Raw genomic sequence first — 42,795 nt, forward strand, 5'->3', positions numbered from 1 at the left:
GCTTAGGCACCACTGTTCGGTGACAAGCTCGCGATGATGCGGAGGGAGCGGAGCTATTGCGGCCATAGGGGCGTAACCTCGCTCGTGAACGCTGCGGCGATGACTTCATTGGGGAAGACTTGCGAATCGTCGGCCACGAACTCGCACAGGTATTCCTGATTGAAGACGGACGGCCCCAGCAGCCGCTTCTCCTCCTCAAGGAACTCCGCACTGATCCGAGGGCATTCCGTTACCGGCACGCGCACGCGCTCCCAGCCATCGCCCCCGTTCGCCCATTGCTCATAGAACCACCCGACCATCCCGCGGGGCGTTGAGAGAGCGACCATTTCACCATCGCTCACCGCCAACATTGGCCTGCATGCGGCGATGATCTCATCGGGAATGCGTGACGCTTCGTCGAGGATCAGCAGCGCAACCTTGCTGAAGCCACGGATCGTGCCTTCCGATGAAGGTAGGCTGATTATGCGCGAGCCGGTCGACAGTTCGACGCGATGAACACTTTGGTTCACGATCGAAGGCAACCCGCTGACGCGCGAGTGAAGGGCGGCGACCGTGCGGATAGTCTCTGCTGCCTGCCTCATTGCAGGGGCAATCACGAGGACGGGTGCCCCCGGCTCCTCGCACGCGTGAGCGATCGCCTTGACGCCAGCCGTCAGCGACTTGCCGCCCTGCCGATGCACGTTCCAAAGCTGGCGCTTGCTCGACGACGTCGCGGCTCGTTGCTGCCACGCGTCCGGCTGATAGCTCGCATCGGCGAACCAACGCCCACGATCGAGTGCGCGCGCAAGGTCGGACGCCATCGACGTCATTGCGCGGCCTCCGGGACGTGTTCGATCACCAGCGGTGCGGTGGGCGTTGGGGCGGCGACTGTCGCGCGGGCAGTGATGTCGGCCGCGGCTTCGCTTTCGAGGGCAGCGAGCGCGGTACCGACTGCACGGGCAGCGTCGGGGAACGGGCGGAGAGCCGTGATCAAGACCTGCCTGAGCTTCAAGTAATCGGCGCTGACCAGCACGCTCGTGTGGGTGACCGTGTGATGCTGAGCGAGCGTGCCGAGCAACTTGCCGACCGTCTCCAAGTTGCTGAGGATCGTGCGCTCGGCGGCAACAGCCCCGGCAGTGTTGCCGACCGACAGCGCGAAGTCGGCATGCTGCTGAAGTCGCGCGCGCTGCGAGATCAGCTGGCCGAGCAGACCTTCGGCTTCGCTCGTGCGAAGTGCAGAAAGATCCACGTCGGTCGGCTTGCGGTTCGCGAGGATCGCGGCTCGGGTCGCGGCGGACAAGTGGTTCTGCGCGTGCCGCTGCAGAGCGTCGGGGCTGCATTCGTAGCGCGCGGCGAGAGCCCGGTGCGGAACGCCATAGGTCAGGCCGACTTCCAGAAGGTGCCGCTTTGGGTGGCGACAGATGGAGCAGCGGACGACTTGGGGCATCGGTACTCTCGGCAACCGCGGAAACGTGATGCGGAAGCCCGGAAGGGGAGGGGCCTTGCGCACGAATTTGTGCACTCGGATGATCTACGCTCGTTGAAAGTCAGGTGAATTGGCGCAAATCAGGGTGCGATTGGATAGAGTGTATAGAATTCGAACTGCGCCATCTACAGTTGTCTGCCGCACGGAGGGTGCGGAAGGTATCGAAGTCCGGCGCGGTTGGACGCGAGGGATGCATGTCGTCGCCGTGCACTGGATGCACTGGATGCACTGATTTTCTATTGCTCTTCTTTTTCCCCCTTCATCCCCTATTGCAACAATGATGAAGAAAGTCAGATTCAGAGAGACGAGAAGAGGATTTAGAGAGCAATAGAAAATCAGTGCATCCAGTGCATCCAGTGCAGCGAACGGCAGTTTCCGACCGTAGTTCACCCCCTGCGACGAACAATCCCTCGATGCGGCGCCTAGCAGACATCTGCAGCGGGTTGCAGTTTCTCTGCCACAACCGGTGCCGCCTGCGCCGAAGCCCGCTCAAATCCAAGATTTCCCGGCCTAGCGGCGGTCACGGCTAGAGCCGGCCCGAGCGCCTCACCCGCAAGCTGCAGCCGTGCGCTCACTTGCAGTAGCCGTGCGCTGTCCTGAAGCATGAGCACTTGCGGCAGCGAGGCGAGCGCTTTCGGAAAGCTCTCGTTTGACGTAGATGGCTTGCCGAGCGCCATTGACCACGTACAGTCCGCTGGTGGCATCCGGATTGCGTACGCGGACGTAGCCGCAGTCTTTGAGTCGCCGCGGAATTGCGAGCCGGTTCCTCCGATCCTTGAGCCATTCGAAAAAACTGCCGATCGAGTTCGCGATAAGGTCTTCGATCGTCAGAGCTTCCGGGCGGCACGGTTCGCCTCGCTCGTTTCGCCCGACGCAGTCGAGCAGGTTGTCTAGCTCCGCACCCTCAGGGGAGCGGTTCGCGTCGACGACATCCCAGAATGCCTCTGTCTTGGGTGGCGGCGCCTTGGGGTTGAAGGAAGAAATATCGAGCTGTGCCAAGTATGCGGCAACGTGGCCGAAGCCGCCATTGTGATAGTAGGCATACAGCCCGTTCCAATAGGCTTCGTTGAAGTCGGCCGCAGTCAGCTCGCTCCACGCGACGTAGTGACGCCGATCGTCTGCCGGCAGATAGATTGCGTCCTTGTAATTGCTCGTGATGACTACGCCGCAGCAGTTCAAGACGCTGAACTTGCGCAAGTACTTGTCGTTGACCGTGAGCGTGGCAGGCGGCGAAGCCATGTAAACTTTGGTCGATTCGTAGAATTGAAAGCGGGTCTGATCCCCAAGGTCGTGCGCCTCACTAATCCGCAGGATGACGGCAGCGGCGAACGGGTTGAACGGCTCAAGCAGACTTGACGGCTTTTCATCCTTGAAGTTCCAGGGCCCGACGGCTTCTATCGCTGGTTCAAGTATCGTGTCCTTGCCGATGCCTGGATTTCCGGCGAGGTACAGTGCGTGGTTGATCTTGTCGCCGGGCTTCTGAACGCGATGCGCCAGCCACCGAATGATGTGGTCAGCATGCTGAGGAAAAACCTTTTGGACGAGGTCGACCCAACGCTGAGCCTCACGCGGATTGCCATGCCGGATCGTCGGCGGCTTGTAGCGATTGAAGCTCGTCACGCCCCGGCGTTCGATCACCCCGCCGTCAATCAGCAAGCGGTCTTTGATCAACTGCGGCTCGCCGGGGTGCCAGGTCATCTGTTCGACGGCTTGGTTTTGGTCGAGCCATTTGCTAGCGGCGAGCTTCACCTGTTTCCCATTTTCGCCAAGAAGGGGCGAGCCGTCAGCGTTGCAGAGACGGACGGGCGGAAGCCGCGCGTTGATGCTTGCCGCCGGCCACGGGTCGCCCGTTGGGGCGAAGAGATAGACGTGCTGCGGCATGTAGGCGTGGAAGTCATCGAACGTGACGCCGTCGCGCTCCCAGTTCGGATCGATGCGGCTTGCCATGTGAAACAGCGTGCCCGCCCCGATCTCGCTCGGTGGTGACCTAGAGATGGCCTCCCATCGCTCGCGGGTGTCTCGGGCGTTGTAGGTCGACGACTTCTGAGACCAGAGGTCGAAGGCGTCGAACCCCTCGTCACTGCCGCCGGTCGCGCCCCATGTCGCCATCGCGACCCGATTCCACTTCTCCCAATCGACGTTCTCGTCGTTCGGGATGATTTCGAGCGCACGAGCGACTCGGGCTGGGTCAGCCTGCGGCTCGCCGCTAGCCCGCACCTGAGGTGCCGCACGTTCGAACTCTGCCCCGTCGAAGGGCGGGTGGTCATTGATCTCGACAATCCGCGTACGGAAGGGCTCGCGCTTGCGATGGAAGAATCCCGGCAGCCGCATCACGCGCGGCAGGTCGTGGACGGCGCGGTCGCCATTGAAACGCTCGGCAAGGGCGCGCTGCACCGCTTCGAACTGATCGAGCGGCAAGTCTTTGACCAGCCAGTAAGCGTGCCACCGTCCGGGTGACGACTCGACGATGATGTGAGGCTTCTTGTCGAACACCCGAACCGGTTCGAGCGGTGCCCCGTCGAGGTCGACGAAGACGGCGCGCACGCGGACAATGTCGGCGGCGTGGCGCCCTCGGAGGTTGGTTTCGTTGATCGTCACGAACGCGCCCGCGCCTCGACTCGCGTCGTTGAAATAAGCGAGCGACGAACTCTCAAGCGATTCGTGGTAGACGTGCGCAAGTCGTGGGTCCTTGCGCTCGGCATTGTCATCGAAGGTCTGGAAGGTGAAGCATCGAGCGTCAGGGTCGAGGGCTTTCAGGAAGCGCCGTGCCTCTTCGGGCGAGCATGTCGCGAGGGCAGCGGCGCGATTTAGGGCGGCCGGATCGGGCAGGGTGGGCGCTTGAGAAGAATCGAACGGGGCACTCATGACACCCTCCGCTGCGGCCGAGGCAGTCCCCGCCCAAGAATGAAATTGACCATGATGCGCCTGACGCGCTGCCGCGTCGCCGGACACACCCAAGGCGGATTTCGATCATCGAAGAGGAACACCGTCGACTTGACGTCGAACCACTCCTCCGGGTCGGCCCAGTGGAAGACGTAGGAGCCAATCGCGCGGTAGAAGATTGGCCGATAGGCCCTGTTAAACACGACCTCGCGCCGATCCTTGGTGCGCCAGTAGCCGTAGAAGAGGTACGGCGCTTCCTTCTTGCGAAGCGACCAGTTCAGGCGCGCATGGGGGCAGACGGCCAAGCAACGTGGGGTTGCGCCATTCGCGTCAGGGGCGATAGTGTGAGGCTTCGCACAGAGTGTTTGGTTGAGAGCCCGATTAGTCGAAGCCGCGCCACGGCTTCGACTTTTCTTCGTATTCACGACGCCTCGCTTAGCGCCAAGCGCATCGGCCGGTGGCCTCGCGCCCCGATGCGAGGCAGGCTGTTCATGTAGCGCTCAACCGACTCGCGACTGATCAGCGTGCGGCGGCCGAACTTGCGGACGTCCAGCTGGTCCATGATTCGGTAGAGTCCGGAGCGGTTAAGGCCGGCGTAGGCGCAAGTGGTTGGGATGTCATTCCACGCGCCGACAACAAGGTCGAGGCGTTCGACGCGACGCGCAGTGCGCCGCTCGTGCCGATTTCGTGTAGGCATAGGTCACCTGCCCGCAGAAGCGGTCAATTCAATGGGAAGGAATTGAACCGGAGCGTCTCGTTACCCGAAAGGCGCTATCGGCAGGACCGCAGGAATCGAATTTACGTATGCGGTGGCTTCGCGTTTTGTGAGGGGACCGAAGCCGTGGAAAAGCCAACCTCTGGACCAGCACTATTTAGAGAAATAGAACGACACGCAACTACATTCTAACGGACGAAAACCGCCGTTACTCATCGATGGCGACGCTGCAATAGGCGGCCCAGTCGTCCATTAAAATTCGGCGACGATCGAACATATCGCTGCGCGCATAGGCTCGCTCGACCGCATCGCCAGATAGGTGAGCGAGCGCAGCTTCAGCTAGCTCGCGATCCTGTCCGGTATCGCTGCACCAATCCCTAAAGCTCGAACGAAATCCGTGAGCCGTGACGCCGCTGTTCATGCGTCGCAGGGTGGCCGTCAAGGTCATGTCGCTCATGGGCACGCCGCGCTTCATGCCCTCGAACACGAGGGGGCCGCGCTCAAGCTCCTTCAGAGGGCGCAAGATGGCGAGGGCTGCCTCGCTGAGGGGCACGCGGTGAATTCGACTTCCCTTCATGCGATCGGCGGGGACGGTCCACAGCTTTTCGCTGAGGTCGACTTCGTCCCATGTCATGCCGCGCACCTCGCCGGAGCGTGCGGCGGTCAGGATCACGAAGCGCAACGCGATCGCCCCGACGCCCTGTTCGCCCTTGAGCGCACGCATGAATTCGGCGACCTCAGCATGTGGCATCGCGGCGAAGTGCGCTTTCTCTCGACGCTGTTGGGGCAGCAGATGGCGCAGGATGCGGAGGCGGGCAGGATTCGCGTCGTCGCGGAGACCGTGTGCGATGCCATAGTCCAAGACGTTTTCGATCCGGCCGCGAAGCCGGGCAGCGCTTTCCGGCGTCCGCGTCCAAATCGGCCGGAGGACGGCGACAATGTGCGACGCTTTGACGCTGGCAATAGGGAGGTTGCCGAATTTCGAGTAGGCCGGCTTGAGGCTCGACGCCCACTGTGCAGCGCTCTTGCCGTTGCGCCAGCCGGCTTTCTTGGCATCGATGTAGTCCTCAGCGGCACGCTTGAATGTCATTGCGATGGGGGTGCCGTCCCTCTTCGCTGCAAGGGGGTCTTGCCCCCGTGCCCGGAGGCGCTGTGCATCGGCGGCTTTTTCGCGGGCTTGAGCGAGGGTGACGGTGGGGTAGGGACCGAGGCCCATTTTGTATGCAGTGCCGCCGCTCATGTAGCGAAAAACCCAGCTTCGGCTGTTCGGCAGGACCTTGATGTAGAGGCCGTCCCCAACGGAATGGAGGCCCGGGGTCCTAATCGCTGAAACTGCCAGCGCGCTTAGCTTTCTTGCCATTTGATCGCTCTCCTCGCCAGTGCACAAGACAGTGCACAAGTCTGCGTGCGATCTAACGATACACAACGAGAGGTAGTGAGACAATGGAAGCCCGTAAAATCGAGATTTTATGGAGAGATTGAGACGGAGTGAGACGCATCTAGACGCGGATTAGAAGTGCTTCCTCTCCGCCATTTCAGAACAGAACTGCGAACGCCGGAAGTAGCCGGCTTTACGCCGGCCGCGGCGGTGAGAGTCTGAAGCAGATTGCTTTTCGAGCCGATGATGCGGACCTCGCGGTCCGCGACCTCGACGCGCTGGGCCAGCGCCCGGAGATGGTCACGGCGATAGCCGCCGCCCTCGATCCCGATCCGTTCCCGCGCCGTCCTGGCAAACTTCTGGATCATTCGTGGCGTGATGGTCTGGTAGGCCAATGACTCCGACATCGCGGCCGCGCGCTGGGCATCGGCCTGTGCCTGGTCGCGGATCGCTTTCAGGCTTGCGATGCGGTCTTTCAGCGCCGGGTCGTCGAGGTCGGCAACCCCAGCCTCGATCGCGTCGTAAAGCCGCTTCAGGCGCATATCGGCCCCGGCTGCTCGCTTGTTCAGCTCGGCGATGTGCTTAGCGCGACGGCCGGCACGCTCCTGGCGGCGATCGAGTACTCGAGCTCGAAGTGATCGCGGAAGAAGCGCGAGAAGCTGTGGACGATGACGATATCGAAGGGCGCGGGCTTGCTCGTCCCGGCCTCGATCATGCGCTGGAACTCTGGCCGGCAGTCGTTGGTCGCGGACGCACCCGGCTCCACATAGGTCTCGACGAGCTGATAGCCGCGCGAGGCACAATAGGCCTCGCCCTGCCGTTTCTGGTCAGGGATGGAGACATCGTGCTCTGCTTGCCGCGCCGTCGAGACGCGCAGATACAGGGCAGCGCAAAGCTGTGACATTGGCTCAGGGTCGCGCGAGGCTCACCCGAGCGGAACGGCCGATTTCTACGCCACGACGCGCTGTCTACCGACGCGGTCATGGCTCAGCTTGCCTTGCGCGACAGCGTGAGCGGCAGGTCGAGTTCCACCCGGTCGTGCATCACCTTCGGTGTGATGCGGCCCCGTTCGCCCCGTTCGAGACGGACCAGGCCATAGCCTTCCATTGTGCGCAGCGTGCGCGAGAGGTTGGACTTGGCCTTGCCGGTGATGCGGGCCAGCTCGTCGAGCGAGCCGGGCGCTTTCTCGGCGATGACGCGCAGCAGCTCGCGATTACCGGCGGAGAGGACCTTGGCGAACGACTCGGTCGAGGTGAACCAGACCTTCGGCTCGTTGGCCGCGATCCGACGCTCGCCGCGTGCCATGGCCAGGGTGCGAGCTTTCATCTCCTGGTAGCTGGCGATGCCGACCTTTAGCGTGGTCATGGGATCACTCCTCTCTCGCGCAACACGGCGTCCACCGTTGTCCAAAAGTCAGCGAGCAAGGTCGCCGCATCTCGGTACTCGTAAGCCCTGATCGTTCGCAGCCGGTGGCGGTGGTCTTGCGGCTCGCCGCGCTTCCCCTGACCGACCGAATGGGCATTGTCGAACCCGACCAGCCGCTCGCCATCCGGCCCATGCAGCGTGAGCGAGTAGTCGATGCCATGCGGCTTCTCCGGCGACACCGGCACCCGGGTCACGACGAACCGGACCCAGTGCCCGCCGTCCGAGTCCACCACGAGAACCTGGCCCTCAAGGTCCAGTAGCACATCGAGGGTTGGGTCACGCGGCTGCGGCACGGCACATGGTTATCACATTGAAGCAACACAAGGAAGGGAGGGCTGTCGGCGTGCCGAACGCCACATTGTCCAGGCACAACCGGGCGGCCATCGGTTCGACGCTCTTGCGCTCGCCCGGACGGATCAAACCGTTCAGATACCACCGCGCAGGCGCTCGTCGATCGGCGTGGTCCAACGCCTCGCTGATCTCCTCGCAATACACCTCGAACCGATGGTCAATGTTCTCCCTCATGTTTATCTCTTGCAAAATCTTAAGAGATCTCGATAATTTTCTGAAATCGCTCAACGTTCTATTAATACAGTAGAACTAGTCAACTACCTGAGAATACCGCACTATGCGGGGCTGACGGAGGGTCGAGCGGAATGCTATCACGCCCCGAAACGAAATCCGCCGATCACAGGAGCGAGCCGTTTTCGCGCACCCTAAAGGTGCTGGCTGCCGCATTCGTGATCCTAGCCGTTATCGTGGCGGTCGCTGGCTATTTGGCCTACAAGCAAACCAACGACCAAGAATGGGTTCGCCATACGGCTAACGTACAGGCTCGCCTGTCGCACGTCCTGGTGCTCTTGTTGGATAGCGAGACTGGCGAACGCGGCTATCTTGTCACAGGCGACGAAAACTATTTGGAGCCGTACAATCGCGCTGCACCGAATGTGATAAGCGAGATCGAATCGATCCGAAAGCTGACGGGTGACAACCCAAGTCAACAAACGGCAATTGCTACGCTACGCGACGCGGTGACTCAGAGGCTCGACGAATTGCGCGCGCTAATCGAGCTTCGCCGCGCCGGGCAGACAGAACAAGTTCTCGCCCGCTTACGCACTGATGCTGGCAAAGTGGCGATGGACCGTGCGCGTGAAATCGTAGGTCAGATGCAAGCCGAGGAATCCCGGCTATCAGAAGAACGAAAATCGGCTGCGGTGTGGTCTGACCACGCCCTTCAAGCGGGTATCGGGGCAGCCGCCGTAGTCGTTATGATTTTGGGGTTTCTTGGCTTCACCGAGGCGCGCCGCAGCCATTTCGCCATGGTGACTGCCAACCGTCGCCTTGTGGAAGAAGCCGCTGAACGCGAACGCCTCGCCGAGCAATTGCGTCAGTCGCAAAAGATGGAAGCTGTCGGTCAACTAACAGGCGGCTTGGCGCACGACTTCAACAACATGCTGACCGTCATTATGGGTAGTCTCAATCTTCTCAGGCGGCGCATGGAACGCGGCGAAACGAATGTCAGTCAATTTATTGATGGAGCGTTGGACGGAGCGCAACGAGCCGCCACGCTGACCAGCCGCTTGCTCGCTTTCGCGCGTCAGCATCCGCATTCGCCGCAAGCGATCGATGCAAACAAATTGGTTTTCGAAATGTCCGAACTTTTGCGTCGCACCGCTGGCGATGACATTCGCTTTGAGACGATACTGGCGGGCGGCCTTTGGCGGACAAAGGCCGATTCAAGCCAGCTAGAAAACGCAATCTTGAATCTTGTGGTCAATGCCCGAGATGCGATGCCAGACGGCGGAAAGTTGACCATAGAAACTGCAAACGCACATCTTGACGATAGATACGCGGCAGATCACGTTGACGTTCCGCCCGGCCAATATGTGTATATTGCGGTGACTGACACCGGAACGGGAATGTCCGCCCAAACAATAGTAAAGGCGTTCGACCCATTTTTTACAACGAAGGACGGCAAAGGCACTGGCCTTGGACTTTCACAAGTGTACGGGTTCGCTCGCCAATCTGGTGGGCATGCCAAAATCTATTCTGAGTTGGGGCATGGTACCACAGTAAAACTCTATCTGCCTCGTTTCACCGGAGCGATGAAGGAAGCGCCCGTCGCTGGTAAAGAACAGGAACGCACGATCCCAAGAGGCAGCGCACACGAAACATTGCTCGTTGTTGAAGATGACGAGCACGTCCGGCGGCTCACTGTTCAATCCGCAAGGGACCTTGGTTACAGCGTGCTTCATGCGCCCGGCGCGGCGGACGCACTTCGCGTACTCGAAGCCCGACCGGAAGTTGTGATGCTTTTCACCGATATAGTCATGCCAGACATGAACGGTCGCGTGCTCGCGGATGAAGCGTTGCGAAGGCGGCCGGACTTGAAGGTGCTTTTCACAACAGGCTTCACCCGCAATGCCATCATTCACAACGGCATCCTTGACGCCGATGTCAATTTCATCGCGAAACCGTTTAGCTTGGAGGAGTTTGCCTCTAAGATTCGCAGCGTCTTGGAAAATTAGAGGTAGCTAAAGTCACGTTGAACTGCGTCGCGGTCGCCAAGCCGTCGGCAGCGCGTGCGCCTCGTCCTTGAACGTGACCGCTGGGTACTCGTCCGGCGGAGGCCGCCTTGGTGTGGAGCGTCGCGCGTGAGAGATGAGGCCCGTTAGTTATGGAGTTAACGGGCGCACATGACGACGGTAGCAGTTTTGTCGGGACCTGAACGACGTCGACGGTGGTCGGCGTCACAGAAGGCGCAGATCGTCGAGGAAAGCTTGGCGTCGGGAGCGGTGGCGGAAGTGACGCGGCGCCACGACGTGCATCCGAACCTCACCGGCGGTCCGCGGTGGGCTGCCATCCGTGCACGTCACCCCCACCAGGGGCCACTTCCCGAAGGAGGCGGCCACCTTCTGCAAAACTTTCGGCCGTAGCCGACCCTGGTGACACCCCGGTGCTTCACGCAGTGGGTAGCGGAGCCGACGCATCCCAACCGGAACCCAAGGCAGCTGCGTCCAGAGTCGGCGGCGAAGAGGGGCTAGGCGTGCGCCGTGATCAGAACATCGGCATTCTTGACGCCCGTCAGGACAGTCTGCGCGCCGTTGGTCACGCCATCCAGCAGGACTGTCGCCACCACGCCATCGATTGCTCCCCACACCGTGCCGTGCTCCTGCTGCTCGTGTACGTAGGCGAGGCCCACCGCGACCTTGTCCATCAGGGTCGTGATGTCCTGGCCGGCCGCCGTGTCCTGCGCACCGCTCATGATGTTGATCAGCACCGAGCCCACGAACTGGCCGGCCTGCAGCGTCGCCTTGGTTTGAGCGGTCCAGTAGGCGAGCCCGCCGGCGTCCGACGAGCGGTTGAACAGGTTGTTGTAGACCGAGTCGAGAAAGGCGCTGATCTGGGCATCGCTCGCCGTGAACGGGCTGGCCAGGAAGGGATAGAGCGACTTGGCCTCGGCGCTGATCCCGAACGAGCTCGCGATATTGGCGAACAGCGCCGAGGCGCCCTGTGTGGGTAGATTGGCCTCGAACTGGTCGACCCAGAATCCGTGCCCGCCGGCATCGGGGGCGCGACCGAAGAAGGCGGCGTAGGTCGCCGCTATCTGCTCATCCGCCGTCAATCCAATCAGGTTCAGCGTCGTCGACGTCGGACCGGCCGACAGCGGCACGACATGGATCGTCACGGTCGCCTGGTCCATCGTCGGGCCGGCATTGCCGGCTTGGTAGGTGAAGCTATCGACGCCCTGGAAGCCCGCCGCCGGCGTGTAGGTGAACGTGCCGTTGCCGACGAGCTGCAGCGTGCCGTGATCGGGACCGTCGAGCAGCGAGGCGGTGGTGGTGTTGAAGTCGTTGGCCAGCACGCCCGTGGCCTGCGGCAGCGTCGGCGCCAGCACCTGACCTTGCTTCACGATATAGGAATCGTCATGTGCAGTGACGGCGGTCTGGCCCAGCGACGTGGCTACGAACTGCCCCATCAGATCGTGCAGCTTCGCGGTTGCGTGAATAGCGTCGATAAAGGCCGTCTGATCGGGCGGAGGGGCTGCGGGGTTGGGGCTGACATCGAAAGTCACACCGAGCAGGGTCGGTTGGGCGAGATTCTGGAATCCGAACGCTGAGGGATTTGCACTGATTTGGGCTGTGTATGCTGCAAGATCGACCACGCGGACATCGTGGCCTTCCGAGCGCAGTTGCGCCGCATCGGCCTGGATCCCCTGATTGATGTTGGCGACGGCAGTATCGCCGATTGTCTGAAGTATGGGAGCAAGCGCTTTACCCATCGGGAAGAAACTGACCGCCGGCAGCGTTACGAAAATGGCCGTGCCGATCCCTTGGTCGAAGGCAGTGTGGGCGGCGTCGAGGTAGGCCTGAACTATTCCCGCAGCCACTTGCGTCGCCGCAGCAATCGCGGCTTGCGGATTGTTCGGATTGGCGGATCCGGCGAGTGCTTGCAGGTCGTTGAGCCCCATCAGGCATACCAGGGCCGAATGATCCGACGGCTCATTTGCCGAAGTTGCCGCGACGAAATCGGCCATCTGGCCAGCAAGGTTGATGTTCTTGTTCAACACCGCATTGATCTGCGCTTGCTGGGCGGGCGGAAGCGCGGCAATCGCAGCCAGGGCCTGTGCCGGAATGGCGGGAGCGGCGACAGCTCCGAACGTCAGCGTGCCAAGTGCCTGTGCGCCGCCGAAGGAAAAATTGAAGAGTTCCGCGCCGAGAAGCTCCGCGGTGTATTCGGCCATCACTGGCCCGTTGGAAAACCTGCCCGCATAAGGGCTGAGGGGAAGGGCGTGTAGCCCTTGGGTGTTGATACCGCCGGCCGTGGCAAGCGACAGCAACTGGCTGCTGAGTTGGAAAATCCCTCCATTGTCGGACAAGCTGTCGCCGACCATGTAGATCTGATCGAATTCGGATTGGTTCGCCATTGTCCCTTCCCCTTCGTTGGCAGGCTCCCCCTCGTCTCAAATACACGCGATGCCCGTGCGGATCAACGCCGGCTCGTGTGGCCAGCACAGGCTCTTGGCGGGACCACCCTCGGCGCAGGTGCCCAACCGTGCTGGTGCCGATGCCCGAACACACGAATCCCTTCCTAGGCGCTCACAAGGTTTATTACTTTGCCAACACGCTGATCTCGCGCACCGTCGCGATATTCTCCAGCCCATCCGGCAGTGTTTTCTTGAAGAGCACGAAGATTGTCGTGGGATGACCTCGAATTGGCAGATAGACCGTTCGCTCCCCATCACCGGCTTTGAAGGGGCGTTCGGGGCTTATCTCTCTTCCGGTCTTGGCATCGGCGACGGCGACGGCCGTGTCACCCTTGGTCACCTCGAGCTTGACGCGAACCACCAGGTTACGGTCGGACCACGCGGGATCGAGGGTGAAGGAGACATGGGCACCCCAATCCCATTGACGCGGGCCGATCCGCAGCCGCAGGGCGCCATCGGCGTACGACACCAGCGTGTCCGAACGGTCTGCCGACACCCGGTCGAGCGGCACGCTGGCCAGCATTTGGGGCTGGACCAGCGCCGCACATCGATCGACCGATCGGCCCTTCGGCAAAGGCGCCGCCAACGCCGGCGCGATCCGGGTTGCCAGGGCGTCGGCAATCAAGGGCTGACCCTTGTCGGTTACGTGCACCGTGTCGGTAAAGTAGCCCTCGCGATCGCCATCGTCGAATAGTCCGGTAAGATCGATGAAACGATCGCGATACCGATGGTTCGACAGGCGCTGCTCGAAAAGGGCATAGATCTGACGCACACGGCGCGCAGAGATCACGTCGGGCGTATTGCCTCCGGTGCGGGTGCTGGTCAAGGACCGGATTGGTTGAATTGCCACCCAACAGGGGCGGTGCTCGGCCTCGCAAACCGCGAGAACCTCGCTCATCGATTCGAGATAGAGGGTGATCGCCGCATTGGCTCGGCGCTCGAATAGCGCATCGTCCTGCTCCAGGCGGGCGAGAAAATCGATGAACGAATTGCCGAAGCTCTTTTGGAGCACGGTATTCAGAATGGCGCTGTTCTCGGCCAGCCAGAGGAGCAGCCGGTTGCCGTAGACGGTGCCGTACCATGTTCCCAGGAATGCCGGGTCTCCCGCTCTGCCGCTCGAGATGACCTGCAGGTCGTTGCCGCCGTTGTAGAACACAATCGGCACCGGCACGCGCGGGGCAGCGGCGAGATGATAGACGAGCTTGTCCTGGAAGCTGCCATAACCACCCATGGCGGCATTGAAGACATAGAGGTTGGGCTTCCCGAACTTTCGACGCAGGGAATCTTCCAGCACGGCATGCCAGGTCAGCAACTTGCTCGTCGCCGAGAACCCCTGCGCCGCGGACGCGCCGAGTACCAGCAGCCCGGAGGCGTCCGGGTCATTGCAAAGCAGTCGGTCCACGTCGTCGGCGGAGTAGCGCGAGAGCTTGTGGTCGAACAAGAAGTCCGACAGCGTCGTCATGCTCGCTGGCGCCGGCGCCTCGGGGTCTACCTGAAACGCCAGGCCGTCAGGCCGGTAGCCCAGGGAGGCCGGTCCACCCGGTGCCGTATCCAGATCCGACAGCTTCGCCGGCGCCATCTGGTCGCCAATGACCAACAGGGGATGGGGCGGCCTCGTGTATTCCAGCGGCGAGAGACCGAAGAGGTAGCGGGCGACCAGCTCGGATACAAGAAAGGATAGTGCGAGAACAATGACTGTTTCCACGACGGCGCGACATGTCCGTCCCCAACGCTCGCTACGACTCACCGCCATGTCTCCCAAGTCTGCGCTGCTTCCCTGTCCCGGACCATAACGCAGTTTCGAATGCAGGCGGGGCGAGAATCACATTGATGAAATGAACAGGCGAACACACGATGCAAGCCAAGGCGTAACCGGAAGACCAAGATTAGCCCCGATGGCCGAAATCAACCCTCGAACGGCCGCCGGTGGGTGATCGAACGATCGAGCCTTGCCGCACCGTTGTTGCCTCTCACGCGAGAGCGGGGCTTTCACACGCCGAACAGGCCCATCATCCCGCGGGTGATCCTTCTCTGTTCGAGCCGCGCGTGCTTGCTGTCCGAAATGCTTATGACCAGCCCCACGGCACGTTGCTTGTCTGTGGCGCGAAAACGTAGCGGAATGTGGTGACGCCTTTTTGGGCATTGCTCGGGGTCGCCCAGCCGATGCCAAGTGAGCTGATTGGACCCTGGGTGACTGTGTGAGTGCTCTCCCTGTAGTGCATGTCCTCACCACCGTACCATCCCCATTCGCAGATCTTGACCCGCACGCTCGAGCCGCTGGGTTGCCACTCCTCGATCAGCCCGACATGCTCGTAGGGAGCTTGCGGGCAATGCGTGACGATGGCGTCACCCTGCCGAACGTCGTTTATGTCGGTGCGGCGACGGGAGGGCGACGCATAGACCGAGATGTGGGCATCGGGATTCGCCCCGTAGAAATTGCCGACCAGGCAGTTGCAGTCCAGCGTCATGAAGTCGCGAGCGTACTGCTCGACCGTCATGCGCGCCGGCAGCCTGCCGTTGACGTCGCTCCCGGTGCCGATCCGGCCTACAGCGAGTGCCAGCCGCAGGGCGTCGGTGATTTCGTCGGGGCTGCCCTTGCCGACGTAGGCGCGTACGAGACTGTCTGCATAGAAGTCCTCGGTGGGGCGGATCTGCGCAAGCGGCTTGTCCGAAAAATAGAATACGGGGCCGCAGGGTGTATGGGCGTTGCCGTGGTGCGCCTTGCGTAGCGCTTCGCGGAACACCGCGTACTCGTGCTGGATAGCGGCGCCGGCGCCGGACTTGCCATTGCGGAAATTCCAGCCCGAACCGTAACCGGTAAGCCCGCAGTTCAGGCGTGTACCGTTGAGCGGGCTGGGAATCGCGAGATAGGTGTAGCGATCCAGATACTCCTTTGGCGTCATCTCCAGACCTCCGGGAAACCGGGACATGTGCCCGTAGGCAGAACCATGAAGCGACAATCTGGAAAAGAGGCGGCGGATTGATGAGATGATTGTGTCGACCGGCGGTGGACAGTGTGCATGCTCAAGCCGGTCTGTCCTGGCTCAGCGTTCTATGATGTAGCCTCGGGCATCGATCCTGACCTTTACGTCGATGCCATTCCTCGATGCGTTGCCGATCCATCCACCGTCTGTGCTCGGTCGCAATTCCCTGATGTCCCTGTAGCCGGCGCGCTCGAGCGTGCGCTTGGCCGCCGACTCATCGTCCTTTGCATTCTTCGGCGTGGCCGGAGCCGGAGTGGCGCCTGGAGATGCGGGCCGTTGCTGGGCGTAGGTCAGCCCTGCAGCGGATGACCCGAATAGTGCGAGAGCAACGCCAATTGTCAGTCCGCGCCGCATGGGACAATCCTGAACAATGGATGGATGTCTGGCTGTGAATATCGACGGCGCTGGTCCGACCCGCCTCACCACACTGGGAACCGGACACCCTCTTGATCAGTTGCGAACCTGGAAGACGGTTGATATGCGGCAGCGGTCAATCGAAGCCCTTCACTTGCACTTCGCGAGACAGTCCTGGGCACGACTGCCGCATTGTCCCTTGTTGCCGGTGCGTTGCAGGCAGGCCTGCTCGTCGTCGGTACACTTGCTGCGGCAGGTAGCCTGGGCACAGGCATCGGGAACGGCCATGGTGGTCGCCCCCGCAGTCGCCAGCAGCGCAACGAGAGCCAGGGTCAGGATCGTGTAACGCATGGTACATCTCCCCCAAGTGCAGTTCACGAGCCTACTGACTTCGGCGGCCACAAGGCAAGCGCCAGCCGCTCCGCCGGAGCAGGCCGGTGCGCATCATCTTCGCAAGTTCGCACGCGCATCAGCGCCCGTCCGGATTGTTCAGCTGATGCCGCAGATTGCGGCGCCATCGAGGCGGATCGCGCGGCATCGGGGCATTGACTTCGGTGGTTCGGTCGTTCGTCAATGACACTCTTTTCGGTAGCCCGACCGGAGAAGTCTACAGATGGCTGAGGGACGTGGCGACGGCGAAGCGGAAGGATTCGACGACGACCTGGTGACCCTGCGTCCCGGCCTGAATATAGGGCGCTATCGCATTGTCGCGGTGTTGGGGCAGGGCGGGTTTGGCATCACCTACCGCGCGGTCGATTCCGAGCTCGGTCGTGGCGTCGCGATCAAGGAATACCTTCCGACAGCGCTCGCCGTGCGCAAGGACGGCGTCACCGTCGTGCCGCGTTCGAGAACCGCCGCTGAGGATCTGGCCTGGGGATTGGACCGCTTCGTGGAAGAAGGGCGCACGCTCGCCGCGCTGCATCGCGCCCCCGGCATCGTCAAGGTGCACGACTACCTTCGGGCGAACGGCACGGCCTATCTGGTGATGGAGCTGGTCGAGGGCGAAACGCTGCACGACCGCATCGCGCGTATGGGTCCGCTCGACGCCGCCGCGATCGGACGCATCCTGGCGCCACTGCTCGACGGCCTGGAGGAAGTTCATGCGGCCGGCTTCCTGCACCGTGACATCAAGCCGGCCAACATCCTGATCGATCGCGAGGGCCGGCCAACGCTGATCGATTTCGGTGCCTCGCGCGCGGCCATCGCCGGTCGGTCGCAGGCCCTGACGGCGGTGTTCACGCCCGGCTATGCTCCGGTCGAGCAGTTCACCTCGGGGACTCAAGGCCCGTGGACTGACATCTACAGCCTGGCAGCCAGCCTCTACCACGCGATCACCGGCAGCCCGCCCGCCAACGCCATCGATAGGCTGCTGCAGGACGCATATGTGCCGCTCGCTCTTTCCGGACGGGCCTATCCTGGCGACCTTCTGGCGGGCATCGATGCCGGTCTTGCCGTACGCACGGCCGACCGTCCGCAATCCGTGGCCGCATGGCGCGGCATGCTGAGGGGCAATGCCTCGGTCACCCCGGCTCCTGCGACCATGAAGATGTCGAGTACGACATCGTCGGCGGCTAAAGCTTCGGCGATTCAATCGTCTGCGCGCGATGTGTCCTCGCGAAAGCCGGCTGCCAGAGCGAAGGTCGCGGCGGCAGCTGCGTTTGCGCTGGTGCTGGCGGCTGCGGGTGGGTTTGGCCTCGTCTCCCGCACGGCGGCCGTGCCACCCGCTTCTGCGCCGCCGTCCGATGCTCCTCCATCTTCCTCTGTTGCCGCGGTGCAGGTTCCGCCGGCGCAGGATCGCGCGGAGCAGGAACTCGAGCAGGCGCGGCGCGAACAGCGCATGGCCACGGACGAGGCGGCCCGCTTGCGCGCCGAGGCAGAGGCCCGCCGCAGGGCCGATGAAGAAGCCGCTCTGCGCGCGCGGATCGAGCAGGAGGTGCGGGAGAAGGCCGCAGCGGAGGAGGCCGCGCGGCGCCAGGCGGCCGAAGACGCCAGGAGCCGGGCGGACGTGCAGGCAGCCGCCGATGCAGAAGCAAAGGTGAAGGCCGAAGCGGAAGCGAAGGCCCGGGCCGACGCCGAGGCGGCGGCGCGCCTGCAGGCGGAGGAGGCGGACCGCAAGGGCGCCGAGGCGGCTGAATCGGCGCTGCGGCTGACCGCGGCCGATCGCCAGCACATCCAGGTTGCGCTGGCCGCGCTCGGCCACGCGACCGGATCGACCGACGGCGTGTTCGGCCCGCGCTCGCGCGAGATGATCGCCGAATGGCAGAAGAAAACCGGGCGCGCTGCGACGGGGTTCCTCACCAAGGACCAGCAGGCCGCCCTGATGCGCGAGGCGGCCCCGGCAGTCGCGCGCTACGACGAGGAACAGAAGAAGCAGCTCGCCCAGGCTCAGTCCGCGGGTCAGGCTGCTGCGCGGCTGTGCGAAGGTACCTTTCGGTCGCAATGGTGCCGGGCCGCCTATCAGGGCTTTCCGCCGAACTGCTGGAACGCAAGCATGACCATTCGCAATGGCGAGGTCAGCGACAGTTGGGTATCGCAGGCCGACCGTACCCAGCGAAATGTCGTGAGCGGCCGGATCGACGGCAGCGGCAACGTATCGCTGACCTACGACGGCGTCGGCCAGCAAACCCACGTCAACCAGCGCTTCACCGCGATCATGTCCGGCAAGGTCGTGAACGGCGTGCTGACGGCTGCCGGGCGGGCCGGGGCCGCAGGCCGCGAGTTCAGCGTTACGGTGACCTGCAAGTAGGCTGCCGACCCTGGTCGGCCTAAAGCCCGATCGCCCATGCCACCCTGGCGGCCCTTGATTCGACCGGCTGTTTGCGTTTGATAGCAATCAACCCGATCGTGGGATCGAGAACGAAAACTGGAGGTACGGCCGTGCGACCGAACAAGATCAAGCAGATGTGGCGTGACGGGAAGTGCGTGACCCTGGGCTGGCTGTCGGTATCGCACGGCTTTACCGCAGAGGTCATGGCCCGCCAGGGCTTCGATGCCTTGTGCGTCGATCTGCAGCATGGCACCGCTGAAATGAAAGACGTCGCGCCGATGCTGCAGGCGATCTCGCAGACCGACACGGTTCCAGTCGTACGCGTCGCCTGGAACGAGCCGGCGGCCATCATGAAGGCCTTGGACCTCGGTGCCTACGGCATCATCGTGCCTCTGGTGAATACCGCTGCGGAAGCTGCAATGGCCGTCGCTGCCTGCCGCTATCCGCCCGTCGGCATGCGTTCGAACGGGCCGGTGCGCGCCGTGCACTACGGCGGTGGAGACTATGTGGCGAATGCCAACGGCGAGATCGTCGTGATGGCCATGATCGAGACGAAGGAAGGCCTCGCCAACCTCGATGCCATCTGCGCAACGCCCGGCCTCGACGCGGTCTACATCGGGCCGGCCGACCTGTCTTTCGCCCTGGGACTCGCCCCTCGGGGCGACAACCCGGATCCGCTCCACATCGCCACGTGCGACAAGATCCTGGCGGCGGCGCACAAGGCCGGCATCAAGTGCGTCATGCACTGCGCCAGTGCGGCATTTGCTGCGGGCGCGGTGAAGCGGGGGTTCGACATGGTGATGTTGACGTCCGACCTGTCGTGCATGATCGCCGGCGCAAGGATGCAGCTCGACGAACTCAAGGCCAAGACGGCCTGAGGAGGGCGCATCGTCCGCTGCCGCCTGGAGCATGGTCGCCTCAGGCGGGAGGCGGTACCGTGAGAGCGTCCCGCAGGGCCGCTTCTCCGTCATCCTGAGTAGATCCCCTCAGGGGCATCCAGTCGGTCGTCCTGGCTGCCCCGATGTCGCCGGCAGCGGCTCGTCAAGCCTGTGCATGCACGCATATCTGGAGTCCGCTCCTCCTATCTTGCACGGTGCCGATCGCGATGATCGTATTGAGGGAGAGGAGGGTCCCATGCCCCGCTCCCTCAGCCTTCCCGAGGAGATCGAGCTGCGCCGCGTCGCGCACGGATCCGTCATGATCGACCCACTGATCGTGGCGAGGCTGCGCGCTGTAGCCCTGGTCGAGGAGGGGCCGGGCGGGCTGCGGCTGACACCGCTCGGTCGCCGGCGCGTCGATGCGCTTCCCCAGGCGCCTCTGCTGAAACCCCAGGGCGCGGTTCCCGCGATCTCCAGCGTCATCGCGAGCCTCCTCGAAAGGGCCGACAGGCGCACGCGAAAGAACGGCGCCATCTCGAGGTCCGCATCGGCGGGAGGATCGCCGCACGCCTGATCCCGGAAAGGCCGCGACAAGGAGGCTGCGCAGCGCGCACGAGGGCACCGATGGCAAGCGATGCAGCTCCGAGCGGAGCTTCTCGAGGCGAAGACGAGCCGAGGGCCGCGGTGCCGCCGGCCAGGACGCCACGATCGGCCTTTGCAATCATGGAGATGCTGTCGAAGTGGCTGGAGCAGATCCGCAAGGTGACCGTCTCGCTGGCGGTCGTCGTGGCCGTCGGCATCGTAGCCGTTCTGGTGTTGCGCGAGGTCTCCAAGGAGGGAATGATCGTCGAGCCGGTGGTCGTGCAGCTGCCCGATCTCAGGACGGCGCCGACGCCCGATCTCGCCGCGGAGCAGATCGCGGCCTCGCTCAATCTCATCCAGAGCGCCGGCGTCGCCGAATGGCAGCGGCTCTATGTCGATCAGTCGACCAATCCGATCGACCTCCAGGTGCCGGGAGCACCGCTTACCTTGCGCGCCAGCATCCGCGAGGTTGCCGCCCTGTTCGGCTTCGCCCGGCCAACCATCCGGGCCTCGCTTGCCGTGCGCCGCGAGCCGCCGGGCTTCGTGGGATCGGTCGGCCTGGTCGGCGAGCCGGGGGCGCGGGCAACCTGCGAGGCGGCCAACATTCCCTCGGGCGTGGACGAAGTCCTGGAATGCCTCGCCCTCGGCGTGATGACGCTGCGTGATCCCAAGGTCGCGGCGCTCTACGTCTTTCGCGCCGAGGAGAAGGCCTGCAACGGTCTCGACACGGCACAGTCACTCGGTCCCTCGGACGTGGGTCGCGAGGAACGGCGCATCCGCAATCGCCGCGAGCGCTGCGCCTTCGAGCGGACACAGGCGCTGATTGCCCGCACGCTCGAGAGCGGGCGAGCGGCTGACCTGCCGTGGGTGCCGTATGTCTTCGGCCTGGTCCATCTCGCGCGCGCGGCGGCGCTGGCCGGGATCGACCGTGCGCAACAGCTCGGCGAGCTCGACCAGGCGATCGGCCGGTTCAACGACACGCTGGGCCGCATGCCGAGCTCGCCGACTGCGCTCGCCATCCTGATCGACGCCTACATCCGCAAGGGCGTGTCGATTCACGACACCACGCCCGGCATGGCGTGGACGGACGATCGCGCCTCGCCCTTGCAATGGCAGCTCTACCTCGCCGAATCGACGTTCGCCCAGGCGGTGGAGAAGCTCAGCGAGATGCCGCAGCGCCGCGACCGAGCCCTCGATGCCCTGGTTCGTCGCCTCGAGGGCCATCTGATCTACCGGCAATGGCTGCTGGTTGCGCATCGCCGCACGCAACTGCCTTTGGTCACCGTGGCGATCGGTCAGCCTGGCGAGCTCGAGATGCTGAGCGATGCGGCCAACCGCTACGCCACCGCGGCCGCCAACGGGCCGCCATCGGCCAGCCTGTTCATCGAATGGGGCGACGTGCTGCGCGCCAAGGGCGAGTTCGACGGTGCCGTCGAGAAATATCTGCGCGCCGCCGACCTCAGCCCGGGCGATGCGGCGCCGCGCCTCAGCATCGCCGTAGCCTATCTCGATCGCGTCGGCCATGGTCCCGAGCCGGCCGTGCCGATCCATCTCCTGGTCGCTCTCGGCGCCTCGTCGAGCTACCTGTCGTGGGCGTCCAACGGCAGTCCCGATCCGATCTTCATCGGCCGGGTCGTGCGCGCGCTCGACCGCTCGGGCGACAGAACGGAGGGCGCGGCGTTCAAGTCCTGCCTGGAGGGAGCGCTCGACTCGGCAGGCACGCCGGACGACCCTGATGTGGAACGCTGGAAGGTGGCGGCGGCGCTCAAGCTGTGCATCGACAGGGCGATCGAGCAGATCAACAGCCGCGTCGGCGCCGCGCCACGCGACTCAGTGGCGCCGGCCCGGGTCCGTTGACCCTGCAGGCGCTGCGTCGCCCGCCACGCATTGGCCGTTCATCGTGCAGCTGGGAAGCGCCAGCCGGATCAGCGCTTCGGCGTGGGCTTCGGGCGGCGTTTGCTCGGCTTCGTCCTCGCCGGGATAGGCCTGGCTGCGCATCGTCGTGCGCATCGGGCCGGGATCGAACAGGTTGACCCGCACTGCCGTGTGCGCGACCTCGGCGGCATAGATGCCCGCCAGCGTGTCGAGCGCGGCCTTGCTGGCGGCGTAGGCGCCCCAGTAGGGCACCGCGCGGCGCCCGACGTCGGACGTCACGAAGATGGCGCGCCCGGCGTCGGAGCGGCGCAGCAACGGATCGAGCGAACGGATCAGGCGCCAGTTCGCGGTCAGGTTGACGGCGATCACCTGGTCGAAGATCTGCGGCTCGATATGGCCGAGCGGCGACAGGGTGCCCAGGATGCCGGCATTGCCCAGCAGCACGTCGAGATGGCCGAAACGCTCATAGACCGCAGCGCCCAGGCGATCGATGCCCGGCCCGTCGGTGACGTCGAGCGGCACCAGCGTCGCCGAGCCGCCGATCGCCTTGATCCTGTCGTCCAGCGCCTCGAGGCCGCCGACGGTGCGCGCCACCACGATGCAGTGCGCGCCTTCGCGCGCGTAAGACAGCGCCGCCGCGGCGCCGAGACCGCGCGAGGCGCCCGTCACCAGGGCAATGCGTCCGGCCAGACGGCCGGCACCGGCTGTAGACATGCGCCGGCTCAGACCGATTCTTCGACGAGCAGCGAAAGCTGGCGATCCTCGACGCCCAGCACGTCGTCGAGCGCGATCGGGTAGTCGCCGGTGAAGCAGGCGTCGCAGAAGGTCGGGTTGGCGGGGTCGCGTCCCGGCAGGCCCATCGCCTTGTAGAGGCCGTCGATCGACAGGAAGGCCAGCGAATCGACGCCGATGAACTTCGCCATGCCGGCAACGTCGTAGCGCGAGGCCAGGAGCTTCTGGCGTTCCGGCGTGTCGATGCCGTAGAAGCACGGGTTGGTGGTCGGCGGCGCGGCGATGCGCATGTGCACCTCGCGGGCGCCGGCATTGCGCACCATCTCGACGATCTTCATCGACGTCGTGCCGCGCACGATCGAATCGTCGACCAGGATCACGCGCTTGCCCTCGATGTGGGCGCGGTTGGCGTTGTGCTTCAGGCGCACGCCGAGATGGCGGATGTGGTCGGCCGGCTCGATGAAGGTGCGCCCGACATAGTGATTGCGGATGATGCCGAGCTCGAACGGCAGGCCGGACTCGCGGGCATAGCCGATCGCTGCCGGCACGCCCGAATCGGGAACCGGCACCACCACGTCGGCCGGCACCGGGCTCTCCTTGGCGAGCTGCATGCCGATGCGCTTGCGCGCGTCGTAGACGCCGATCCCCTCGACCCGCGAATCAGGCCGGGCAAAATAGATATGCTCGAACACGCAGAAGCGCTTCTTCTCCTTGGTGAACGGCTTGATCGAGCGCACGCCGGTGCCGTCGACGATGACGATCTCGCCCGGCTCGACGTCGCGCACGAAGCGCGCGCCGAGAATATCGAGGGCGCAGCTCTCCGAGGTCAGGATCCAAGCATCCTCGAGCCGGCCGATCACCAGCGGGCGCACGCCCATCGGGTCGCGCACGCCGAGCAGGGCTTCGTTGGTGAGCAGCAGCAGGGAGTAGGCGCCCTTGACCCGGCCGAGCGCGTCGATCAGCCGGTCCACCACGGTCGAGTAATTCGAGCGGGCGATCAGGTGGTTGATGACCTCGGTGTCGGTGGTCGACTGGAACAGGCAGCCTATCCGCACCAGCTCCTTGCGCAGCAGGTAGGCGTTGGTGAGGTTGCCGTTGTGGGCCAGCGCCAAGCCGCCGAAATCGAAATCGGCGAAGATCGGCTGGATGTTGCGGTCCGAGGAGCCGCCGGTCGTGGCATAGCGGTTGTGGCCGATCGCCGAGTAGCCCTTGAGCTTGGCGATGGTCGACTGGTCGCCGAAGATGTCGCCGACCAGGCCGGCGGCGCGGTGATTGTGGAAATGCCGGCCGTCGAAGGTGACGATGCCCGACGCCTCCTGGCCGCGATGCTGCAGGGCATGCAGGCCGAGCGCGGTGTGGGCGGCGGCATCGGACGTCCCGAAAATGCCGAATAACGCACACTCCTCGTGAAACTTGTCGAGGTCGTGGTCTAGGCGTTGGGGGACACTGGACACGGCGGGGTTATAGCTGGTGTCCACCGCCTGCGCCATCAAGGATAAGTCACTGCGGCTTAGCGTCCTGTTCCTTGGGCTCCGCACCGGTGGGCGCCGCCGGGGACGGCGGGGACACCAGGCCTTCGCCGCGCCCCTGCAGGCGGGTCCGGAAACCGGGCGGCAGGTAAGGCTCGATGAAACCCGCCATCTCCTTGATCATCGGGAAGGTGGCGCCGGCCTCGACAGCGGGCGGCAGCTGGCGCGGCCCGAGGTAGCTGTAGAACAGGTAGGCCGCGCCGAGGGCGACCCAGGCGCACAGCACGCCGAAGCCGGCGCCCAGGATGCGGTCAGGCCTGCCCAGCGGGCTGGCCCGGACGGCGCGTGACAGGGCGTTGGTGGCCATGACCAGCACGATGAGCCCGGCGACGAACACCACCAGCATGGAGATGAAGTAGGCGAGCTCGGTGCTGCCGACGAGCTTCTCGACCTCCGGCTGCACCAGCTTGGCGTAGTTCAGCGCGACCCAGCCGGCGGCGATCCAGGAGGCGATGAACAGGATGGAGTGGGCGAAGCCGCTCGACATGCCGACCAGGGCGCCGAACACGGCGACGGCGGCGACCGCGACGTCGAAAACAGTGATCCCTAGCTGCTCCATCGTCTCCACACGCTCCGAGGCCTAGTTGCGCCGCCGATCCGCCAAGCCTTCGCGCTCCGGTCGCCTCTGGCGCCGGTCGGCCGGTTGGAAACGCGCCACAAGGTCCGATAGATGGTCGATTTCGTCAATGGTGATGCCCTCCGGCGCGCGCGGCGTCGATCCGCTGCCGGCCCGCGCGCGCGGCACCAGGGCGCTGCGGAAGCCGAGCTTGGCGGCTTCGCGCAGCCGCGCCTCGCGCTGGCCGACCGGCCGCACCTCGCCGCCCAGGCCGATCTCGCCGAACACCACCATGTCGGCCGGCACCGGCTCGTCGGCGAGCGAGGAGACGACCGACGCGGCGACCGCCAGGTCGGCGGCCGGCTCGCTGATCCGCAGCCCCCCTGCAACGTTGAGGTAGACGTCGTTGGCCCCGACAGCCGCGGCGCAGCGCGCTTCGAGGACGGCCAGCACCATGGCCAGCCGGTTGGAATCCCAGCCGACCACGGCGTGGCGCGGCGTGCCGAACGAGGAGGGGGCGACCAGCGCCTGGATCTCGACCAGCAGCGGACGCGTGCCCTCGATGCCGGCGAAGACGCAGGCGCCGGAGACCTGGCCGCGCCGCTCGCCGAGGAACAGGGCCGACGGGTTGGCGACGTCGGCGAGGCCGCGATCGGACATCTCGAACACGCCGATCTCGTCGGTCGGGCCGAAGCGGTTCTTGACCGTGCGCAGGATGCGGAACTGGTGGCCGCGCTCGCCCTCGAAATAGAGCACCGTGTCGACCATGTGCTCGAGCACGCGCGGGCCGGCGATGGCGCCGTCCTTGGTGACGTGGCCGACCAGCAGGATGGCGATGCCGCGGCGCTTGGCGAGCTCGACCAGGGCCTGCGCCGAGGCACGCACCTGGGTGACGGTTCCGGGCGTGCTTTCGACCGTGTCGAGCCACATGGTCTGGATCGAATCGATCACCGCGACCCTGGGGGCGTCCGGCCGTTCGAGCGAGGCGATGATATCGCGCACCGAGGTGGCGGCGGTGAGATGCACCGGGGCATCGCTCACGCCCAGCCGCTCGCCGCGCAGCCGGACCTGGTCGAGCGCCTCTTCGCCCGAGATGTAGGCGCAGGCGGTGTGCTGGCGCGCCAGGGCGGCCGCGACCTGGAGCAGCAGGGTCGACTTGCCGATGCCCGGATCGCCGCCGATCAGCAGCGCCGAGCCGACCACCAGGCCGCCGCCGCACACCCGGTCGAACTCGGCGATGCCGCTGCGATAGCGCGCCGGCTGCGGCGTCGATCCCTTGAGGGTGGCGAACTCGAGCAGGCGGCCCCTATGACGCCCCGGGCCGCCGCCGGCCGGCCCGGGCGCGGCCGCCGTTTCCTCGACGATGGTGTTCCATTCGCCGCACGATTCGCAGCGGCCGCTCCACTTGCTGGTGATGGCGCCGCACGACTGGCAGGCGAAGCGCTTGAGCGGGCGGGCCATCAGAGCCGGTCCTGCGCGATGGTCATCCTCCTCGCCAGCTTTGCTGGAGAGGTGTCGGCGTCTTCGCCGACGGAGGGGGCATCATGGGCAGCGGGACTGAGGCTCATGACCCCTCCGGCGCCGTGTGACGGCGACACCTCCCCAGCGAAGCTGGGGAGGAGCATGAGAGGAGCGGCCCGCTGCGCCACCCTCACAGCTTCCGGACCTGCATCTGGATCGGGCCCTCGGCGCGGCCGTGGATGAACTGGTCGACGCGCGGGTCGCCCGAGCGGTCGATCTCGCCGACCGGGCCCTGCCAGATCAGCCGGCCCTCGTGCAGCATGCCGATCCGATGGCCGATCTTGCGGGCCGACGCCATGTCGTGGGTGATCGAGACGGCGGTCGCGCCGAGATCGCTCACGCATTTCACGATCAGGTCGTTGATCACGTCGGCCATGATCGGATCGAGCCCGGTGGTCGGCTCGTCGAAGAAGATGATGTCGGGCTCGCGTGCGATGGCGCGCGCCAGCGCCACGCGCTTCTGCATGCCGCCGCTCAGCTCGGACGGGTAGAGCTCGCCGATGTCGGGTCCCAGGCCGACCGCGCCCAGCTTGGCCATCGCCACGTCGCGCGCCTTGTGCGGCGCCATGCCGTCGCTCTGGATCGGGCCGAAGGCGACATTTTCCCAGACACGCAGCGAGTCGAACAGCGCGCCGCCCTGGAACAGCATGCCGAACTTGCGCATGACCCGTTCGCGTTCGTGATTGACCAGTCGGGTGGTCTCTTCGTCGTCGACATGGATCGAGCCGGAATCGGGCTGCATCAGGCCGAGGATGCATTTGATCAGCACCGACTTGCCGGTGCCCGATCCGCCGATCACGACGAATGATTCGCGCGGCGCGACCGCAAGCTCGATGCCCTGCAGCACCTTCTTCGTGCCGAACGACTTGGTGATGCCGCGCAGCAGGATTTTAGCCGGGCCGGTCACAGCGCGAAGAACGCTTCGGTGATGAAGTAGTTGAAGGTCAGGATCAGGATCGACGCCGAGACCACCGCGTTCGTCGTCGCCATGCCGACACCCTGTGCCCCGCCGCGCGACGTGTAGCCGTGGTAGCAGCCCATCAGGGTGATCAGGAAGCCGAACACCGCGGCCTTCACCAGGCCGGAGAGCACGTCCTGGAACTCGAGGAACTCGATCGTGTTGCGCAGGTAGGCGACGTCGTTGAAGTCGAGCTTGTAGACGCCGACCAGGAAGCCGCCGAGCACGCCGATGATGTCGGCGATCAGCACCAGGATCGGCAGGGTGATGATGCCGGCGATCAGGCGCGGCACCACGAGATAGCGGAACGGGTCGGTCGACAGGGTCGTGAGCGCATCGATCTGCTCGGTGACCCGCATGGTGCCGATCTCGGCCGCCATGGCGGCGCCGACGCGGCCGGCCACCATGAGGCCAGCCAGCACGGGCCCGAGCTCGCGCGTCAGCGACACCACGACCACGTTGGGGATGGCGCTTTCGGCCGAGAAGCGGGCGAACCCGGTGTAGCTCTGCAACGCCAGCACCATGCCGGTGAAGATCGCCGTCAGGCCGACCACGGGCAGCGAGTAGTAGCCGATCTCCATGACCTGCCGCAGGATCTGCTGGCGGTACCAGGGCGGGCGCAGGCCTTGCCGCACGGCGTGGAAGGCGAAAGCGGTGACCGCGCCGGCCGCCGCCAGGAAGGCCAGCGTCATGCGCCCGAGCTGGGTCACGATCGGCAGGGTCACGAGGCGGTCTCCGGGCGATCGACGTAGAGGCGCGCATAGCGCCGGCCGAGGGCGGTCATCACTTCATAGGCGTTGGTGCGCGCATGGTCGGCGAGATCCTCCGCCGTCACGTGGCGGCCCAGCACCTCGACGGTGGCGCCGAGCTGGCATTCGTTCTCGGGGATGTCCGTCACGTCGATCGTCACCAGGTCCATCGAGATGCGCCCGATCACCGGCACGCGATGTCCGGCAAGATAGACGTGCGTTCGATGAATAAGCGTGCGGAAGTAGCCGTCGGCATAGCCAATTGCAATCGTGGCGATGCGGCTTGGCCGGGCCGACCGCCACGCGCCACCGTATCCAACCGTCTGAAAAGCGTCAATTCGGCGGGTCTGCAGGATGCGCGCATGCAGCGACACGACCGGCAGCATGGGATTGGCCTGGCCGGGCAGCGGGTTGATGCCGTAGAGCGCGGCCCCCGGCCGCAGCAGGTCGAAATGGTAGTCCGGACCGAGGAAGATGCCGGAGGAGTTGGCCAGCGAGGCCGGCGCGCCCGGCATGGTGCGCATGAAGTTGCGGAAACGCGACAGCTGCTCGCCATTGACCGGATTGGCCTGCTCCTCCGAGGCCACCAGATGGCTCATCAGCAGGGCCAGCCGCAGCCCGCGCAGGCGGCCGCGCTCGTTGGCCAGGACCTGCGCTTCGTCGGGCGAGAAGCCCAGGCGATGCATGCCGGTGTCGATGTGGATGATCGCATCGAGCGGCCGGTTGAAGCGCTGCGCGGCGGCGCGCCAGGCATTGAGCTGGCCGAGGTGATTGAGCGCCGGCGTCAGGCGATGCTCGACGAAGTCGCCATCGGTGCCGGGCAGCAGGCCGTTGAGAACGCAGATCGGGTGATCCGGCACCACGGCGCGCAACGCGATGCCCTCGTCGAGATGGGCGACGAAGAACTGCCGGCAGCCTTCTGCCGTCAGGCGCGGCCCGACCATGGCGGCGCCGGTGCCGTAGGCGTCGGCCTTCAGCACGGCGGCGCAATCGATCGGCCGGCCGTCGGCTCGGCCGGCGTCGCGCAGGCCGCGCCAGTTGGCGGCGATCGCGCCAAGGTCGATCGTCAGGATCGCGCCGGCCCGCCGCGCCGGGTCGTCGTCTCGGGCAGCCATTCTCCGCGCCTAGAACGCCGGCCCGAGCGGCCGCTCCTCGTCGGCCGGCAGATTGTCGAACTTGGTGATCGAGCCCTCGAAGGCCAGCCGCACGATGCCGGTCGGCCCGTGACGCTGCTTGGCGACGATCACCTCGGCCTTGCCGTAGGTCTGCTCGCAGCGCTGCTTCCAGGCATCGTGGCGCTCGTTGAAGCGCTGGTCGCTCTCCTCGGCCCGGCGCGTCGGCTCGGAGCGAGTCAGATAATACTCCTCGCGATAGACGAACATGACGACGTCGGCGTCCTGCTCGATCGAGCCGGACTCGCGCAGGTCGGCGAGCTGGGGCCGCTTGTCCTCGCGCTGCTCGACGGCGCGGCTGAGCTGCGACAGGGCCAGCACTGGCACGTCGAGCTCCTTGGCCAGGGTCTTCAGCCCGCGGGTGATCTCGGAGATCTCCTGGACGCGGTTCTCCTGGCGCGAGCGGCCCGACGGGTTGAGGAGCTGCAGGTAATCGACGACCAGCAGGCCGAGACCACGCGTCCGCTTCAGCCGTCGGGCGCGCGTGCGCAAGGCGGCAATCGTCAGGGCAGGGGTGTCGTCGATGAAGAGGTTGAGATGCTCGAGCTGCTGGCTGACGGCGAGGACCTTGTCGAAATCGCTGCTGATCAGCTCGCCCTTGCGGATCTTCTCGGAGGAGATCTCGGCCTGCTCGGAGAGAATGCGGTTGGCGAGCTGCTCGGCCGACATCTCGAGCGAGAAGAAGCCGACCACCGCGCCGTCGACCGCCACCGGCCTGCCGTCCGGCCCATGCTCCTCGCGGTAGGCCTTGACGGCGTTGAACGCCATGTTGGTGGCGAGCGCGGTCTTTCCCATCGACGGCCGGCCGGCCAGGATGATGAGATCCGACTTGTGCAGACCGCCCAGCAGCTGGTCGAGCTGGAACAGCCCCGTCGCCACGCCGGTGAGCTGCCCGGCGCGGCTGTAGGCCGCCTCGGCCGCCACCATGGCCTCGGTCAGCGCGGTCCGGAACGGCTTGAAGCCGCCGTCGGTCTGGCCGGCGCTCGCCAGGTCGTAGAGCTTCTTTTCCGCGACCTCGATCTGCTCCAGCGCCGTTGCGTCGAGCGTCGGCTTGAAGGCGCCGTTGACGACGTCCTCGCCGAGCGTGATCAACTGACGCAGCAGGAAGAGGTCGTGGACCATGCGGCCGAAATCGCCGGCATCGATCACGTGGACCGATGCCGCGGCGAGACCGGCCAGGTAGGCAGCTCCACCGGCCTCCTTCATGGTCTCGTCGCTCTCGACATAGGTCTTGAGCGTGACCGCGCTCACGATCTGGCCGCGCTCGATCAGGCGCGCCAGGGAATCGAACAGCTTGCCGTGCAGCGGATCGGCGAAGTGCTCGCCCTTGAGGAACTCGGCGACCCGATGGTAGGCGGCGTTGTTCACGAGGATCGCGCCAAGCAGCGCCTGCTCGGCTTCGAAATTGTGCGGGGGCTCGCGCAGCCGGATGTCTTCGGTACCGGGAAGGCGCGTGACGTTCGATGACTTGTTCATGGGCTCCATGGCAGAGCCTTTGTTAGAGACGAGAGGGGCCGTTCACCACCGCTAAGGTGGCGTGGGGACAGAATAGCCTGAAAGCCGTGCACAACCCCAGCCCGATCCTTCACCGTCGCGGCGGAGCTGGGACGAAGCGCTCCCGTCTTCGCGGCGAGTTGTCTTTGAGAGAAACCTCTAGGTAACCGGCAAAGGCGCTCCTCCTTTCGACAAAAAGAACAACCCTGCATTTTTGCGTTCGTTGCGTTCGGTGCGTTCGGACCCTTTTGAATCAAGGGGTTGGCCGACCGCAACCGGCCCATCGACGGAGACCGTTGCGGTCGGCGATGAGTTTTTGCGGTCGGTCCATGCAAGGCGCGAGGACAGGCGCGGCGCCGTTGGCTCGCTGCCTGCCAATTCGGGATGAAGGATTGGAGCGCTCCAGTCGAGCGTTCAGCGGGATCGCGTGAGGGTCGCCGGAAGATTGGGGCCAGGCTGGCCGTTCGACGCCGATCGCACCGCCTCCACGATCTGATGGAGGACAGTTGGCTGATCCGGCACGCCTGATACGCGTGCGCGATAATGGACATCGGCAAGGGGCGCCCCTCTGTGGGCTACGGCCACCATAGGCACGGATAGCCGATTGGCAACCGCCCCCGGCCCTGATCGGGTCCGCCGGGCTGTTCTGTCCCGCCCAATTGGCGGGCGCTCCGTATGGTCTCTGGTCGGCTCGAGCGCTTGCGTGCCCGGATTCGAAAACCTATCTTGCCGACATGTCCGAGCTGATGCTTGAAATTCTCAGGACGATTAGCCGCGACGTTGCCGACATCAAGGCGACACAGTCCGAGCATACGCGTCGACTCGGTCGCATCGAGCAGGCGCTCGCGCAGCGCGGCGTCGACGACGCGGACGCTGGGGTGCGTTTCGACAGACTGGTCGAGCGTGTCGAGCAGATCGAACGTCGGTTGGAGCTGCGCGACTAGCGTTGTGAGCGACCCGAGCTCTGCCAATCAGCCGAACGACCTCACCCTCGCCCGACAGCTCGCGCGCCAGCACGGCGCGCTGCACGTTGCCGCCCGACAGGGCCTTGATCGGCGCGTCGGGGCCGGGCGTCTTCACGCGATAGGCCTCGATCAGGCGGCGCGCCATGTCGCGCATCGGCAGGCGCCGCAGGCGCACGCCGTCGGGCGAGGCGGGCGGCTGGTCGAACGAGCGCAGCGCCATGTTCTCGGCCACCGACATCTCGGCGACGCAGGCGTTGCGCAGCGGCTCCTCGGGCAGGCAGGCGATCTTGTGGCGCACCATCTCGATCGGATTCTTACAGGGATGCGTTCTCGATCATTCGGTCAGTGTTCCTAGGTACTTTCTGCCAATAGTCGCTGGGAAGTAATACTCATTACATGTTCTTCCTTCCCGGCACACAATCGAGCGCCGCGCTGGCGGCGCGGACGAGAGCGGTCGCTCGCCATGTTTTGCCGGGGTGCAGGAAGCTAGATGGTTCAATTTGGACGGCTGTGGCTGTTGGCCGCCCTGACACTGGTTCCCTTGACTTTCCTGCCGGCGCCTCTCCATGCCCTGGAGACGGCCGCGCGCATCGACCTGACGCGACATCCGGTCGGCTATCTGGCGCTCTTGATCTTCTTTGTCGCCTACGGATTCGTCGCCGTCGAGGAAGTCATTCAGCTGCGCAAGTCGAAGCCTGTCATGCTGGCTGCGGGCCTCATCTGGGCACTGCTCGGCATCGTCTATGCCGCAAATGGGCAGAGTGCCGCGCTCGAGGCTGAGGCCAAGCATGTGATTCTCGAATATGGCGAGCTGATGCTGTTCCTCGTGGTGGCGATCACGTACGTGAACACGATGCAGGAGCGGCGCGTCTTTGCCGCGCTGAGGGCCAAGCTCATCAGCAACAGGCTCTCCTATCGGCAGCTCTTTTGGCTGGTCGGTGGGCTTGCGTTTGTCTTCGGCCCCATCATCGACAATCTGACGACGGCTCTCGTCATGGGCGCCGTGGTGGTGGCCATCGGGGTCGGCAGCTACCAGTTCATCGTCATGGGCTGCATCATCATCGTGGTGGCCGCCAATGCCGGCGGCGTCATCTCGCCGTTCGGCGACATCACCTCGCTGATGGTCTGGCAGAAAGGCAAGCTCGAGTTCCTGGAGTTCTTCCATCTCTTCCTGCCGGCGTTGGTGAACTTCGTCGTGCCGGCAACGCTCATGCATTTGGGCGTACCGCGAGGAAAGCCGGAACCAGCGAGCGAAACCAGGAGGCTCAAGCCCGGTGCGCTGGGCGTGATCGGGCTGTTCGCAGTCACCATCGCGACCGCGGTGTCGTTCAAGAGCTTTTTCAGCCTGCCGCCCGCTCTCGGGATGATGCTGGGGCTCGGATATCTTCAGATGTACGCCTACATCCTCCAGCGGATCGGGCGACGCCGCGACGACCGAGACATGGCGTTCGATTCGTTCCGGGAGATCAGGCGTCTGGAGTGGGACACGCTACTGTTCTTCTTCGGCGTCATCTTCGCCGTCGCCGGGCTTGGCGTCGCAGGCTATCTCGCTCAGTTGTCCGACTACCTCTATGGCGGCGTGGGGCCTACCGTCGCCAACATCGCGATCGGCGTGTTGGGCGCCGCGTTCGACAACATCCCGCTGATGTTCGCGGTGCTGACCATGAACCCGGATATGTCGAGCGGCCAGTGGATGCTCGTCACCTTGAGCACGGGCGTTGGCGGTAGTCTGGTGTCCATTGGCACGGCGGCGGGCGTGGCGCTGATGGGACTGGTGCGCAACCATTACACGTTTATCAATCATCTTCGATGGGCCTGGGCCATCGGGTTGGGCTACGTCGCGAGCATCCTTACCCATCTGTGGGTTAACGCCGCACTCATGTAGCGTAGCCGGTCGGCCTGGTGTCTCGATCAGCGCCGCGCCCGTTCCGCCGCGGAGGGATGGAGCATTGTCGGGCGCTTCGAAAGACAGCGGGACGCGGACTAGCATCTTGCCAAGAGGGTGACTCGTCTGAAGCACTTGCCGGGCAAGAAGACACTTCGTAGACATCAGGGCACCGAATGCGAGAATCGGTGTGTGCGCTCTGTGGCTGCCGACGCCCATGACGCTGCCAGGCTGATCGGGCCGTCGTGCCAGACGATGCGGGGTGGGGCGAGGCCGATGGAGCGATAGGCCATTCGACGGACGCCACTGGCGATGCTTGGCGGGAATCGGAGCCTGGATGCGAGAGTACGTCCGCTGTCGCAGCCTCGAAATTGCGATGATTGCCTAGAATCTGGTAGGTGGATTCCGCGCCTGCAAACTCGTGCTCATGCGGGCGAGGTGCGATACCGTCCGCGCTCCCATCTTTTTGAGCACGGCCGCGCGATGATGCTCTGCTGTCCGGGTGCTGATCCCAAGCTTGGTGGCTAGCAGCTTTGTGGGCATCCCTTCTGCAAGAAGCGCCATCACCTCCTGTTCGCGAGGCGTCAGCGAGCCATAGCTTTCCTCGATCGCTGCGTAGGTTGCTTCCTCTACCGCCATCTGGCTGACACGCTGCAGCGCTTCTTCCAGCGTTTGGAGAAGCTCTGCGGGCTCAAACGGCTTCTCCAGGAAGTGAAGGGCGCCGGCCCGCATGGCCTTGACCGCCAGTGGCACATCGCCATGGCCGGTAATCATGACCACGACCGGACGGATCGGCCCTGCTTGCAGCTGATGTACCAGCTCAAGCCCGCTCATCCCCGGCAGGCGCACATCGACCAGCAGGCAAATTGGCCTGCTCAGCTTTACGTCCGAAAGGAACTCCTCGGCCGACGCATAGGTGCGCCCTTCTAGGCCGGCCGTATGCAGCAGGACCTTGAGAGCCTCGCAGACATCGGCCTCGTCGTCGATCACATAGACGACGCCTTTATTTCCCATGCGTGCTCTCTGGACTCAAAGGAAGCTCGATGGTGAACCGTGCGCCGCCATCCTGTCTCAAGGTCTCCCACGCGATCGTGCCTCCATGCGCGCCAACCAACTCGCGAGAGAGTGCCAATCCGAGCCCCATGCCGGCCTGTTTGGTTGTAACGAACGGTTCGAACAGGTGCTTGGCCACCGCTTCGGACACGCCAGGGCCGTTGTCCTCGATTTCGATGCGCACACCCTTGTCCAGGGCAGTCACACGAACCATGACCGATCCTGGTGCGCGGGTGGATTCCGCCGCGGCGTCGATGGCGTTGTCGATTACGTTGATGAGGGCCTGCTCGAGTTGAAGGGCGTCCACGGTAACGGGCGGTACGGAAGCTGCATCGAGACGCACTGATACGCCGTGCGCTCTTGCGTCATCCTCGGCCAGCGCCACCACCTTCCGCGTCACGGCGCCAAGATCGGTCGGCGCCGCCATAAGCGTGCCGCGCGATACGAAATCCCGCAGTCGTTCGAGGATGTCCTTCGCCCGCCGAAGCTGACCGGTCGCCTTTTCAAGCGCGTCCGCGATGGGCTCGGGCTCCTCTGGCTTGCCGGCTAGCAGCTGTCGCCCGACGTGAAGGTACATAGCGACGTTCGACAGCGGCTGGCTGATCTGATGCGCCAACGAAACACCCATCGCGCCGGCGGTCGCGTGCCTTGCCATGCGGGCGACCTCCGCATGCTGCTCACGCAAGAGTTCATCCGATCGCCGGCGCTCGTCGACGACAGCACCGAGCAACAGCCCGTTGAAGGCGAGTGCCAGCACGAGGAACTGGTAGCTCATGAAGGTGCTCGCCGGATAACCGCCCCAGCTGATGAAGGCCAGCAGCAACAGATGGACAAGGCAAACGGCGGCAGCCGCTCCCGCGAACCCGGTGCGCATCGCGATCCAGCTCACTGGGAGGAACAACAGATAGAAGAAATGGTAGTCGTTGGCTCCTTCGACGGAGAAGATCAGCCATAGCGCAATCAAGACGCCGGCCAGAAAGATGCCCGAGTCGATCAGTAGTGCCCCGGGTTTGGTATCAAGCAGACGTCGCATCGACCCGAAGGCGGCCATGGCGACGGGCAGAACTATGATGATGCCGACAGTGTCCCCGACCCAAAGATACGGCACCGCCTTCCAGTAGTGGCTCGCTGGAAGGTCGCCAAACAACACGAGAAGGCCGCAATAGACGGAAGCGATCGCGAATGTCCCAGCGGGCACCGTGACAAGCAGCCCGATGACGTTCCGCAGGTCGGTGCGCATCATCGAGAAGCCCAGGCCTCGCGTCAGGGCCATGGCGACAACCGCGTAGCCGAGCGCCACAACCATGCTCGTTGCAATCGTGGAAGCGAGCCCCTTCGCCGCTCCATACACGAACAGATCGACAAGCAACGCCGCCACGAACAGCACCGGCGCATAGGCTACGCCTTTGATCAACAACAGGCCCAAGCTCAGCGCTTTGGCTGGATTCCACAATGTGATCCCGAGAGACTCGAGCTCATGAACCCGCGTGAGCCATTCGAGTCCAAGGTAGGCGACCGTGAAGGCGCCGCTGATCAGGGCGTACTGGGCTGGCGCCAGCTCGTGCAACCAGCCGGCATTCCTTCTCAATGCCGCAATCCCGGCAGCGAATCTGCCGATCGCCTCAGCCAATGGCTCTCCTCCTTCGCCAAGCCGGTGATGCTTTCCGTGCGAGGATGCGCCGGCTATTGGATCACCCGCAAGGCCATAGGTGTCACGCGGAGGAGTCGAGTAGGTATTACTACCTATCCAACTGCTGGAATCGAGGCAAATTGGAAAGTCGATGCTTCAGTAGACAATAAACCACTGGCAAGAGCACGAGTCGCGATGGTAGTTTCGCGCGCCATCGTCGCGAACGTTGGCATGCCAGGTCCATGATTACCCTTGCCCCCGCTTCGGGCATGGATCTGACTCTCTGTCGTCGTCTTGGCCCGCTCCTTGAGCGGGCCTCTTTTTCGGTAGGTCATATGAATGTGATCGGTTACAGCCTCCTGTCGCTGTGCTTTTTCCTGCCTCTTGCAGGCACCAGTGTCGCTGGGGAATTGCCGTCACTCACGCGGGGCCAGACTGTCTACATCCTCGTCTATTCCGAGGTGCTTCATGGCAACGCCAGTGCCGATGGGAAGCCAGACAGATGGCTGTTGTCAGCGATGCTTTCTGTCCGAAACACAGACCCCAAGAGCTCACTGACACTTCGCTCGATCCGCTACCATGATGGCAATGGCGAGCTTATTCGCGAGTATCCGGCGGGAAAGACGCTGGGTCCATTGGCTACTGCGGAGGTCTTTGTGGAGCACAAAGACAAGAGTGGAGGCAGCGGCGCGAATTTTCTTGTTGCTTGGGATGCGGTAAGGCCAATCAATGCTCCGATTATTGAAACAGTCCATACCAATTTTTTCGGTACAAGAGCACTGGTCTTCACAAGTTCGGGTCAACCGCTTCATATTGAATGACCGCAGAGAGCGTCGTCGTGAGATTTATCCAAGCTATCGCGAATAGTGGCGTTGATGCCAACGGCTCAGCGCTGTCGGCTACGTCGACCTCGGCCCCCTTCCTCTGACGCCGAAAAGACTGCTCAAGCAGAAAATGATGCTGCCGTTCAGCAGCATCAACCCAAGCATCAGGCTAGGATCAGAACCGATTTCGCGGCCAGAAGCGACAGATCGAGAGACAGGCCGACGGAGACAAAGAACAGTCCGAGCAACAGTCCCTTGAACGGCTCGACCGTCTTCTCGACTTCCTTGCGGTATTCGGTTTCTCTCGGATTTCCGCTCCGAATCGGCGGAGCCGAGAAGGAGGCTCAATGCCCCGCCATGGCGCGGCCGATGGCGCCGACGTCGGCCCGGGCGGCATCGGTCTGCAGGGCGAGCTTGCCGTCGAACATGACGACGATGCGATCGGAAAGCTGAAGGACCTCGTCGAGGTCCTCGCTGACCAGCAGGATGGCAGCCCCGCGGTTGCGCGCCTGCACGATGCGGGTGCGGATCTCGGCGGCAGCCGCGAAATCGAGACCGAAGCAGGGGTTGGCGACGATCATCAGGTCGCCCTCGCTCGACAGCTCGCGCGCCAGCACGGCGCGCTGCACGTTGCCGCCCGACAGGGCCTTGATCGGCGCGTCGGGGCCGGGCGTCTTCACGCGATTGTCGCGCATCGGCAGGCGCCGCAGGCGCACGCCGTCGGGCGAGGCGGGCGGCTGGTCGAACGAGCGCAGCGCCATGTTCTCGGCCACCGACATCTCGGCGACGCAGGCGTTGCGCAGCGGCTCCTCGGGCAGGCAGGCGATCTTGTGGCGCACCATCTCGGACCGGGTTGCCGTGTAGGGCTCGCCATGCACCAGCATGCGGCCGGCCTGGGCATGGCGCTGGCCGGCCAGCGTCTCGACCAGCTCGCGCTGGCCATTGCCCGAGACGCCGGCCACGCCGACGATCTCGCCGGCTCGGACGTCGAGGGCCAGATCCTCGATTGCGAGCTGGCCGACATGGTCGGCGACGCTCAGGCCCTCGAGGCGCAGCACCGGCTTGCCGGGCGGCCGTGCTTCGCGCTCGACGACGACGCGGTTCTCGCGGCGGCCGACCATCATCTCGGCCATCATGTCGTTGTCCAGTTCCGCGGTCGGCCTGGTGGCGACCAGCTGGCCGCGCCGCAGCACCGTCACGGTGTCGCAGAAGGCGTTCACCTCCCGGAACTTGTGGGTGATGGTGACGATCGTGATCTCGCCGTCCCGCGTGAGCTTCTTCAGGGTCGACAGCACCTCGTCGGCTTCGTCGGGCGTCAGCACCGAGGTCGGCTCGTCGAGGATCAGCAGGTTCCGCTTGAGATAGAGCTGGCGCAGGATCTCCGCCTTCTGCTTCTGGCCCGCGGCCAGATCGGCGACCGGCGTGTCGAGCGGCACGGCAAACGGCGTTGTCGAGAAGTAGTCGGCGAGCAGGCGCCGCTCGGTGGGCCAGTCGATCACCGGCGGCAGCTTGCCGCGCGACAGCACGAAATTCTCCAGCACGGTCATGTTCGGCACCAGCGTGAAGTGCTGGTAGACCATGCCCAGGCCCATCTCATGCGCCTGCCTGGGATGGCTGATCTCGACCTCGCGGCCATTGAGCAGGATCTGGCCCTCGTCGGCGGCGTAGTAGCCCATGGCGCACTTGACGAGCGTGCTCTTGCCGGCGCCGTTCTCGCCCAGCAGCGCATGGAAGGCGCCGGCATTCACCTTCACCGACACGTTGTCGAGCGCGGCCAGGGCGCCGAAGCGCTTGGAGAAGCCGACCAGCTCGAGCGACGGTGCGCCGTGGTGCTCGGGAAAGTGCAGGGCGCCGATCACGCTCATGCGGCGCCCCTCTCATTCTCCTCCCCAAGCGGAGCTTGGGGAGGTGTCCGCGTAATCGCGGACGGAGGGGTCATGAGCCTCAGTCTCAAGCCTCTCTCATGACTCATGACCCCTCCGTCGCCGAAGACGGCGACACCTCCCCAGCGAAGCTGGGGAGGAGAAGGGTCATCGCTCCGGCACATTTGCATCCCCTCAGGCAATCGCCTCGATCACCGCCGTCGAGTCGGCCACGGCGCCGAACACGCCGCCCTGCATCTCGACCATCTTGAGCGCCGCCAGGTGGTTGCCCTTGTCGGTGGCGCCGGTGCAGTCGTGCAGGATCAGGCATTCGAAGCCGCGGTCGTTGGCCTCGCGCATGGTGGTGTGCACGCAGACGTCGGTGGTGATGCCGGTGAGCACGAGGTTGGCAATGCCGCGCGTGCGCAGCATCAGCTCGAGGTCGGTGGCGCAGAACGAGCCCTTGCCCGGCTTGTCGATCACCGGTTCGCCGGGGGCAGGAGCAAGCTCGGGAATGATCTCCCACCCTGGCTCGCCGCGCACCAGGATACGGCCGCACGGGCCCGGATCGCCGATGCCGGCGCCGATCTGCTGCGAGCGCCAGCGCTTGTTGGCCGGCAGGTCGGCGAGATCGGGGCGATGGCCTTCGCGCGTATGGAAAACATGCCAGCCGGCCTTGCGCACGGCGGCGAGCAGTCGCTTGATCGGCTCGATCGGCGCGCGGGTAAGCGACAGGTCGTAGCCCATCTTGTCGACATAGCCGCCGACGCCGCAGAAATCGGTCTGCATGTCGATGACGATCAGGGCGGAATTCTCCGGCCGCAGATCGCCGTTCCACGGCCAGGCATAGGGATGCGATTTGACGAACTTGGTCACGGCAGTCTCCTCGCGGCACAGGGCATTTGCATCCTCATTCTCCTCCCCAGCGAAGCTTGGGAGGTGTCGCCGACCTCGGCGACGGAGGAGTCATGAGCCCCAGTCCCGCTGCCCATGACCCCTCCGCCCCGTATGACGGGGCACCTCCCCAGCGATGAGCGCGTTCGCTTCGCGAGCCGCGCGAGAGCTGGGGAGGAGAATGAAGGGGCGCCGGGGATCACTTGACGGCGCCGAGCTCGCCCGGCGCGCCACGCAGGCTGCGTGCCGGCGAGCAAGTGGCGATCATCAGGGCGAGCGTAAGCACATAGGGGGCGGCGCTGAACAGGTAGTAGCCCTCGGTCACGCCGATCGACTGCAGGGCCGGGCTGATGGCGCCGGCGGCGCCGAACAGCAGGGACGCCCACAGGCAGCGGATCGGATCCCAGCGGGCGAAGATGACCAGCGCCACGGCCATCAGGCCCTGGCCGCTCGACAGGCCCTCGTTCCAGCTGCCCGGATAGTAGAGCGACAGGAAGGCGCCGCCGACGCCGGCGAAGGCGCCGCCGATCGAGGTCGCGATCAGCCGCACCCGGCCGACCGAGGCGCCGATGGCGAGTGCCGCGTCGACGCTCTCGCCGGCCAGGCGGACGATCAGGCCCCAGCGCGTGTTGCGCAGCGCCCAGGCCAGGGCGAAGGCGAGCACGACACCGAGGATGAACAGGTAGTTGACCTGCAGCGCCTGGCGCACCTGCGGGATATCGCTCCACCAGCCGAAGTCGATGGCGCCGAGATTGGGCGCCTTGGGCTGGATGAAGGGCTTGCCGAGAAAGAAGGCGAGGCCGGTGGCGAACAGCATCAGGCCGATGCCGGTGGCGATGTCGTTGACTCGCGGCAGTTGGCAGATCGCGGCGTGGAGCGCGCCCAGCAGCAGGCCGACGCCGGCCGCCACCAGCACGCCGAGCCATGGTGAATCGGTCCCGAGCGCCACGCCGTAGGCGCTCATGGCGCCCATCACCAGCGTGCCCTCGAGCCCGAGATTGATGCGGCCAGAGCGCTCGGTGAGGCATTCGCCGATGCTCACGAACAGGAACGGGGTGCTGACGCGGATGGCGCCGGCCAGCATGGCCAGCGGCACGCCCCAGATGCCCAGCCCGCCGTCGGACATCGTCAGCTCTCCTGCCTGGGCGGCAGCAGCCGGCCATAGAGCGTCTCGCTGGCCAGGATGGCGACGAAGATGATGCCCTGCAGGACGACGACGGCGGCGTCAGGCAGATCGAGGCGCCGTTGCAGCAGACCGCCGCTGGCGCCGATGCCGCCCAGCAGGATCGCCACCGGGATGATCGCCAGCGGATGATGGCGGGCGAGGAAGGATACCAGGATGCCGGCATAGCCGTAGCCGACCGCGAGCGAGGCGTTGGCCTTGCCGAGCACGGCGGCGACCTCGACGGTGCCGGCGATGCCCGCCGCCGCGCCGCCGACGCCGCAGGCCAGCAGCACGTAACGGCCGACGTTCAGGCCCATCATGCGGGCGGTCTTGGCGTTGCCGCCGATCACCTCCATGGCGAAGCCCCAGGTCGTGAAGCGCAGGAAGGCGTAGACCAGCAGGCAGGCGATGATGCCGAACACCAGCCCCCAATGGACGTCCATGCCCGGGATAGTACCGATCATGTTGGCGTCGCCGATGGACGCGGTCGACGGCTTGTTGAGGCTTTGCGGATCGCGCAGCGGCCCCTCGACGAAGTGGTTCATCAAGGCGATCGCGATGTAGGTCAGCAGCAGGCTCGAGATCGTCTCGTTGACGCCGCGCCATTGGCGGAGCGCGCCGGCGAGGGCGACCCACAGTCCGCCCAACGCCATGCCGGCGGCGCTCATGCCGATCTGCACCACGAGGGGCGGCGCGCCGGCGAGCGCGACGCCCATGGCCGCGCCGGCCACGCCGCCCAGGACGACAGCGCCTTCATTGCCGATGATCACCAGGCCGAGCCTGGCCGGCAGCGCCGTGCACAGGGCGGTGAGGATCAACGGCGCCGCCCGGGTCAAGGTGTTCTGCCAGGAAAACCAGGTGCCGAAGGCGCCCTGGTACATCAGGGCGAAAGCCTCCAGCGGATCGACGCGCGCATAGATCGCCAGCAGCAGGCCGAACAGGAAGGCCGATGCCAGCAACGCCAGAATCGGCACGGCAATACGCTCGAGGGCCAGCCCCATGGCCGCGCGCTACTCCCGCCAGGGACGGCTTACGACGTCGAGCCGACGACGCCTTCGATCAGGTAGTTCATGCTTTCCAGCTTGGGCTCGGTCTGGCTGTAGGCGGTGCCGGCGGGGACCACCGTGTTGCCCTTGTTGTCCTTCAGGCCATCCTTGAAGATCGCGAAGTTGCCGCCCAGCATCTCGGCCTTCACGGCGTCGGCCTTGGTGCGCGCCTCGGCCGACACGGCCGGGCCGTAGGGCGAGGGACGGACGAACCCGGCCTTGAGGCCGCCGCGCACGAAGTTGCCCGGCGCCTGGCCCTTCTTCATCGCCTCGACGAAGTCGGTGTAGACCTTCTCCCAGTTCCACTCGGCGCCAGTCAGGTAGCCCTTGGGCGCCAGCTTGGACTGGTTGCAGTGATAGCCGCAGGTGAAGATGCCGGCGCGCTCGGCGGTCTCGATCACCACCTTGGGCGAATCGACGTGGCAGGTCACGACGTCGATGCCCTGGGCGATCATGCTGTTGGTCGC

40 protein-coding genes and 1 pseudogene (1 of these 41 only partly in view) are annotated in these 42,795 nt (G+C 64.8%); 10 read left to right on the forward strand and 31 right to left on the reverse strand.

Annotated features, from left to right (window positions below; translation table 11 throughout):
- The 11 genes and pseudogenes from ACILR9_RS13595 to ACILR9_RS13645 form a co-directional block, all read right to left on the reverse strand.
- On the reverse strand, positions 1–66 hold the 5' portion of the coding sequence (locus tag ACILR9_RS13595) for a hypothetical protein (protein WP_395710467.1). The gene continues 675 nt to the left of window position 1, outside the view; the window shows 66 of its 741 coding nt (coding positions 1–66); the start codon lies at positions 64–66; the stop codon falls past the left edge of the window.
- Positions 54–809, reverse strand: a complete 756-nt coding sequence (locus ACILR9_RS13600) for a terminase large subunit domain-containing protein (protein ID WP_395710468.1) — start codon at positions 807–809, stop codon at positions 54–56. The genes ACILR9_RS13595 and ACILR9_RS13600 overlap by 13 nt, the downstream gene beginning before the upstream one ends.
- On the reverse strand, positions 806–1,426 hold the full coding sequence (locus ACILR9_RS13605) for a hypothetical protein (RefSeq protein ID WP_395710469.1): 621 nt from the start codon (positions 1,424–1,426) through the stop codon (positions 806–808). The genes ACILR9_RS13600 and ACILR9_RS13605 overlap by 4 nt, the downstream gene beginning before the upstream one ends.
- Positions 1,427–2,011: 585 nt before the next feature.
- Positions 2,012–4,330, reverse strand: a complete 2,319-nt coding sequence (locus ACILR9_RS13610) for a PriCT-2 domain-containing protein (RefSeq protein ID WP_395710470.1) — start codon at positions 4,328–4,330, stop codon at positions 2,012–2,014.
- On the reverse strand, positions 4,327–4,653 hold the full coding sequence (locus ACILR9_RS13615) for a hypothetical protein (protein ID WP_395710471.1): 327 nt from the start codon (positions 4,651–4,653) through the stop codon (positions 4,327–4,329). The genes ACILR9_RS13610 and ACILR9_RS13615 overlap by 4 nt, the downstream gene beginning before the upstream one ends.
- Before the next feature lie 618 nt (positions 4,654–5,271).
- Positions 5,272–6,423: a tyrosine-type recombinase/integrase gene (locus ACILR9_RS13620; RefSeq protein WP_395710472.1), complete on the reverse strand. Its 1,152-nt coding sequence runs from the start codon at positions 6,421–6,423 to the stop codon at positions 5,272–5,274.
- A gap of 107 nt (positions 6,424–6,530) precedes the next feature.
- Entirely contained in the window at positions 6,531–6,983 is a 453-nt protein-coding gene (locus ACILR9_RS13625) for a hypothetical protein (RefSeq protein ID WP_395710473.1), read from the reverse strand.
- Between the two features lie 23 nt (positions 6,984–7,006).
- Entirely contained in the window at positions 7,007–7,345 is a 339-nt protein-coding gene (locus ACILR9_RS13630) for a recombinase family protein (protein WP_395710474.1), read from the reverse strand.
- A gap of 83 nt (positions 7,346–7,428) precedes the next feature.
- Entirely contained in the window at positions 7,429–7,806 is a 378-nt protein-coding gene (locus tag ACILR9_RS13635; RefSeq protein WP_395710475.1) for a helix-turn-helix domain-containing protein, read from the reverse strand.
- Positions 7,803–8,159, reverse strand: coding sequence for a DUF6516 family protein (locus ACILR9_RS13640; RefSeq protein WP_395710476.1), 357 nt, complete (start codon positions 8,157–8,159; stop codon positions 7,803–7,805). The genes ACILR9_RS13635 and ACILR9_RS13640 overlap by 4 nt, the downstream gene beginning before the upstream one ends.
- A gap of 61 nt (positions 8,160–8,220) precedes the next feature.
- A pseudogene (locus tag ACILR9_RS13645) lies at positions 8,221–8,391 on the reverse strand (transposase); the annotation flags it as partial.
- 131 nt (positions 8,392–8,522) lie between these two features.
- On the opposite strand from ACILR9_RS13645, the gene ACILR9_RS13650 reads away from it, so the two are divergent.
- Both ACILR9_RS13650 and ACILR9_RS38400 read left to right on the forward strand, forming a co-directional pair.
- Complete coding sequence (locus ACILR9_RS13650; protein WP_395710477.1) at positions 8,523–10,394, forward strand: CHASE3 domain-containing protein; 1,872 nt, start codon at positions 8,523–8,525, stop codon at positions 10,392–10,394.
- 168 nt (positions 10,395–10,562) lie between these two features.
- Positions 10,563–10,802 carry a transposase gene (locus ACILR9_RS38400; protein ID WP_407075312.1) on the forward strand — a complete coding sequence of 80 codons (240 nt, stop codon included), beginning with the start codon at positions 10,563–10,565 and terminating at the stop codon, positions 10,800–10,802.
- Between the two features lie 104 nt (positions 10,803–10,906).
- On the opposite strand, the gene ACILR9_RS13660 is transcribed toward ACILR9_RS38400, so the two are convergent.
- The 4 genes from ACILR9_RS13660 to ACILR9_RS13675 all read right to left on the reverse strand — a co-directional run bounded on the left by ACILR9_RS13660 (position 10,907) and on the right by ACILR9_RS13675 (position 16,542).
- Complete coding sequence (locus tag ACILR9_RS13660; protein ID WP_395710478.1) at positions 10,907–12,793, reverse strand: Ig-like domain-containing protein; 1,887 nt, start codon at positions 12,791–12,793, stop codon at positions 10,907–10,909.
- Positions 12,794–12,977: 184 nt separating this feature from the next.
- Positions 12,978–14,600 (reverse strand): hypothetical protein, encoded by a 1,623-nt coding sequence (locus tag ACILR9_RS13665; RefSeq protein ID WP_395710479.1) that lies wholly within the window; start codon positions 14,598–14,600, stop codon positions 12,978–12,980.
- Between the two features lie 319 nt (positions 14,601–14,919).
- Positions 14,920–15,756, reverse strand: a complete 837-nt coding sequence (locus ACILR9_RS13670) for a hypothetical protein (RefSeq protein WP_395710480.1) — start codon at positions 15,754–15,756, stop codon at positions 14,920–14,922.
- A gap of 585 nt (positions 15,757–16,341) precedes the next feature.
- Entirely contained in the window at positions 16,342–16,542 is a 201-nt protein-coding gene (locus ACILR9_RS13675) for a hypothetical protein (RefSeq protein WP_395710481.1), read from the reverse strand.
- 262 nt (positions 16,543–16,804) lie between these two features.
- Between ACILR9_RS13675 and ACILR9_RS13680 the strand changes: the two genes are divergently transcribed.
- From ACILR9_RS13680 to ACILR9_RS13695, 4 genes are all read left to right on the forward strand, one after another.
- Positions 16,805–18,937, forward strand: a complete 2,133-nt coding sequence (locus ACILR9_RS13680; protein WP_395710482.1) for a protein kinase domain-containing protein — start codon at positions 16,805–16,807, stop codon at positions 18,935–18,937.
- A 131-nt stretch (positions 18,938–19,068) separates the two neighbouring features.
- Positions 19,069–19,836, forward strand: a complete 768-nt coding sequence (locus ACILR9_RS13685) for an HpcH/HpaI aldolase/citrate lyase family protein (RefSeq protein ID WP_395710483.1) — start codon at positions 19,069–19,071, stop codon at positions 19,834–19,836.
- 256 nt (positions 19,837–20,092) lie between these two features.
- Complete coding sequence (locus ACILR9_RS13690; RefSeq protein ID WP_395710484.1) at positions 20,093–20,410, forward strand: hypothetical protein; 318 nt, start codon at positions 20,093–20,095, stop codon at positions 20,408–20,410.
- A 110-nt stretch (positions 20,411–20,520) separates the two neighbouring features.
- Entirely contained in the window at positions 20,521–22,275 is a 1,755-nt protein-coding gene (locus ACILR9_RS13695; protein WP_395710485.1) for a tetratricopeptide repeat protein, read from the forward strand.
- Here ACILR9_RS13695 and ACILR9_RS13700 read toward each other — a convergent pair.
- The 8 genes from ACILR9_RS13700 to ACILR9_RS13735 all read right to left on the reverse strand — a co-directional run bounded on the left by ACILR9_RS13700 (position 22,249) and on the right by ACILR9_RS13735 (position 30,986).
- Positions 22,249–23,007, reverse strand: a complete 759-nt coding sequence (locus ACILR9_RS13700) for an SDR family NAD(P)-dependent oxidoreductase (RefSeq protein WP_395710486.1) — start codon at positions 23,005–23,007, stop codon at positions 22,249–22,251. The two genes, ACILR9_RS13695 and ACILR9_RS13700, sit on opposite strands and share 27 nt — an antisense overlap.
- Positions 23,008–23,015: 8 nt before the next feature.
- Complete coding sequence (purF, locus tag ACILR9_RS13705) at positions 23,016–24,515, reverse strand: amidophosphoribosyltransferase (protein WP_395710487.1); 1,500 nt, start codon at positions 24,513–24,515, stop codon at positions 23,016–23,018.
- A 10-nt stretch (positions 24,516–24,525) separates the two neighbouring features.
- Positions 24,526–25,113 carry a CvpA family protein gene (locus ACILR9_RS13710; protein WP_395710488.1) on the reverse strand — a complete coding sequence of 196 codons (588 nt, stop codon included), beginning with the start codon at positions 25,111–25,113 and terminating at the stop codon, positions 24,526–24,528.
- A 21-nt stretch (positions 25,114–25,134) separates the two neighbouring features.
- Positions 25,135–26,571: a DNA repair protein RadA gene (gene radA / locus ACILR9_RS13715; RefSeq protein ID WP_395710489.1), complete on the reverse strand. Its 1,437-nt coding sequence runs from the start codon at positions 26,569–26,571 to the stop codon at positions 25,135–25,137.
- 190 nt (positions 26,572–26,761) lie between these two features.
- Positions 26,762–27,538, reverse strand: coding sequence for an ABC transporter ATP-binding protein (locus ACILR9_RS13720; RefSeq protein ID WP_395710490.1), 777 nt, complete (start codon positions 27,536–27,538; stop codon positions 26,762–26,764).
- Entirely contained in the window at positions 27,535–28,314 is a 780-nt protein-coding gene (locus tag ACILR9_RS13725; RefSeq protein WP_395710491.1) for an MlaE family ABC transporter permease, read from the reverse strand. Before ACILR9_RS13725 ends, ACILR9_RS13720 begins: the two co-directional genes overlap by 4 nt.
- Positions 28,311–29,453 carry an alanine racemase gene (alr, locus tag ACILR9_RS13730; RefSeq protein WP_395710492.1) on the reverse strand — a complete coding sequence of 381 codons (1,143 nt, stop codon included), beginning with the start codon at positions 29,451–29,453 and terminating at the stop codon, positions 28,311–28,313. The genes ACILR9_RS13725 and alr overlap by 4 nt, the downstream gene beginning before the upstream one ends.
- Positions 29,454–29,462: 9 nt before the next feature.
- A complete protein-coding gene (locus ACILR9_RS13735) occupies positions 29,463–30,986 on the reverse strand; it encodes a replicative DNA helicase (protein ID WP_395710493.1) in 1,524 nt (507 codons plus the stop codon).
- A 752-nt stretch (positions 30,987–31,738) separates the two neighbouring features.
- Between ACILR9_RS13735 and ACILR9_RS13740 the strand changes: the two genes are divergently transcribed.
- The 3 genes from ACILR9_RS13740 to nhaD all read left to right on the forward strand — a co-directional run bounded on the left by ACILR9_RS13740 (position 31,739) and on the right by nhaD (position 33,854).
- On the forward strand, positions 31,739–31,948 hold the full coding sequence (locus ACILR9_RS13740; RefSeq protein WP_395710494.1) for a hypothetical protein: 210 nt from the start codon (positions 31,739–31,741) through the stop codon (positions 31,946–31,948).
- A 164-nt stretch (positions 31,949–32,112) separates the two neighbouring features.
- The gene (locus ACILR9_RS13745; protein WP_395710495.1) at positions 32,113–32,355 is read left to right on the forward strand and encodes a hypothetical protein; all 243 of its coding nucleotides are present in this window, start codon (positions 32,113–32,115) and stop codon (positions 32,353–32,355) included.
- 104 nt (positions 32,356–32,459) lie between these two features.
- Positions 32,460–33,854 (forward strand): sodium:proton antiporter NhaD, encoded by a 1,395-nt coding sequence (gene nhaD / locus ACILR9_RS13750; protein WP_395710496.1) that lies wholly within the window; start codon positions 32,460–32,462, stop codon positions 33,852–33,854.
- Between the two features lie 384 nt (positions 33,855–34,238).
- Here nhaD and ACILR9_RS13755 read toward each other — a convergent pair whose 3' ends face one another.
- Together ACILR9_RS13755 and ACILR9_RS13760 are read right to left on the reverse strand one after the other, a co-directional pair.
- A complete protein-coding gene (locus tag ACILR9_RS13755; protein WP_395710497.1) occupies positions 34,239–34,868 on the reverse strand; it encodes a response regulator transcription factor in 630 nt (209 codons plus the stop codon).
- A complete protein-coding gene (locus ACILR9_RS13760) occupies positions 34,858–36,537 on the reverse strand; it encodes an ATP-binding protein (protein ID WP_395710498.1) in 1,680 nt (559 codons plus the stop codon). The genes ACILR9_RS13755 and ACILR9_RS13760 overlap by 11 nt, the downstream gene beginning before the upstream one ends.
- A gap of 242 nt (positions 36,538–36,779) precedes the next feature.
- Here ACILR9_RS13760 and ACILR9_RS13765 point away from each other — a divergent pair, with 242 nt between their 5' ends.
- Positions 36,780–37,358, forward strand: a complete 579-nt coding sequence (locus ACILR9_RS13765; RefSeq protein WP_395710499.1) for a DUF3124 domain-containing protein — start codon at positions 36,780–36,782, stop codon at positions 37,356–37,358.
- A gap of 167 nt (positions 37,359–37,525) precedes the next feature.
- Here the strand turns inward: ACILR9_RS13765 and ACILR9_RS13770 are convergent, their stop codons facing one another.
- The 6 genes from ACILR9_RS13770 to ACILR9_RS13795 all read right to left on the reverse strand — a co-directional run.
- Complete coding sequence (locus ACILR9_RS13770; protein ID WP_395710508.1) at positions 37,526–37,609, reverse strand: hypothetical protein; 84 nt, start codon at positions 37,607–37,609, stop codon at positions 37,526–37,528.
- Positions 37,610–37,705: 96 nt separating this feature from the next.
- Positions 37,706–39,226: an ABC transporter ATP-binding protein gene (locus ACILR9_RS13775; protein WP_395710500.1), complete on the reverse strand. Its 1,521-nt coding sequence runs from the start codon at positions 39,224–39,226 to the stop codon at positions 37,706–37,708.
- A gap of 192 nt (positions 39,227–39,418) precedes the next feature.
- Positions 39,419–40,099: a cysteine hydrolase family protein gene (locus tag ACILR9_RS13780; protein WP_395710501.1), complete on the reverse strand. Its 681-nt coding sequence runs from the start codon at positions 40,097–40,099 to the stop codon at positions 39,419–39,421.
- Positions 40,100–40,316: 217 nt separating this feature from the next.
- A complete protein-coding gene (locus tag ACILR9_RS13785) occupies positions 40,317–41,243 on the reverse strand; it encodes an ABC transporter permease (RefSeq protein WP_395710502.1) in 927 nt (308 codons plus the stop codon).
- Positions 41,244–41,245: 2 nt separating this feature from the next.
- Positions 41,246–42,283, reverse strand: a complete 1,038-nt coding sequence (locus ACILR9_RS13790; protein WP_395710503.1) for an ABC transporter permease — start codon at positions 42,281–42,283, stop codon at positions 41,246–41,248.
- 29 nt (positions 42,284–42,312) lie between these two features.
- Positions 42,313–42,795: BMP family ABC transporter substrate-binding protein (locus tag ACILR9_RS13795; RefSeq protein ID WP_395710504.1), on the reverse strand; the 483-nt coding region annotated here is incomplete at its 5' end.

This window comes from Reyranella sp., assembly GCF_044224635.1.
Classification (GTDB): domain Bacteria; phylum Pseudomonadota; class Alphaproteobacteria; order Reyranellales; family Reyranellaceae; genus Reyranella.

What these genes read in the sequence shown, in the direction of transcription:
- ACILR9_RS13680 (WP_395710482.1), top strand. Translation starts at nt 16,805, where the DNA reads ATGGCTGAGGGACGTGGCGACGGCGAAGCGGAAGGATTCGACGACGAC.
- ACILR9_RS13745 (WP_395710495.1), top strand. Translation starts at nt 32,113, where the DNA reads ATGTCGCGCATCGGCAGGCGCCGCAGGCGCACGCCGTCGGGCGAGGCG.
- ACILR9_RS13630 (WP_395710474.1), bottom strand. Translation starts at nt 7,345, where the DNA reads ATGTCACAGCTTTGCGCTGCCCTGTATCTGCGCGTCTCGACGGCGCGG.
- ACILR9_RS13755 (WP_395710497.1), bottom strand. Translation starts at nt 34,868, where the DNA reads ATGGGAAATAAAGGCGTCGTCTATGTGATCGACGACGAGGCCGATGTC.
- ACILR9_RS13660 (WP_395710478.1), bottom strand. Translation starts at nt 12,793, where the DNA reads ATGGCGAACCAATCCGAATTCGATCAGATCTACATGGTCGGCGACAGC.
- ACILR9_RS13675 (WP_395710481.1), bottom strand. Translation starts at nt 16,542, where the DNA reads ATGCGTTACACGATCCTGACCCTGGCTCTCGTTGCGCTGCTGGCGACT.
- ACILR9_RS13790 (WP_395710503.1), bottom strand. Translation starts at nt 42,283, where the DNA reads ATGGGGCTGGCCCTCGAGCGTATTGCCGTGCCGATTCTGGCGTTGCTG.
- ACILR9_RS13620 (WP_395710472.1), bottom strand. Translation starts at nt 6,423, where the DNA reads ATGGCAAGAAAGCTAAGCGCGCTGGCAGTTTCAGCGATTAGGACCCCG.
- ACILR9_RS13690 (WP_395710484.1), top strand. Translation starts at nt 20,093, where the DNA reads ATGCCCCGCTCCCTCAGCCTTCCCGAGGAGATCGAGCTGCGCCGCGTC.
- ACILR9_RS13710 (WP_395710488.1), bottom strand. Translation starts at nt 25,113, where the DNA reads ATGGAGCAGCTAGGGATCACTGTTTTCGACGTCGCGGTCGCCGCCGTC.
- ACILR9_RS13605 (WP_395710469.1), bottom strand. Translation starts at nt 1,426, where the DNA reads ATGCCCCAAGTCGTCCGCTGCTCCATCTGTCGCCACCCAAAGCGGCAC.
- ACILR9_RS13610 (WP_395710470.1), bottom strand. Translation starts at nt 4,330, where the DNA reads ATGAGTGCCCCGTTCGATTCTTCTCAAGCGCCCACCCTGCCCGATCCG.
- ACILR9_RS13775 (WP_395710500.1), bottom strand. Translation starts at nt 39,226, where the DNA reads ATGAGCGTGATCGGCGCCCTGCACTTTCCCGAGCACCACGGCGCACCG.
- ACILR9_RS13650 (WP_395710477.1), top strand. Translation starts at nt 8,523, where the DNA reads ATGCTATCACGCCCCGAAACGAAATCCGCCGATCACAGGAGCGAGCCG.
- ACILR9_RS13700 (WP_395710486.1), bottom strand. Translation starts at nt 23,007, where the DNA reads ATGTCTACAGCCGGTGCCGGCCGTCTGGCCGGACGCATTGCCCTGGTG.
- ACILR9_RS13785 (WP_395710502.1), bottom strand. Translation starts at nt 41,243, where the DNA reads ATGTCCGACGGCGGGCTGGGCATCTGGGGCGTGCCGCTGGCCATGCTG.
- ACILR9_RS13635 (WP_395710475.1), bottom strand. Translation starts at nt 7,806, where the DNA reads ATGACCACGCTAAAGGTCGGCATCGCCAGCTACCAGGAGATGAAAGCT.
- ACILR9_RS13600 (WP_395710468.1), bottom strand. Translation starts at nt 809, where the DNA reads ATGACGTCGATGGCGTCCGACCTTGCGCGCGCACTCGATCGTGGGCGT.
- purF (WP_395710487.1), bottom strand. Translation starts at nt 24,515, where the DNA reads ATGGCGCAGGCGGTGGACACCAGCTATAACCCCGCCGTGTCCAGTGTC.
- ACILR9_RS13740 (WP_395710494.1), top strand. Translation starts at nt 31,739, where the DNA reads ATGTCCGAGCTGATGCTTGAAATTCTCAGGACGATTAGCCGCGACGTT.
- ACILR9_RS13735 (WP_395710493.1), bottom strand. Translation starts at nt 30,986, where the DNA reads ATGAACAAGTCATCGAACGTCACGCGCCTTCCCGGTACCGAAGACATC.
- alr (WP_395710492.1), bottom strand. Translation starts at nt 29,453, where the DNA reads ATGGCTGCCCGAGACGACGACCCGGCGCGGCGGGCCGGCGCGATCCTG.
- ACILR9_RS38400 (WP_407075312.1), top strand. Translation starts at nt 10,563, where the DNA reads ATGACGACGGTAGCAGTTTTGTCGGGACCTGAACGACGTCGACGGTGG.
- ACILR9_RS13625 (WP_395710473.1), bottom strand. Translation starts at nt 6,983, where the DNA reads ATGCGCCTGAAGCGGCTTTACGACGCGATCGAGGCTGGGGTTGCCGAC.
- ACILR9_RS13765 (WP_395710499.1), top strand. Translation starts at nt 36,780, where the DNA reads ATGATTACCCTTGCCCCCGCTTCGGGCATGGATCTGACTCTCTGTCGT.
- ACILR9_RS13670 (WP_395710480.1), bottom strand. Translation starts at nt 15,756, where the DNA reads ATGACGCCAAAGGAGTATCTGGATCGCTACACCTATCTCGCGATTCCC.
- nhaD (WP_395710496.1), top strand. Translation starts at nt 32,460, where the DNA reads ATGGTTCAATTTGGACGGCTGTGGCTGTTGGCCGCCCTGACACTGGTT.
- radA (WP_395710489.1), bottom strand. Translation starts at nt 26,571, where the DNA reads ATGGCCCGCCCGCTCAAGCGCTTCGCCTGCCAGTCGTGCGGCGCCATC.